Source organism: Streptomyces sp. NPDC026394, assembly GCF_055567735.1.
On the sequence record NZ_JBVHPX010000002.1, the window covers coordinates 450,952 to 507,815 of the forward strand.

46 protein-coding genes, 2 tRNA genes and 1 pseudogene (1 of these 49 running past the window's edge) are annotated in these 56,864 nt (G+C 71.6%); 20 read left to right on the top strand and 29 right to left on the bottom strand.

From position 1 onward, the window contains the following. Positions 1-71: 71 nt before the first annotated feature. The 5 genes from ACZ4QV_RS06180 to ACZ4QV_RS06200 form a co-directional block, all read right to left on the bottom strand. The gene (locus ACZ4QV_RS06180) at positions 72-1,091 is read right to left on the bottom strand and encodes a rod shape-determining protein (RefSeq protein WP_003985182.1); all 1,020 of its coding nucleotides are present in this window, start codon (positions 1,089-1,091) and stop codon (positions 72-74) included. Positions 1,092-1,380: 289 nt separating this feature from the next. Further along, positions 1,381-1,794 (bottom strand): nucleoside-diphosphate kinase, encoded by a 414-nt coding sequence (ndk, locus tag ACZ4QV_RS06185; RefSeq protein WP_031001873.1) that lies wholly within the window; start codon positions 1,792-1,794, stop codon positions 1,381-1,383. Positions 1,795-2,043: 249 nt separating this feature from the next. Further along, positions 2,044-2,403, bottom strand: coding sequence for a DUF4233 domain-containing protein (locus ACZ4QV_RS06190; RefSeq protein ID WP_361144235.1), 360 nt, complete (start codon positions 2,401-2,403; stop codon positions 2,044-2,046). A gap of 2 nt (positions 2,404-2,405) precedes the next feature. After that, positions 2,406-3,944 (bottom strand): bifunctional tetrahydrofolate synthase/dihydrofolate synthase, encoded by a 1,539-nt coding sequence (folC, locus tag ACZ4QV_RS06195; RefSeq protein ID WP_361144238.1) that lies wholly within the window; start codon positions 3,942-3,944, stop codon positions 2,406-2,408. Between the two features lie 112 nt (positions 3,945-4,056). Further along, positions 4,057-5,505 (bottom strand): peptidoglycan D,D-transpeptidase FtsI family protein, encoded by a 1,449-nt coding sequence (locus ACZ4QV_RS06200; RefSeq protein WP_361582384.1) that lies wholly within the window; start codon positions 5,503-5,505, stop codon positions 4,057-4,059. Between the two features lie 344 nt (positions 5,506-5,849). On the opposite strand from ACZ4QV_RS06200, the gene ACZ4QV_RS06205 reads away from it, so the two are divergent. After that, positions 5,850-7,052 carry a hypothetical protein gene (locus ACZ4QV_RS06205; protein ID WP_361145269.1) on the top strand — a complete coding sequence of 401 codons (1,203 nt, stop codon included), beginning with the start codon at positions 5,850-5,852 and terminating at the stop codon, positions 7,050-7,052. Here the strand turns inward: ACZ4QV_RS06205 and ACZ4QV_RS06210 are convergent. After that, a complete protein-coding gene (locus ACZ4QV_RS06210) occupies positions 7,018-9,660 on the bottom strand; it encodes a valine--tRNA ligase (RefSeq protein ID WP_361144244.1) in 2,643 nt (880 codons plus the stop codon). The genes ACZ4QV_RS06205 and ACZ4QV_RS06210 overlap by 35 nt on opposite strands. 159 nt (positions 9,661-9,819) lie before the next feature. On the opposite strand from ACZ4QV_RS06210, the gene ACZ4QV_RS06215 reads away from it, so the two are divergent. After that, positions 9,820-10,746 (top strand): hypothetical protein, encoded by a 927-nt coding sequence (locus ACZ4QV_RS06215; protein ID WP_361582387.1) that lies wholly within the window; start codon positions 9,820-9,822, stop codon positions 10,744-10,746. Between the two features lie 35 nt (positions 10,747-10,781). Then, positions 10,782-11,780: a hypothetical protein gene (locus ACZ4QV_RS06220; RefSeq protein ID WP_361633343.1), complete on the top strand. Its 999-nt coding sequence runs from the start codon at positions 10,782-10,784 to the stop codon at positions 11,778-11,780. 93 nt (positions 11,781-11,873) lie between these two features. Here the strand turns inward: ACZ4QV_RS06220 and clpX are convergent, their stop codons facing one another. From clpX to ACZ4QV_RS06245, 5 genes are all read right to left on the bottom strand, one after another. Further along, entirely contained in the window at positions 11,874-13,163 is a 1,290-nt protein-coding gene (clpX, locus tag ACZ4QV_RS06225) for an ATP-dependent Clp protease ATP-binding subunit ClpX (RefSeq protein ID WP_030020546.1), read from the bottom strand. Positions 13,164-13,326: 163 nt separating this feature from the next. Next, positions 13,327-14,010 carry an ATP-dependent Clp protease proteolytic subunit gene (locus ACZ4QV_RS06230; protein ID WP_361145272.1) on the bottom strand — a complete coding sequence of 228 codons (684 nt, stop codon included), beginning with the start codon at positions 14,008-14,010 and terminating at the stop codon, positions 13,327-13,329. 68 nt (positions 14,011-14,078) lie between these two features. Beyond that, complete coding sequence (locus ACZ4QV_RS06235; protein ID WP_030020548.1) at positions 14,079-14,681, bottom strand: ATP-dependent Clp protease proteolytic subunit; 603 nt, start codon at positions 14,679-14,681, stop codon at positions 14,079-14,081. A gap of 324 nt (positions 14,682-15,005) precedes the next feature. Beyond that, entirely contained in the window at positions 15,006-16,394 is a 1,389-nt protein-coding gene (gene tig, locus ACZ4QV_RS06240) for a trigger factor (protein WP_361582391.1), read from the bottom strand. Positions 16,395-16,712: 318 nt separating this feature from the next. Then, positions 16,713-16,789, bottom strand: a tRNA-Pro gene (locus tag ACZ4QV_RS06245). Positions 16,790-17,004: 215 nt separating this feature from the next. Between ACZ4QV_RS06245 and ACZ4QV_RS06250 the strand changes: the two genes are divergently transcribed. From ACZ4QV_RS06250 to ACZ4QV_RS06260, 3 genes are all read left to right on the top strand, one after another. Continuing rightward, positions 17,005-17,075, top strand: a tRNA-Gly gene (locus ACZ4QV_RS06250). Between the two features lie 69 nt (positions 17,076-17,144). Then, complete coding sequence (locus tag ACZ4QV_RS06255) at positions 17,145-17,333, top strand: hypothetical protein (RefSeq protein ID WP_361144255.1); 189 nt, start codon at positions 17,145-17,147, stop codon at positions 17,331-17,333. Positions 17,334-17,441: 108 nt separating this feature from the next. Beyond that, positions 17,442-17,819: an arsenate reductase family protein gene (locus tag ACZ4QV_RS06260; protein WP_361144258.1), complete on the top strand. Its 378-nt coding sequence runs from the start codon at positions 17,442-17,444 to the stop codon at positions 17,817-17,819. A gap of 46 nt (positions 17,820-17,865) precedes the next feature. Here ACZ4QV_RS06260 and ACZ4QV_RS06265 read toward each other — a convergent pair whose 3' ends face one another. Further along, positions 17,866-18,060, bottom strand: coding sequence for a hypothetical protein (locus tag ACZ4QV_RS06265; RefSeq protein WP_030020551.1), 195 nt, complete (start codon positions 18,058-18,060; stop codon positions 17,866-17,868). Between the two features lie 575 nt (positions 18,061-18,635). On the opposite strand from ACZ4QV_RS06265, the gene ACZ4QV_RS06270 reads away from it, so the two are divergent. After that, positions 18,636-19,835, top strand: a complete 1,200-nt coding sequence (locus ACZ4QV_RS06270; protein WP_361582395.1) for an acyltransferase family protein — start codon at positions 18,636-18,638, stop codon at positions 19,833-19,835. Between the two features lie 28 nt (positions 19,836-19,863). Here the strand turns inward: ACZ4QV_RS06270 and ACZ4QV_RS06275 are convergent, their stop codons facing one another. Then, positions 19,864-20,658, bottom strand: coding sequence for an ABC transporter ATP-binding protein (locus ACZ4QV_RS06275; protein ID WP_361144263.1), 795 nt, complete (start codon positions 20,656-20,658; stop codon positions 19,864-19,866). A gap of 322 nt (positions 20,659-20,980) precedes the next feature. Here ACZ4QV_RS06275 and ACZ4QV_RS06280 point away from each other — a divergent pair, with 322 nt between their 5' ends. Further along, a complete protein-coding gene (locus tag ACZ4QV_RS06280; RefSeq protein WP_361144266.1) occupies positions 20,981-22,180 on the top strand; it encodes a cation:proton antiporter in 1,200 nt (399 codons plus the stop codon). 275 nt (positions 22,181-22,455) lie between these two features. Here the strand turns inward: ACZ4QV_RS06280 and ACZ4QV_RS06285 are convergent, their stop codons facing one another. Together ACZ4QV_RS06285 and ACZ4QV_RS06290 are read right to left on the bottom strand one after the other, a co-directional pair. Further along, positions 22,456-22,680 carry an SRPBCC family protein gene (locus ACZ4QV_RS06285; protein ID WP_361582399.1) on the bottom strand — a complete coding sequence of 75 codons (225 nt, stop codon included), beginning with the start codon at positions 22,678-22,680 and terminating at the stop codon, positions 22,456-22,458. 48 nt (positions 22,681-22,728) lie between these two features. Beyond that, positions 22,729-23,871 (bottom strand): PP2C family protein-serine/threonine phosphatase, encoded by a 1,143-nt coding sequence (locus ACZ4QV_RS06290; protein WP_361144272.1) that lies wholly within the window; start codon positions 23,869-23,871, stop codon positions 22,729-22,731. Between the two features lie 127 nt (positions 23,872-23,998). Here ACZ4QV_RS06290 and ACZ4QV_RS06295 point away from each other — a divergent pair, with 127 nt between their 5' ends. After that, the gene (locus tag ACZ4QV_RS06295) at positions 23,999-25,228 is read left to right on the top strand and encodes a GNAT family N-acetyltransferase (RefSeq protein ID WP_361144275.1); all 1,230 of its coding nucleotides are present in this window, start codon (positions 23,999-24,001) and stop codon (positions 25,226-25,228) included. Positions 25,229-25,633: 405 nt separating this feature from the next. Here ACZ4QV_RS06295 and ACZ4QV_RS06300 read toward each other — a convergent pair whose 3' ends face one another. Together ACZ4QV_RS06300 and ACZ4QV_RS06305 are read right to left on the bottom strand one after the other, a co-directional pair. After that, on the bottom strand, positions 25,634-26,443 hold the full coding sequence (locus ACZ4QV_RS06300; protein WP_361582405.1) for an Fpg/Nei family DNA glycosylase: 810 nt from the start codon (positions 26,441-26,443) through the stop codon (positions 25,634-25,636). An 88-nt stretch (positions 26,444-26,531) separates the two neighbouring features. Next, a complete protein-coding gene (locus ACZ4QV_RS06305; protein ID WP_361582408.1) occupies positions 26,532-27,020 on the bottom strand; it encodes a ribose-5-phosphate isomerase in 489 nt (162 codons plus the stop codon). A gap of 204 nt (positions 27,021-27,224) precedes the next feature. Here ACZ4QV_RS06305 and ACZ4QV_RS06310 point away from each other — a divergent pair, with 204 nt between their 5' ends. Next, positions 27,225-28,727, top strand: a complete 1,503-nt coding sequence (locus ACZ4QV_RS06310) for an amino acid permease (protein WP_361144285.1) — start codon at positions 27,225-27,227, stop codon at positions 28,725-28,727. Here the strand turns inward: ACZ4QV_RS06310 and ACZ4QV_RS06315 are convergent. Both ACZ4QV_RS06315 and ACZ4QV_RS06320 read right to left on the bottom strand, forming a co-directional pair. Then, on the bottom strand, positions 28,688-29,236 hold the full coding sequence (locus ACZ4QV_RS06315) for a hypothetical protein (RefSeq protein WP_467762712.1): 549 nt from the start codon (positions 29,234-29,236) through the stop codon (positions 28,688-28,690). The two genes, ACZ4QV_RS06310 and ACZ4QV_RS06315, sit on opposite strands and share 40 nt — an antisense overlap. A 352-nt stretch (positions 29,237-29,588) precedes the next feature. After that, positions 29,589-30,458: pseudogene (locus ACZ4QV_RS06320) on the bottom strand (serine/threonine-protein kinase); the annotation flags it as partial. Here ACZ4QV_RS06320 and ACZ4QV_RS06325 point away from each other — a divergent pair. After that, positions 30,424-31,173 (top strand): hypothetical protein, encoded by a 750-nt coding sequence (locus ACZ4QV_RS06325; protein WP_361615854.1) that lies wholly within the window; start codon positions 30,424-30,426, stop codon positions 31,171-31,173. The pseudogene ACZ4QV_RS06320 and the gene ACZ4QV_RS06325 overlap by 35 nt on opposite strands. A gap of 159 nt (positions 31,174-31,332) precedes the next feature. Here the strand turns inward: ACZ4QV_RS06325 and ACZ4QV_RS06330 are convergent, their stop codons facing one another. Beyond that, positions 31,333-31,932, bottom strand: coding sequence for a biotin transporter BioY (locus tag ACZ4QV_RS06330; protein WP_361144294.1), 600 nt, complete (start codon positions 31,930-31,932; stop codon positions 31,333-31,335). A 310-nt stretch (positions 31,933-32,242) separates the two neighbouring features. Here ACZ4QV_RS06330 and ACZ4QV_RS06335 point away from each other — a divergent pair, with 310 nt between their 5' ends. The 4 genes from ACZ4QV_RS06335 to ACZ4QV_RS06350 all read left to right on the top strand — a co-directional run bounded on the left by ACZ4QV_RS06335 (position 32,243) and on the right by ACZ4QV_RS06350 (position 36,603). Next, entirely contained in the window at positions 32,243-33,655 is a 1,413-nt protein-coding gene (locus ACZ4QV_RS06335; protein ID WP_361144297.1) for an amino acid permease, read from the top strand. A 255-nt stretch (positions 33,656-33,910) separates the two neighbouring features. Beyond that, a complete protein-coding gene (locus ACZ4QV_RS06340) occupies positions 33,911-35,365 on the top strand; it encodes an amino acid permease (protein ID WP_361144300.1) in 1,455 nt (484 codons plus the stop codon). Between the two features lie 228 nt (positions 35,366-35,593). Continuing rightward, entirely contained in the window at positions 35,594-36,235 is a 642-nt protein-coding gene (locus ACZ4QV_RS06345; protein WP_031001846.1) for a superoxide dismutase, read from the top strand. 149 nt (positions 36,236-36,384) lie between these two features. Then, positions 36,385-36,603 carry a hypothetical protein gene (locus ACZ4QV_RS06350; protein WP_361144303.1) on the top strand — a complete coding sequence of 73 codons (219 nt, stop codon included), beginning with the start codon at positions 36,385-36,387 and terminating at the stop codon, positions 36,601-36,603. 43 nt (positions 36,604-36,646) lie between these two features. Here ACZ4QV_RS06350 and ACZ4QV_RS06355 read toward each other — a convergent pair whose 3' ends face one another. Then, positions 36,647-37,303: a mycothiol-dependent nitroreductase Rv2466c family protein gene (locus ACZ4QV_RS06355; RefSeq protein WP_467762625.1), complete on the bottom strand. Its 657-nt coding sequence runs from the start codon at positions 37,301-37,303 to the stop codon at positions 36,647-36,649. Positions 37,304-37,426: 123 nt separating this feature from the next. Here ACZ4QV_RS06355 and pepN (ACZ4QV_RS06360) point away from each other — a divergent pair, with 123 nt between their 5' ends. Beyond that, positions 37,427-40,009 carry an aminopeptidase N gene (gene pepN / locus ACZ4QV_RS06360; RefSeq protein WP_361582420.1) on the top strand — a complete coding sequence of 861 codons (2,583 nt, stop codon included), beginning with the start codon at positions 37,427-37,429 and terminating at the stop codon, positions 40,007-40,009. Between the two features lie 181 nt (positions 40,010-40,190). Continuing rightward, positions 40,191-41,237 (top strand): hypothetical protein, encoded by a 1,047-nt coding sequence (locus ACZ4QV_RS06365; RefSeq protein WP_361582423.1) that lies wholly within the window; start codon positions 40,191-40,193, stop codon positions 41,235-41,237. A 31-nt stretch (positions 41,238-41,268) separates the two neighbouring features. Here ACZ4QV_RS06365 and ACZ4QV_RS06370 read toward each other — a convergent pair whose 3' ends face one another. Then, complete coding sequence (locus tag ACZ4QV_RS06370) at positions 41,269-43,038, bottom strand: TIGR03767 family metallophosphoesterase (protein ID WP_361582426.1); 1,770 nt, start codon at positions 43,036-43,038, stop codon at positions 41,269-41,271. A 402-nt stretch (positions 43,039-43,440) separates the two neighbouring features. Here ACZ4QV_RS06370 and ACZ4QV_RS06375 point away from each other — a divergent pair, with 402 nt between their 5' ends. Beyond that, positions 43,441-46,776: a S8 family serine peptidase gene (locus ACZ4QV_RS06375; protein ID WP_467762626.1), complete on the top strand. Its 3,336-nt coding sequence runs from the start codon at positions 43,441-43,443 to the stop codon at positions 46,774-46,776. Between the two features lie 83 nt (positions 46,777-46,859). Continuing rightward, positions 46,860-47,891, top strand: coding sequence for an aspartate-semialdehyde dehydrogenase (locus ACZ4QV_RS06380; RefSeq protein WP_361144321.1), 1,032 nt, complete (start codon positions 46,860-46,862; stop codon positions 47,889-47,891). Positions 47,892-47,959: 68 nt separating this feature from the next. Here ACZ4QV_RS06380 and ACZ4QV_RS06385 read toward each other — a convergent pair whose 3' ends face one another. Together ACZ4QV_RS06385 and ACZ4QV_RS06390 are read right to left on the bottom strand one after the other, a co-directional pair. Further along, entirely contained in the window at positions 47,960-48,481 is a 522-nt protein-coding gene (locus tag ACZ4QV_RS06385; protein ID WP_361144324.1) for a DUF1203 domain-containing protein, read from the bottom strand. A 64-nt stretch (positions 48,482-48,545) separates the two neighbouring features. After that, complete coding sequence (locus tag ACZ4QV_RS06390) at positions 48,546-49,136, bottom strand: Uma2 family endonuclease (protein ID WP_361144326.1); 591 nt, start codon at positions 49,134-49,136, stop codon at positions 48,546-48,548. A 136-nt stretch (positions 49,137-49,272) separates the two neighbouring features. Here ACZ4QV_RS06390 and pepN (ACZ4QV_RS06395) point away from each other — a divergent pair, with 136 nt between their 5' ends. Next, positions 49,273-51,849, top strand: coding sequence for an aminopeptidase N (gene pepN, locus ACZ4QV_RS06395; RefSeq protein WP_467762627.1), 2,577 nt, complete (start codon positions 49,273-49,275; stop codon positions 51,847-51,849). A 214-nt stretch (positions 51,850-52,063) separates the two neighbouring features. On the opposite strand, the gene alc is transcribed toward pepN (ACZ4QV_RS06395), so the two are convergent. The 5 genes from alc to ACZ4QV_RS06420 form a co-directional block, all read right to left on the bottom strand. Further along, positions 52,064-53,221: an allantoicase gene (alc, locus tag ACZ4QV_RS06400; protein ID WP_361144331.1), complete on the bottom strand. Its 1,158-nt coding sequence runs from the start codon at positions 53,219-53,221 to the stop codon at positions 52,064-52,066. A gap of 118 nt (positions 53,222-53,339) precedes the next feature. Then, positions 53,340-54,302, bottom strand: a complete 963-nt coding sequence (locus tag ACZ4QV_RS06405) for a LysR family transcriptional regulator (protein WP_361633318.1) — start codon at positions 54,300-54,302, stop codon at positions 53,340-53,342. Between the two features lie 34 nt (positions 54,303-54,336). Continuing rightward, positions 54,337-55,311 (bottom strand): acyl-ACP desaturase, encoded by a 975-nt coding sequence (locus ACZ4QV_RS06410; protein WP_361144337.1) that lies wholly within the window; start codon positions 55,309-55,311, stop codon positions 54,337-54,339. Positions 55,312-55,521: 210 nt separating this feature from the next. Then, entirely contained in the window at positions 55,522-55,764 is a 243-nt protein-coding gene (locus ACZ4QV_RS06415; protein WP_030020579.1) for a hypothetical protein, read from the bottom strand. Between the two features lie 112 nt (positions 55,765-55,876). Beyond that, positions 55,877-56,864: the 3' portion of an alpha-L-fucosidase gene (locus tag ACZ4QV_RS06420; RefSeq protein WP_361582437.1), read on the bottom strand. It continues 743 nt past the right edge of the window; the window shows 988 of its 1,731 coding nt (coding positions 744-1,731); its start codon lies off the right edge, out of view; it ends in the stop codon at positions 55,877-55,879.

Sequence of the window (56,864 nt, forward strand, 5' to 3'; positions counted from 1 at the left end):
GCGTGGTGCTTGTATATCAACGATCCGCCGTACGGACGATCAGCCGCCCGTACGGCGGAATGTCGGATTCCTCAGCGGCGCGGCTGGGAGTCCAGTACCTGCTGGAGGGCCTCGAACTCCTCGACGCACTTGCCGCTGCCGAGCGCGACGGAGTCGAGCGGGTCCTCGGCGATGTGGATCGGCATGCCGGTCTCGCGGCGCAGGCGCTCGTCGAGGCCGCGGAGCAGGGCGCCGCCGCCGGTGAGCACGATGCCGCGGTCCATCACGTCGCCGGACAGCTCCGGCGGGCACTTGTCGAGCGTGGTCTTGACCGCGTCGACGATGGAGTTGACCGGCTCCTCGATCGCCTTGCGGACCTCGGCCGCCGAGATGACGACGGTCTTGGGCAGGCCGGAGACCAGGTCGCGGCCGCGGATCTCGGTGTGCTCGTCCTGTTCCAGGTCGTACGCCGAACCGATGGTGATCTTGATGCTCTCGGCGGTGCGCTCGCCCAGCAGGAGGCTGTACTCCTTCTTGATGTGCTGGATGATCGCGTTGTCCAGCTCGTCGCCGGCCACCCGGATCGACTGGGCCGTGACGATGCCGCCGAGCGAGATCACCGCGACCTCGGTCGTACCGCCGCCGATGTCCACCACCATGTTGCCGGTGGCCTCGTGGACCGGCAGGCCGGAGCCGATCGCGGCGGCCATCGGTTCCTCGATGATGTGCACCTGACGCGCACCGGCCTGGGTGGACGCCTCGATGACCGCGCGGCGCTCGACTCCGGTGATGCCGGAGGGGACACAGACGACGACGCGCGGGCGGGCCAGGTAACGGCGCTTGTGGATCTTGAGGATGAAGTAGCGGAGCATCCGCTCGGTGATCTCGAAGTCGGCGATCACGCCGTCCTTCAGAGGACGCACCGCGACGATGTTGCCGGGGGTGCGGCCGATCATCTTCTTCGCCTCGGCCCCGACGGCCAGGATGCCGCCGGTGTTGGTGTTGATGGCCACGACCGACGGCTCGTTGAGGACGATCCCGCGACCCCTGACGTACACCAGCGTGTTGGCGGTCCCGAGGTCGACAGCCATGTCACGGCCGATGAACGACATGTTGTTCCCCATGAGGATACGTCTGGCCTTCCCAACTGGAGCGAATGCTTACTTGAGGTCGGCAGGTGTGGTGCGCCGGGGCGCGGAAGCTCCATCGTAGTCACGAAGTCCCCACCGCTCGAACGCGGTGCGGGGTTCCTTCGCCATTGTCGGCGGAACACGGACCCGCCCCCTTCAATGGGGACGTCGTGTCGCGCCGAAGCGTTCCCCCGTTCGGAGCGCGGATACCGCGGGGTGACCGACGGACCGCCGGTCACCCCAGGTCACCGGGGGTCGGGGTGACCTGATGTCAGGAACGGCCCGGGAAGAAAATCTTGATTTCACGCTCCGCCGACTCCGGCGAGTCCGAGGCGTGGACGAGGTTCTCCCGGGTGATGGTCCCGAAGTCGCCGCGGATCGAGCCGCCGGGCGCCTTGATCGGGTCGGTCGGCCCGGCCAGCGCCCGTACGCCCTCGATGACCCGCTCGCCCTCGACGACCAGGCTGACCACCGGGCCCGACGACATGAACTGCACCAACGGCTCGTAGAAGTCCCGGCCGACGTGCTCGGCGTAGTGCTGTTCCAGGATCTCGCGGTCCAGGGTGCGCAGCTCCAGCGCGCTGATCGTCCAGCCCGCCTTGCGCTCGATACGGCCGAGAATCTCACCGACCAGGCCGCGGCGGACCGCGTCGGGCTTGAGGAGGACGAGCGTGCGCTGGCTCACGGGAGGGGCTCCTTGGGTGACGTGCGACAGACGGCAGGTGCCCTGAGGCTACATGGGTGACGGCGTTGGGCTGTACGCGGTACCGGGGCCGGGCGGAGGGCCGAACGGGTGATGCGGGCACGGTTTTCGCACGTGTGAGCGATGGGGTCCGGGTGGCGGCCCGGCGGGCCCGGGACCGGTCCGGACCGAATCGGGTCGGGTCGGACCGGGTCGGGTCGGGTCGCACAGGACCGGACCCGGAAGCCGTGGCTACGCCGTGCCCGGCTGCGGCCCCTCCTCCGCCTGGGCCGCCCACCGGGCCTTCGCCTCGTCGATCTTGCGGCCGAAGTGCACCGACGCCCACCACAGCGCGGCGAAGACCGCGCCGAGGAAGAACATCGTGCCCACCACGAAGCCGCTGGCGATCAGGGCCACCTGGAGGGCCCAGCCGAGCTGCACGCCGCCGGGGCGGGTGAGCACGCCGCACAGCAGGACGCACAGCACCATCGCGACGCCGCTGACCGTCCAGACCGTGGCCGTGGAGTGGCCCGAGGTCTGCATCGCGACCAGACCGGCGAACCCGATCACGAAGAACTCGCCGATCAGCGTGCTCGCACACAGCGTGCGCATGGTCAGTTCCTTCCCAGGAGCAGCCGGGCCTCGCCGACCGTGATCACGGAGCCGGTGACCAGCACGCCGGCCCCGGAGTACTCGCCCTCCTCCTCGGCGAGGGTGATCGCCGCCTCCAGCGCGTCGTCGAGCCGCGGCTCGACCTGCACCCGCTCGGAGCCGAAGATCTCCACCGCGACGCCCGCCAGCTCGTCCGCGTCCATGGCGCGGTGGCTGGAGTTACGGGTCACCACGATCTCCGCGAAGATCGGCTCGAAGGCTTCCAGGACGCCGCGTACGTCCTTGCCCTCGCTGGCGCCGAGCACCCCGACGAGTCGGCTGAAACCGAACGCCTCGCTGACCGCCTCGGCCGCGGCCCGCGCGCCCGCCGGGTTGTGCGCCGCGTCCAGGATGACGGTCGGACTCTTGCGCACGACCTCCAGGCGGCCCGGCGAGGCCACCGCGGCGAACGCGGAGCGGATGGTGTCGATGTCCAGGGTGCGGGCGTGCTCGGAGCCGATGCCGAAGAACGCCTCCACGGCGGCGAGCGCCACCGCGGCGTTGTGCGCCTGGTGGGCGCCGTACAGCGGCAGGAAGATGCCCTCGTACTCGCCGCCCAGGCCGCGCAGCGTCAGCAACTGGCCGCCGACCGCCACCTCGCGGCTGAGCACGCCGAACTCCATGCCCTCACGGGCGACGGTGGCGTCCACCTCGACGGCGTGCTTGAGCATCACGGCCGCCGCGTCCACCGGCTGCTGCGCCAGGACGACGGTGGCGTCCTTCTTGATGATCCCGGACTTCTCGCCGGCGATCAGCTCGGGTGTGTCGCCGAGGCGGTCGGTGTGGTCCAGCGAGATGGGCGTGACGACGGCGACGTCACCGTCGATCACGTTGGTCGCGTCCCAGGTGCCGCCCATGCCGACCTCGACGACCGCGACGTCCACCGGGGCGTCCGCGAAGGCCGCGTACGCCATGGCGGTGAGCACCTCGAAGAAGGAGAGGCGGTACTCCTGCTGGCCGTCGACCATCTCGACGTACGGCGCGATGTCGCGGTACGTCTCGATGAAGCGCTCGGCCGGGATCGGGGCGCCGTCCAGGCTGATCCGCTCGGTCACGGACTGCACGTGCGGGCTGGTGTACCGGCCGGTGCGCAGCTCGAAGGCGGACAGCAGGGCCTCGATCATGCGGGCGGTGCTGGTCTTGCCGTTGGTGCCGGTGATGTGGATGGACGGGTAGGCGCGCTGGGGCGAGCCCAGGACGTCCATCAGCGCCTCGATGCGCCGCACCGACGGGTCCAGCTTGGTCTCGCCCCAGCGGCCGGCCAGCTCGGCCTCCACCTCGCGCAGCGCGCGGTCCACCTCGGGGTCCTCGGGACGGGCGGGGACCCCGTCCCCCTGGGGCGGGCCGGCCTGTGCGCGCAGGGTACGGCTGCCGGCCTCGATCACCGCGAGGTCGGGGTCCCTGGTGGTCTCGGCCTCCACCATCTCCTCGAAGGGGTCGGCCTGGCCGTCCGGGCCGGGGATCGGGTCGGGGTCGTCGTTTCGGGGGCGCTCGTCGCTCACGGCTCCAGTCTACGAGCCACCACCGACACCGGTGGGTGGCGGCCTGCGGCCGGGGCGGGACGGCCCGCGACTCCGGCCGCGACGGGACGCCCGCCCCCGGCAGGCCCCGGCACTACGACAGCGCCGCCTTCATCATCGCCTTGGCCACCGGGCCCGCCAGGCCACCGCCCGAGATCTCGCTGCGGGCCGCGTCGCTGTCCTCGACCATGACGGCGACGGCCACCTGGTGGCCCTTGCCGTCCTTGGCGTAGGAGACGAACCAGGCGTACGGGGTGCCCTCGTTGTCCACGCCGTGCTGGGCGGTGCCGGTCTTGCCGCCGACCGTCAGGCCGTCGATCTTGGCCTTGGAGCCGGTGCCCTCGTTCACGACGGTCTCCATGGACGACTGGAGCTGCTCGGCGGTGCGCTGCGAGATCGCCTTGCCGTACTTCTCCGGCTCGTACTGCTGGAGCGTGTTGCCGCCGCTGTCGGTGAGCTTGTCGACCATCTGCGGTGTCTGGAGGTCGCCGCCGTTGGCGATGGCCGCGGAGACCATGGCCATCTGGAGCGGCGTCGCGGTGTCGTCGAACTGGCCGATGCCGGACAGCGCGGTCTGCGCCTTGTCCATGCCCTGCGGGTACAGGCTCTTGCCGGCCCGTACCGGGGTGTCCAGCTTGCCGTTGTTGAAGCCGAACTTCTCGGCCTGCGCGCGGACCTTGTCCTGGCCCAGGTCGGCGGCCATCTTCGCGAAGACGGTGTTGCAGGAGTACTGGAGCGCAGTGCGGATGGTCGCGTTCTTGCAGGGCGCCGACGCGCTCTCGTTCTTCAGCGTGGTGCGGGTGCCGGGGAGGACGTACGGGTCGGGGCTGTCGGTGGCCTCGTCCACGGAGGAGTACAGGCCGTTCTCCAGCGCGGCCGCCGCGACGACGAGCTTGAAGGTGGAGCCGGGCGGCAGCGGCTGCCGCAGCGCACGGTTGATCTCGGGGTGCTTCTTGTCCGCCGACAGGTCCTTCCACGCCTGCTGGTCGCCGCTGCCGGAGCCGGCGAACTTGCCGGGGTCGTACGAGGGCGTGCTGACCATCCCGAGGACCTTGCCGGTGGCCGGGTCCAGGGCGACCGCGGCCCCGGTCTTGTTCCCGAGCGCCTCGTAACCGGCCTTCTGCACCTTGGAGTCGATGGTGGTGGCGACATCCCCGCCCTTGGGCCGCTGGCGGGTCAGCGCGTCGCCCGGGTTCTGCAGGCGGCTGTCGGAGCCGTCGAGGAGGTCGCCGTACAGGCTCTCCAGTTGGTTGCTGCCGAAGATCTGCGAGGTGAAGCCGGTGACGGGGGCGTAGAGCGGGCCGTTCTTGTACGTCCGCTTGTTCCTGAGGGTGCCGTCGGTGGCGGTGGAGCCGGTCACCGGCTGCCCGTCCACGAGGATGTTGCCCAGCGGATTCGCGTACTTGGCTATGGAAACGCGTGGATTGTGCGGATCGTCCGTGAACGTGGACGCCTTGGCCCCCTGCAGCCAGGTGACCCACGCCAGGAGCGCGAGGATCAGCAGGACGCAGAAGACCGAGACGCGGCGCAGGGGTTTGTTCATGGGTGGCGCGGCTCCTCGTCGCTGGACGGTGGTGCGGCCGACTACGTACGCCGTACGTTTCGCCGGAAAGTCCCGTTTGCGGGCCCCATGGTCCCCCGTCTCGATGAGAGGCCGATGAGAACGCGGCGGCCGGTGCCCCACCGTGACGCACGCCTCCGATCCCCGCCCCCGGGCAACGCACCACCCCCTGCCCGCATCTTCCCCGGCGGGCTCTGTGAGCCTTGACCGACACGGAGATCCGGCGAAGACCGGAAGAGAACGGGCCCCGAGGGGCGGCGGACGTACGGCCGCCGGGAGAAAACAGGAGCTGAAAAAGCGTGCGCGTGCCGGCAATCAGTCAGCGGATGCACTTGGTGCTGCTCACCGCGTGGACCGTGCTGTGGTTCGTCGTGGTCGAGCCGAACGGGGGGTTCTCCTGGCACTACCTGCGCACCGGCGGCGAGCTGATCTACCAGGGCTCGTCCGGCGACGGCACCGGCGGCCTCAACCTCTACGCCCACCACCCCGAACTCCAGATGGGCCCGGTCAGCTTCCTGATCGCCGGTCTGTTCAACCCGTTCCCCGAGCACACCGGACAGTTCCTGGCCGCGGCCCTGATGTCGCTGCTCGGCCTGGTGATCGTGGTGCTGGCCGGCCGCAGCGCCGCCTGGCACTTCCTGGGCACCGGCACCAACCACCAGCGGCTGCGGCAGCGCGTCCTGATAGCCGGCCTGGCGTTCATCCCCATGTGGATCGAGGTCTCGGTCCGCTTCGGGCACCTGGACGACGTGCTCGCGCTGTTCTTCACCGCGCTGGCCGTACGGTCGGTGACCCGCGGCAACGCCGCGCTGACCGGCGTCTTCCTGGCCCTCGCGATGGACTCCAAACCGACGGCGCTGGCCTTCGTCCCGCTGCTGCTCGCGCTCCCGAAGGAGAAGTGGCTGCGCGCGGGGCTGTGGATGGCGGGCCTGGTCGCGGTGGCCTGGCTGCCGTTCTTCATCGGTGACATGAACTCGTTCTCGGCGGCCGAGTTCGCCATCCCCAACCACCCGGCGTCCGCACTGCGCTGGCTGGGCGTGGCCGACCCGGAGACGCCCGGCTGGGACCGGCCCGCGCAGTTCGCGCTGGGCCTGCTGCTGGGCTGTCTGGCGGTGTGGCGGGGGCGCTGGGCCGCCGTCGTCCTGCTGGGCGCCAACGCCCGTATCGTCCTGGACCCCAGCGTCTACACGTACTACACCGCGTCCGTACTGCTCGGCACGCTGCTGTGGGACGTCATCGGGCAGCGCCGGCTGGTGCCCTGGTGGAGCTGGCTGGCCCTGCTGATCCTGTACGGCAGCGTCTTCGTGGTGCCCGACGACTCGGCGCGCGGCCTGATCCGCCTGGCGTTCGTGGCCGTGTCGACGGCGTACGTCCTGCTGTGGCCGGTACGGGAACGCGGCGACCGGCGCGGCTCGGGACGGCGCAGGCCCCCCGCCCGTACGGACGAGGGGCCTGCGGAGCCGTACGCGCCGGGAGTCGTCCCGGCGCCGGGCGCTACGCCTTGGGCAGGGCCGCCAGCTGCGCGCTGATGCGCACGATGTCGGCCTCGGCCGTCTCCAGCCGCGTACGGATCTTGGCGACGACGTGTTCCGGGGCCTTGCCCAGGAACGCCTCGTTGCCCAGCTTCCCGTTGGCCTGGGCCTTCTCCTTCTCGGCCGCGGCGAGGTCCTTCGACAGCCGCTTGCGCTCGGCCTCCACGTCGATGGCGCCCGACAGGTCCAGCGCGACGGTGGCGCCCGCGACCGGCAGGGACGCGGTGGCGGTGAAGTCCTCGCCCGCGGGCTGGAGGCGCAGCAGCGAGCGCATCGCGGCCTCGTGCGCGGCGAGCTGCGTACCGGCCAGGTCCAGCCGGGCCGGCACCTTCTGGCCGGGCTGGAGCCCCTGGTCGGACCGGAAGCGGCGGACCTCGGTGACGACCTGCTGGACGGTCTCGATCTCCCGCTCGGCGGCCGCGTCACGGAAGCCGCTGTCGGCCGGCCACTCGGCGATCACCAGGGACTCACGGCCGGTCAGCGTCGTCCAGAGGCTCTCCGTGACGAACGGCACGATCGGGTGCAGCAGCCGCAGCGTGACGTCCAGGACCTCGCCGAGGACGCGGCGCGAGGCGTCGGCGGCCGGGCCGCCCGCCATGAACGTGGTCTTGGACAGCTCGACGTACCAGTCGAAGACCTCGTCCCACGCGAAGTGGAAGAGGGTGTCCGACAGCTTGGCGAACTGGTAGTCGTCGTAGTACGCGTCCACCTCGGCGACGACCGTGTTGAGCCGGGAGAGGATCCACCGGTCGGTCGCCGAAAGCTGCTCGGCCGGGGGCAGCTCGCCCTCGACCGTCGCGCCGTTCATCAGCGCGAAGCGGGTGGCGTTCCAGATCTTGTTGGCGAAGTTGCGGGAGCCCTGCACCCAGTCCTCGCCGATCGGCACGTCCGTGCCGGGGTTGGCGCCACGGGCCAGGGTGAAGCGGACGGCGTCCGAGCCGTACTTGTCCATCCAGTCCAGCGGGTTGACCGCGTTGCCGAAGGACTTCGACATCTTCTTGCCGCGCTCGTCACGGACCATGCCGTGCAGGGCGATGGTCTTGAACGGCGGGGTGCCGTCCATCGCGTACAGGCCGAACATCATCATCCGGGCGACCCAGAAGAAGAGGATGTCGTAGCCGGTGACCAGGACCGAGTTCGGGTAGAACTTCTCGACGCTCGGGGTCTTCTCCGGCCAGCCGAGCGTGGAGAACGGCCACAGACCGGACGAGAACCAGGTGTCCAGGACGTCCGTGTCCTGCGTCCAGCCCTCGCCCGTCGGCGCCTCGTCGTCCGGTCCGACGCAGACGACCTCGCCGTTCGGGCCGTACCAGACCGGGATGCGGTGGCCCCACCACAGCTGACGCGAGATGCACCAGTCGTGGAGGTTGTCGACCCAGCCGAAGTAGCGGGACTCCATCTCCTTGGGGTGGATGTCCACCTTGCCGTCGCGGACCGCGTCACCGGCGGCCTGCGCCAGCGGGCCGACCTTGACCCACCACTGCATGGACAGCCGCGGCTCGATGGTCGTCTTGCAGCGCGAGCAGTGGCCGACCGAGTGGGTGTACGGGCGCTTCTCGGCCACGATGCGGCCCTCGGCGCGCAGCGCGGCGACGATCGCGGAGCGGGCCTCGAAGCGGTCCAGGCCCTCGAAGGGGCCGTGCGCGGTGATCACACCGCGCTCGTCCAGCACCGCGAGGTTGGGCAGGTCGTGCCGGCGGCCGATCTCGAAGTCGTTCGGGTCGTGGGCCGGGGTGACCTTGACCGCGCCGGTGCCGAACTCCGGGTCGACGTGCTCGTCGGCGACGACCGGGATACGGCGGCCGGTCAGCGGCAGTTCGATCTCCGTGCCGACCAGGTGACGGTAGCGCTCGTCGTCGGGGTGGACCGCGACGGCGGTGTCGCCGAGCATCGTCTCGGCGCGGGTGGTGGCGACGACGATGGAGGCGTCGCCCTCCCCGTAGCGGATCGAGACGAGTTCGCCCTCGTCGTCCTGGTACTCCACCTCGATGTCCGAGATGGCCGTCAGACAGCGCGGGCACCAGTTGATGATGCGCTCGGCGCGGTAGATCAGCTCGTCGTCGTAGAGCCGCTTGAAGATCGTCTGGACGGCCTTGGACAGGCCCTCGTCCATCGTGAAGCGCTCACGCGACCACGCGACGCCGTCACCCAGGCGCTTCATCTGCCCGGAGATCTGCCCGCCGGACTCGCCCTTCCAGCGCCACACCCGCTCGACGAACGCCTCCCGGCCCAGGTCGTGACGGGAAACGCCCTCCTTGGCCAGCTCGCGCTCGACGACGTTCTGGGTGGCGATGCCGGCGTGGTCCATGCCGGGCTGCCACAGCGTCTCGTAACCCTGCATCCGCTTACGGCGGGTGAGGGCGTCGATCAGGGTGTGCTCGAAGGCGTGCCCGAGGTGCAGGCTGCCCGTGACGTTCGGCGGGGGGATGACGATCGTGTACGGCGGCTTCTCGCTCTTCTCGTCCGCCTCGAAGTACCCCCGCTCCACCCAGCGCTCGTACAGCGGCCCCTCTACCTCGGCCGGCGCGTACTGGGTCGGCAGTTCAGTGGGGCTGCTGTTCGTCGGCCCGCCGTCTCGGGGGCTCTGCTGAGTGTTCTCGGTCACGACGCTCAGTGTACGGGCGCGGATGTCGCAGTCTCGAATCGGTTTGGCCCCTGGCGCACCGGCTGACAGTGGCGTCGTACAGGATGTTGGCGACGCACAGACATCAACTGTGACGGGCGTCATCGGACGCCGTCAGTCGCCACGAGGGGAACCCGCTCCATGAGCTTCAACCAGCCGCCTCCCGGCCCGTACGGCCAGCCGCCGCAGCAGCCGGGACCGTACGGTCAGCCCGCGCCGCAGCCGGTCGGGCAGCCTCAGTACGGCTACCCCCAGCAGGGCGGCCAGGTCCCCCCGCAGCAGCCCTACGGCTACCCGCAACAGGCTCCCCAGCCCGGCTACCCGCAGCAGCCCCAGGCGCCCTACGGCCAGCCGCCGCAGCCCGCCCCGTACGGCCGGCAGCCCGGGGGCTACGGCCAGCAGCCGCAGAACGGCGGCAAGGGCAAGGGGATGAAGATCACCCTCGGCATCGTCGCGGCGGCGGCCGTGGCGGGCATCGGCGTGGGCGCCTACTACGCGTTCGGTCCCGGCGGGGACGTGAAGCCCTACACGATCTCCATGCCGGACAACCTGCTCGGTACGTACAAGAAGGCGGCGGGCAAGGCCGGGACGAAGGACGAGTCCAACGACGCGGAGACCAAGGCCCTCGGCATCACCGAGGGCACCAGCGTCCAGGGCAGCTACGCGAACGACAAGGGGCAGCCGCTGCTCGTCACCGGTGTCTACGGCAAGGTCGCCGACCCCAAGAGCACGGTGAACAAGATGGTCGCCCAGATCGAGAAGAAGTCGGAGCGGACGGACACCCAGGGCGCGAAGCTGGAGACCGTCACGCCGGTGACGGAGTTCTCGCCCGACGGCTTCGACGGCTCGGTCATGAAGTGCAAGGCCGTCAAGGGCACCGCGTCGAGGGCCGGCCTCACCGCCACGTCCACGGTGACGTGGTGCATCTGGGGCGACTCCAGCGCGGTGGGCATCGTCATGAACAACGGGGTGGAGACGCCCACCAAGTCCACCGGCGCCGCCTTCTCGGCCGAGCGGTTCTCCGAGAAGACCCGCGAGATCCGCGACGCGGTGCGCCACGAGAAGTGACGGCCGCGGCCGTACCGTCAGGGGGAGGACACGTCATGAGCTTCGACCAGCCGCCGCCAGGGCCTTACGGGAGCAGCGGGCAGCCGCCCCAGGGGCCGTATGGCGACAGCGGGCAGCAGCAGCCGCAGGGCGGGGGCTTCGGGGCGCCTCAGGGGCCGCCGCAAGGATCACCTCAGGGGCCGCCTCAGGGGCCGCCGCCCGGCCCGTACGGGTACGGTGCGCCCCAGCAGCCGCAAGCCCCGCAGCAACCGATGCAGCAGCCGGTGCAGCCGCCCCCGCAGTTCCCGCAGTACCCGCCGCCGGGCCCGCCCGGTCCGCCCGGCCCGTCCGGTGGCGGGAGCACCGGCAAGATCATCGCGGGGGTGGCCGCCGGTGTCGTGCTCGTCGGCGCCATCATCAGCGGGGCCGTGATGCTCGTCTCGGGTGACGGTGGCGACGGCCCCCCGCGGGCCCGTGGCGGCGCGTCCGCCCCTCCGGAGGCCGGTTCCGACGCCTCCGGCTCGTCCGAGGAGAAGCCGTCCGCCGAGGACGACGGGCGGCGGATGCGGCTGACGACTCCCAGGACGGTCGACGAAGGCGCGTACACGCTGGAGAAGGACAAGGCGGCGCTGGAGCGCGACGGCCACAAGCTGGGTTCGCCGCCGCCGGGCATCACGCAGGAGATCGCCCGCTACCGGGGCACCCGCGGCAGCCGGCCGACCGGCCTGATGATCTCCGGCGGCTACGGCACCATCGACGACCCGGAGAGCGTGGTGGACAACATGTTCCGCGGCGTGGCCACCGGGGGCACCACGGTCGTGCGGCAGCGCGAGACGTTCCGGCCCGGCGGGGCGGACGGCACCGTCAAGATCGACTGCGAGGTCGTACGGAACCCGGCGTTCGGTTACGCGCCGGTCTGCGGCTGGGCCGACGGCTCGACCGCCGCCGTGCTGCTCTACCTGAACGGCGAGCTGCGCTCCTCCTCGGACGTCGACCTGTCGCAGTACGCGGACACCACCGCCGTGGTGCGTGGCGAGACCCGTACCCCGCAGTAGCCAGGACGCCGGGCCGCCGCCACGCGAAAGGGCCGCCCGGCGACCGGTGTCGCGGGGCGGCCCTCGCCGTCCGTGCGGGGGGAACGGACGGCGCTACGCGCTCTTCTCGTGGTGCTCGCCCGACTCGCCGCCGCGGTTGCGCGGTACCAGGGTCGGGTTCACGTTGGAGTGCACGACCTCTTCGGTGATCACGACGCGGGCCACGTCCTTGCGGGACGGGACCTCGTACATCACCGACTGGAGGACCTCTTCCATGATGGCGCGCAGGCCGCGCGCGCCGGTGCCGCGCAGGATCGCCTGGTCGGCGATGGCCTCCAGTGCCGGGCGGTCGAAGTCCAGCTCCACGCCGTCCAGTTCGAACAGGCGCTGGTACTGCTTGACGAGCGCGTTGCGCGGCTCCAGGAGGATCTGGAGGAGCGCCTCGCGGTCCAGGTTGTGCACCGAGGTCAGCACGGGCAGCCGGCCGATGAACTCCGGGATCATCCCGAACTTCACCAGGTCCTCCGGCATGACGTCCTGGAGCTGGTCCTTGGACTCGATCTCGCGCTTGGAGCGGATGTTGGCGCCGAAGCCGATGCCCTTGGCACCGGACCGGGCCTCGATGATCTTCTCCAGGCCCGCGAACGCGCCACCCACGATGAACAGCACGTTCGTCGTGTCGATCTGGATGAACTCCTGGTGCGGGTGCTTGCGCCCGCCCTGCGGCGGCACCGAGGCGGTGGTGCCCTCCAGGATCTTCAGCAGGGCCTGCTGGACGCCCTCGCCGGAGACGTCACGGGTGATCGACGGGTTTTCGCTCTTGCGGGCGACCTTGTCGATCTCGTCGATGTAGATGATCCCGGTCTCGGCCTTCTTGATGTCGAAGTCCGCGGCCTGGATCAGCTTGAGGAGGATGTTCTCCACGTCCTCGCCGACATAGCCGGCCTCCGTCAGCGCCGTCGCGTCGGCGAAGGCGAACGGGACGTTGAGCATCCGGGCGAGCGTCTGCGCGAGCAGCGTCTTGCCGGAGCCGGTGGGGCCGAGCAGCAGGATGTTGGACTTGCCGAGTTCGATGCCGTCGTCGCCGCCGCGCGCGCCACCGTTCTCACCCGCCTGGACCCGCTTGTAGTGGTTGTAGACGGCGACCGAGAGCGCCTTCTTGGCGGGCTCCTGGCCTACGACGTAGCTCTCCAGGAACTCGTAGATCTCCCGGGGCTTGGGCAGTTCCTCCCAGCGGACCTCGGAGGTCTCGGCGAGCTCCTCCTCGATGATCTCGTTGCAGAGGTCGATGCACTCGTCGCAGATGTACACACCAGGCCCCGCGATGAGCTTCTTCACCTGCTTCTGACTCTTCCCGCAGAACGAGCACTTGAGCAGGTCGCCGCCGTCACCGATGCGTGCCACGAGGTGCTTCCCCTTCGCCTGGGATCCGCATTGCTCCGCGGACCCGGGTGCTTGCCTATCGACGGTACCTTGCCGGGCCCCCCGTACGGGCCCCCCTTGGACCGACTCGGTCAACCCGGTCCAAGGGGGCGTAGTGTCCGGCTCACTTCTGGACGGTACGCGATCAGACCGAGGCGGCCGTCTTGCGGGTCGAGACGATCTGGTCGACCAGACCGTACGCCAGGGACTCCTCGGCGGTCAGGATCTTGTCGCGCTCGATGTCGTCGCGGATCTTCTCGATCGGCGTGGTGGAGTGCTTGGCCAGCATGTCCTCCAACTGCGTACGCATCCGGAGGATCTCGTTGGCGGCGATCTCCAGGTCGGACACCTGGCCGCGGCCGGTCTCGCTGTACGGCTGGTGGATCAGCACACGGGCGTTGGGCAGCGCCATCCGCTTGCCGGGGGTGCCGGCGGCGAGCAGCACGGCCGCGGCGGAGGCCGCCTGGCCCATGCAGACCGTCTGCACGTCGGGCTTGACGAACTGCATCGTGTCGTAGATCGCGGTCAGCGCCGTGAAGGAACCGCCGGGCGAGTTGATGTAGATCGAGATGTCCCGGTCCGGGTCCATCGACTCCAGGCACAGCAGCTGCGCCATGACGTCGTTGGCCGACGCGTCGTCGATCTGCACGCCGAGGAAGATCACGCGCTCCTCGAAGAGCTTCGCGTACGGGTCGTACTCGCGCACGCCCTGCGAGGTGCGCTCGACGAAGCGCGGGACGATGTAGCGGGACTCGGCGGGCAGACCCTGGAACTCTGCCTGCGGGGCGTCGTGGCGCTCGTAGAGGCTACGGCCGGAGAAGTTGTTCATCTGGAGGTTCACCGTCCTGGTGGCGGTCAAAAGGGCTGGAGTCGGCTGCGTGGCGAGTCGTCCGGGGCTCAGGCCCCGGTGCCGCCCCCGCCCGGAACGCCCGCCGCGGTGGTCATGACGTCGTCGATGAGGCCGTACTCCTTGGCCTCCTGCGGGTCGAACCAGCGGTCGCGGTCGGAGTCGCGGGTGATCTGCTCGACGGTCTGGCCCGTGTGCTGGGCGGTGAGCTCCGCCATGCGCTTCTTGGTGTGCAGCAGCCGCTCGGCGTGGATCTTGATGTCCGACGCGGAGCCCGCCAGGCCCGCGGAGGGCTGGTGGATGAGGATCTCGGCGTTGGGCAGCGCGAAGCGCTTGCCCGGGGTGCCGGCGCTCAGCAGGAACTGGCCCATCGAGGCGGCGAGGCCCATGGCGATGGTGACCACGTCGTTCTTGATGTACTGCATGGTGTCGTAGATCGCCATGCCGGCCGAGATCGAGCCGCCCGGGCTGTTGATGTAAAGGAAGATGTCCTTGTCCGGGTCAGCGGCGAGGAGCAGCAGCTGCGCGGTGATCTTGTTGGCGATGTCGTCGTCGACCGGCTGGCCGAGGAAGATGATCCGCTCGCCGAGCAGCCGGTTGTAGACCTGGTCGCCGAGGCCACCGAAGGTCGGCTCAGCGGCGGCGGAAGGCATCGGGATCGTCACGTGTCCACCTGCTCGTTGTCGGACGGCCCAGGGCCGTCTCAGCGTCGTCTTCTGGGGCGCGGGGAGGGCGCGGCGTGCTCCGCCGGCGCCGGTTCGGCTGGTCCCCTGCCCTCGTATCTACGGACCCTAACGCGCTGGTCGGCGGGCGCCATCCCGCATTGTCAACTGTTCGCTGTGAGCGCAGGCTCACCGGCGTGCACGGGCCCCGACGACGTACGGGCCCGAACACGCGGGCGTGGCGTGTTCGGGCCCGTACGTCTACTGGCGCTGCGGGGCGGCCGGGGCCGTCCCTGCCACCGGGGTGGCCGGGGCTCAGCCCTCGGTCTTCTCGGTCTTCTCGGCGTCGGTGCCCTCGGCCTCGGAGGCCTCGACGGTCTCGGCCGTCTCGTCCTCGTCGTCCAGGTCCACGACCTCGCCGTTGGTGTCCTTGACCGTGGCGGCCTCGACGACGACCGCGAGGGCCTTGCCGCGGGCGACCTCACCGACGAGCATCGGCACCTGGCCGCCCTCGACGACGGCCTGGGCGAACTGGTCGGGGGACATGCCGGAGGACTGCGCGCGGCGCATGAGGTGCTCGGTGAGCTCCTCCTGGCTGACGTTCAGCTTCTCCTTGTTGACCAGCTCGTCCAGGATGAACTGGGTCTTGATGCCCTTCTCGGCCTGCTCCTTGGTCTCGGCGTCGAACTCTTCCTCGGTCTTGCCCTGGATCTCCAGGTACTTCGCGAGGTCGAGACCCATCTGGCCGAGCTGGTGGTTGACCAGGTTGTGCTTGCGGGTCTCGATCTCGTCCGCGAGCAGCTTCTCCGGCATCGGGACCTCGACCAGCTTCAGCAGCTCGTCGAGGACCTTCTCCTGGGCCTGGGTGGCCTGGTCGTACTTCTTCATCTGGGCGAGGCGCTTGGCGCTGTCGGCGCGCAGCTCCTCCAGCGTGTCGAACTCGCTCGCGAGCTGCGCGAAGTCGTCGTCCAGCGCGGGCAGCTCACGGGCGGCCACGGCGGTGACGTCGACCTTGACCTCGGCCTCCTTGCCGGCGGCGGAGCCGCCCTTCAGCTCGGAGGTGAAGGTGCCGGACTCGCCGGCCTTCAGGCCCTTGACGGCGTCGTCGATGCCGTCCAGCAGCTCGCCGGAGCCGATGGTGTAGCTGACGCCCTGGGCGACGCCGTCCTCCAGCACCTCGCCGTCGACCTTGGCCTCCAGGTCGACGGTGAGCACGTCGCCGTCCTCGGCGGCGCGCTCGACCGGGGTGGTCGAGGCGAAGCGGTCGCGGAGCTGCTCGACCGACTTGTCGATGTCCTCGTCCGACACCTCGACGGCGTCGACCTCGACCTCGATGCCGGAGTAGTCCGGGATCTCCAGGGCCGGGCGGATGTCGACCTCGGCGGTGAAGGTCAGCAGCTCGCCGTCCTTCAGCTCGGTGATGTCGACCTCGGGCTGCCCGAGGACGTTGAGCTCACCCTCGTTGACCGCCTCGGTGTAGAACTTCGGGAGCGCGTCGTTGACGGCTTCCTCAAGCACGGCGCCGCGACCGAACCGCTGGTCGATGACTCGGGCCGGGATCTTGCCCTGGCGGAAGCCCTTCACCGTGACCTGCTGGTTGATCTTCTTGTACGCCGCGTCGAGGCTGGGCTTGAGCTCCTCGAAGGGCACCTCGACAGTGAGCCGAACCCGAGTCGGGTTCAGGGTCTCCACGGCGCTCTTCACGGTTCGGTCTCCTTGGGGCTGACTTCTGGGGTTCTGCTTGAGATCTGCCGGCGCCTGGAGCCCAGGCGCCCTGCGGACCGCGCCCGGGAGAAAGACACACGGGCACGCAGCTTGCATAGTAACCGCAAGCGGGTTGGCACCCGCAATGTGATCTTGACGGGCGCCTTACGGGCCCGTCCGGACGGACCGGCCCGGGCCGCGGAGCCGGGGCCCTGCCGGCGGCGGGCGCGCCGCGCCCGGAGCGCCGGACGCCGGGCCGGAGACCGGGCCGGGACGTCGTACGGCCGAACGCCGGACGGCTGAACATGAAGAACCTGCTGGTCGGGGTGGCCGGATTCGAACCGACGACCTTCCGCTCCCAAAGCGGACGCGCTACCAAGCTGCGCCACACCCCGTCGGTGCGACACGTAGGGTACATGGCTGTGGACGGCACGGCTGCCGGATATCCACGGGCACGGGCCGCGCACCAGGGGGCGCACGGTGCACCGGCGGGGGCGCACGGGGCCGCGGACGGCCGCCGCCACCGGCGGGAACGGGGCGGAGTGTGCGGTGGGCCCGGGTGACCCGCTACGATGCACTGCGTGCCGCGGTCACCCGACCGGCGGCGCATGCGGGCGTAGCTCAATGGTAGAGCCCCAGTCTTCCAAACTGGCTACGCGGGTTCGATTCCCGTCGCCCGCTCGGTGTGGTTCAGGGCCAGGTCCGAGGTCTTCCCGGGCTTGGCCCTGAGTGTTTTCCGGGACGGGGGCCATGGCCAGGAGGCGGTACGTCGCCCGAGGCGTGCCCGGCGGCTACCGGATCCGGGACAATCGGGGACGGCGCTGGTGGGGCGACCTCTACGAGCTGTGCCCCGACGAGCTGGTCGAAGAGCTGAACGGCGGAGCCGACCCCGCGAAGCTCACGGCGCTGATGAAGCGGTACCGGGCTCTGAAGCGGTAGCCCCGGCCGCCGCGGAAGTCCGGCCGTCATCGCCGCCCGGCTGTCGTTTCTTGTCGCCTCCCGACCAGGTCCGGCCCGCGTCCCCAGGGCGCTCACTAAGGTGTCGACATGGAGATCTGGCTCAATCCCGCGTGTTCCAAGTGCCGTTCCGCCGTCCAACTGCTGGACGAGGAGGGGGCGGACTACACCGTACGCAGGTATCTCGAACAGCCCCCGACCGCCGTGGAGTTGCGGGAGGTGCTGGACCGGCTGGGGCTGGAGCCGTGGGACATCACCCGCACGCAGGAGGCCGAGGCGGCGGAACTGGGCATCGGCGGCTGGGAGCGTACGGACGCCACGCGGGAACGGTGGATCGCGGCGCTGGCCGAGCGGCCACGGCTGATCCAGCGGCCGATCATCACGGCGGACGACGGCACGGCGCTGGTCGGGCGCAGCGAGGAGGCCGTGCGGGAGGCGGTCGCGCGGAGCGGACGCGACGACCGCTGATCGTCCCGGCCGGGCCCGTGCACGGCGGGTGCGGGCCCGTGGCGCGCTAGAAGCTGATGTTGTTGATCGTCTCGGCCACCGAGTTCAGGAACCGGTTGATGGACGGCGCGATGCCGGTGGAGGCGAGGAAGAAGCCGAAGAGGATGGCCACCAGCGCCGGTCCCGCCTTGAGCGACTTGCCGCGTATCAACACGATCATGATGATGCCCAACAACAGCACGACGGACAGCGAAAGAGCCACAACTGATCACACCCTCGGTCGGAACGCCTGGCCGGCCCCGGAAGCATGCAGCCGCGCACACCCCCGCTCGGCACCATCGTGCCACCAAGTCACTGCCCAGTGGAGGCGGGTGGCGAATCATCGGCCAAGGCTTTGCCTGCGAACCGGACGGCCGCCCCGCCGGGCACGGGCGGACACCGGTCCGGGGCCCGGGAATTGACGCCCCGGCACCCTTTCGGCCGGGCGGCCGGAACCGTGCGCAGCGCCTGGCCGGATGACGCCGCACGGACCGGACCCTTTTTGTGCGCACGTGAATTCCTGAGGCGGGTGCGCGGCCGGCGGACGGCTGCCGCACCGACATACCGGCAGCGAAGCGGACATCGCCCCCGGGTCCACGTCGGGGCATATGCCCTCGGATAAGCGGATGACGCACCCCCGGACCGGATATTCACCGGCCCACCGGAAAATGCACGAAAGGGCGCCTGCAATACCCGGAGTCCGCCACCCGAAAGGGAATTCCCGCCGCGCCGCGCCGGTATTGCACATTCGACGGAGAAGGTTTTACGCATTTCCCGGCCGCCACTAGGGTGCGTCAGATGTCTCCCGCTGCGCCGACCCCACGACGTGTGCTGCCCCCGGCCGCCGGGCCCCCTGGCCGGGACGCGGCGGCCCCCGCCCCGGACGCCCCGGGCGGAGGGCCACGGGCCGCCGGGCAGGCGGTGACGGAGACCGCGCGGGACGCTGCCGGGGCGGCTCGGGACGCCGCCGGGAGCGGCCGGAGCGCCTTCTTCGACAATGCGAAATATCTGGCGATCGTGCTGGTCGCGATGGGGCATTCCTGGGAGCCGCTGACCGGCGGGAGCCGCACGGCCGGGGCGCTCTACATGACGGTGTACGCCTTCCACATGCCGGCGTTCATCATCATCTCCGGCTATTTCTCCCGCGGTTTCGATCTGCGCCCGGACCGGTTGCGACGCCTGATCACCGGTGTCGTGGTGCCGTATGTCGTCTTCGAGACCGCCTACACGCTCTTCGCGCGCTGGGTGAACGACGACCCGGACCTGCCGGTCAGCCTCCTGGACCCCTGGTATCTGACCTGGTTCCTGGCCGCGCTGTTCGTGTGGCGGCTCACCACTCCCCTGTGGCGGATCGTCCGTCGGCCGGTCCCCCTGGCCCTGACCGTGGCGGTACTGGCGTCCGTGTCCCCGGAGGTCGGTGACGACCTCGACATGCAACGGCTGCTCCAGTTCCTGCCGTTCTTCGTCCTGGGGCTGAACCTGCGGCCCGAGCACTTCGCGCTGGTACGGCGGCGGGCGGCGCGGATCGTGGCGGTGCCGGTCTTCGCGGCCGCCCTGGCGCTGGCCTACTGGGCGGTTCCGCGGATGACCTCGGCGTGGTTCTACCACCGGGAGAGCGCGCAGGAGTTGGGGGCGCCCTGGTGGGCGGGGGCGGTGATGACGCTCGCGATGTTCGGCTGCTCGCTGGTCCTGACCGGCTGCTTCCTCGCGTGGGTGCCGGCCCGCCGTACGTGGTTCACGGTGCTGGGCGCCGGAACCCTGTACGGCTACCTGCTGCACGGCTTCCTGACCAAGGGTGCCCGCTCCCGCGGCTGGTTCGACGATGCCGCGTGGCTGCACTCGCCGCTCGGTGAGGTCGCGGTGAGCCTGACGGCGGCAGCCGCGGTGACGGCGCTGTGCACGCCACCGGTCCGCAGGGCCCTGCGCTGCGTGGTGGAGCCCAGAATGGCGTGGGCGTTCCGGAAGGAGCCGGTCCCCGGGACTGGAGGAGCGGGCTGACGGACACCGGCACGCCCGCCCGGCCCGCTCAGGCCGCGGCCGTCCGGCGCGGGTGGCCGGCCAGGGCCGCCGTCCGGGCGGCGACCCGCTCGGGCGTGGGGCGCTCCAGGCTGTCGGCGAGCGTGCCGTCGGCGAGGAAGAGGACCCGGTCGGCCCAGGAGGCCGCCACCGGATCGCGGGTGACCATGACGACCGTGGTGCCGAGCCCGTCGGCCGCGTGCCGCAGCAGGCCGAGGACCCCGGCGGCGGTTCCGGTGTCGAGCGCGCCCGTCGGCTCGTCGGCGAAGACCACGTCCGGCCCGGTGACCAGGGCGCGGGCGACGGCGACGCGCTGCTGCTGGCCGCCGGAGAGCCGGCCGGGGCGCCGTCCCGCGTGCGCGCCGAGGCCGGCACGGGCGAGCGCCTCGGCGGTGCGCCGCCGGTCGGCGCACCGGCCGGCGAGCCGCATCGGCAGGGCGACGTTCTGCTCGACGGTCAGCGACGGCAGCAGGTTGAACGCCTGGAAGACGAAGCCGAGGCGCTCGCGGCGCAGTGCGGTGAGCCGGTCCGCCCGCAGCCGGGTGAGGTCCGTACCGCCGACGCGGACCGTGCCGCCGGTCGGCCGGTCCAGGCCCGCCGCGCACCGGAGGAAGGTGGACTTCCCGGAGCCGGAGGGTCCCGTCACGGCGGTGAAGCTGCCGTGCGGCAGGACGAGGTCGATGCCGCGCAGGGCGTGTACGGCGCCGGCTCCGCCTCCGTACTGCCGCCGGACGCCGCGCAGCTCCACGGCACAGGCGCCGCGCTCCTGCCGCCGCCCGCCCCGGCCTTCGTCACGCTGATCCATCACGCCACCCCTCGTCTCGTACGTCCGGTCGCTCTGTGACCGTACGGAGCGGGGGTGAACCTGGACCATGGCGGCTGCCGGTGGCTTCCGGGTGGGGAAACCCCCAGGCAGGGCTCTCGTCGGGAGGCCCGGGAAGGTCCCGGAGGCGGGTCGGTGAAGGAGCGGGCAGGAGCGGGTGAGGCATGTGGTGCGCACAGGGGTGCCGGACCCGAAAAGTCGTTTGGTAAACTAACCATTGACGCTTTCTTGACTCCCCCTTGACCGAACATCGTCCGGCCGAACCTCTGGAGGAGCCATCGGACACGCAGAAACCCTCCTCGCGATGGGCGGGGCCTTCCTGGCCGCAGCCGTCCTCGCCCGCCTGGGCAGCCGCATCGGGCTCCCCACGATCCCCCTGTTCATCCTGGCCGGGATACTGCTCGGCCCGCACACCCCCGGTATCGCCCTGGTCGACGACCCGCACGAGCTGGAGATGCTCTCCCTGCTGGGTCTGGTGCTGCTGCTCTTCTACCTCGGCCTCGAATTCCACCTGGACGATCTCAAGGAGGGCGGCCGGAAGATGGCCGTCGCCGGAGCCGCCTATCTGGCGCTGAACGTCGGCGCCGGCCTGGTCTTCGGCTTCCTGGTCGGCTGGGGCACCTCCGAGGCACTGGTCCTGGCCGGGGTGCTCGGCATCTCCTCGTCGGCGATCGTCACCAAGGTCCTCATGGACACCGGCCGGCTCGGCAATCCCGAGACCAAGCCGATCCTCGGCATCATCGTGGTCGAGGACGTCTTCCTCGCGCTCTACCTGGCCGCGCTCCAGCCGGTGATCTCCGGCGCCGACTCGATGACCGCGGCGGCCCTCGACGCGGGCAAGGCGTTCGGCTTCCTGCTGCTGCTCGCGGTGGTCGCCCGCTGGGGCACGTCGGTGATCGGCAAACTGATCGCCACCAAGGACAACGAGCTGCTGGTCATCTCCTTCCTGGGCGCCGCCGTCTTCGTGGCGGGCGTCTCGGAGTGGTTCGGCGTCGCGGACGCGATCGGCGCGTTCATGGTCGGTCTGATGCTCGGCAGCACCGGTTCCGGCAAAAAGATCATGGAGCTGGTGCACCCGCTGCGGGACGCCTTCGGCGCGATCTTCTTCTTCGCGTTCGGGCTCTCCATCGACCCCGGCGACCTGCCGTCGGTGGTGTGGCCGGTACTGATCGCGGTGGCGCTGACCCTGCTGATGAACGTGCTCGCGGGGCTGGTCGCCGCCCGGATCTACGGCTTCGGGCCGCGCCCGGCCGCCAACATCGCCACCGCGCTGCTCGCCCGCGGCGAGTTCGCGCTGATCCTGGCGACGATGGCGGCGGGCGCCGGGCTGGACGAGCGGCTGGCGCCGTTCATCGCCGGGTACGTACTGATCCTGGCCGTCCTGGGACCGCTGGCGGCCGGCCGGTCGGCCTGGCTGGCGCGGGTCCTGCCGGGCGGCGGCAACCCTGACCCGGACGCGCCGGCGGGCGGCGGGCGGCCCGAGCCCGCGGCCGCCGGCAGGTAGCACGGCCGTACGGCTCACCTCCGCCGGGCGGGTCCGGCGGGCACGGCATCGCCCGGGGCTCGCGCGGCAGCGGGCGCCCGGCCTCCGAGAGCGTCTTGGGGTTGGCCGGCACCGCGTACCGGCCCTGGGCCGCCGCGTCCCGCTCGGCCTCGCCGGCCAGTCCCCCGTGCGTCAGGGTCAGCCGGACGACCTCCCCGTACGGCTCGATGCCGAACGTCACCGTGGAGACGCCGGGGCCGGTCCGGGCCGCCCCGCCCCGGGCTCCGCCCACGTGGTCACCGGCCGCGTGGGCGGACTGCTCTCCACCACCGCCCCTCGACGTCGGCGATGCGCGAACCGTCGGTGCGCCGGTGCTCCCGGCGCGAACCCGGCTGACAGTCGAAGACATTGCGGTGCCCCCAGTGGGCGGCGGTCAGCCCGGGATCGGTGAGGGCGTGCCGGACCTTCTCCGGCACGCCCTCGACGTACGTGACATAACCGAAGGGGAAGGTGCCTGCCATGCGTCCTCCGCGGGTGGTCCGGGCCGGTCGGGCCGCCCACCGTACGGTTCAGTCGCGGCAGATCAGCAGCAGCGCGCGGTCGTCGTTGACATCCTTGGCCACGGCTTCGATCAGATGCCAGGCGGCACCGACGAAGCCGCCGGCCACATAGCGGTCGGCCTCGCCGGTCAGCCGGTCGATGCCCTCCGCGATGTCCCGGTCGGCGGCCTCCACCAGGCCGTCCGTGAAGAGCATCAGCACGTCGCCGGGGCGCAGCGTCCCTTTGACCGGGTCGAACTGCGCCCCGTCGTACACCCCGAGCAGCGGCCCCTCCGCCGCTTTCTCCTCCCAGCGTCCGGTGCCCGCGCTGAGCTGGAGGGCGGGCAGGTGCCCGGCGGACAGCAACTCGTAGTCGCCGGACTCCAGGTCCAGCACGAGGTGGATGGAGGTGGCGAAGCCCTCGTCCCAGTCCTGGCGCAGCAGGTAGCCGTTGGCGGCGGGCAGGAAGCCGTGCGGCGGCAGCGAGCCGAGCAGGCCGCCGAAGGCGCCGGACAGCAGCAGCGCGCGGGAGGCCGCGTCCATGCCCTTGCCGGACACGTCGGTCAGCACGACTTCGAGGATGTTGCCCCCGTGCGTACGGGAGGCCACCACGAAGTCGCCGGAGAAGGACTGCCCGCCGGCCGGGCGCAGCGCCATCTCGCGGTGCCAGCCGGCCGGCAGTTTCGGCAGCTTGCTCTGGACGCGGATACGTTCACGCAGGTCGAAGAGCATGGTGCCGCCGCGCCGCCACGGCACGCCGACCCGGCTGCGGAACTGCGCGACCATCAGTCCGGACAGGCCGACCGCCGCGACCACCAGGACCGTGCCCGGGGTGATCCGGTCGCGGCCCTGGTCGTACGGGCCGAGCAGCGACGCCTCGACGATCAGGGCGGCGGCGGAGGTGCCGTACAGGGCGAGCAGGTTGGCCGGGCGGAGCAGCAGCCCGCCGGCGAGCACCGGCAGTACCAGCGCGGTGGGCGCGATCCAGTCGGGGCGCCAGATGGTGCCGCAGGCGATGGCGGGAATGGCGATCAGGAGGGCGACCAGGGCGATCCAGTCGGAGCCGTCGCCGCGGAAGTAGTCGACCCCGGCCTTGCGCACGCTGATGCGGGCCCGGTGCACCGCCTTGCGCCACCGGGCCGTCGGGGACTCCGCTCCCGTGCTGCTCGCCATTGTTCTGGGACCTTATCCACCCGTTCGGCGGCGCGTCGATTCACGGCACGCCGCCTGGCGCAATCACCGGGAAACGGCGTTCGAAAAACGGTCGCGCGGGCGGAAGACGTGCTGCTACCCATGGCCTATGACGACCGAGTTACGGCAGCTGCGTCCGGACGACTGGGCCGACTGGTACGGGAAGCTGGAGCGGGCGTTCGGCGGCACCCCCGAGGCGCCCGAGGAGCGCGCCCTGTGGCGGCGGCTCGGCGAGCCGGAGCGCTGCCTGGACCTGCGGGACGACGGCGAGACCGTCGGCACGGCGGGCGCGTACTCGTTCCGGCTGACGGTGCCCGGCGGCGCCGTGCTGCCGGTGGCCGGGGTCACGCTGGTCAGCGTGCAGCCCACGCACCGGCGGCGCGGCCTCCTGCGCACGATGATGCGCCGGCAGCTCGCGGACTTCCGGGACCGGCGCGAGGCGCTGGCCGTGCTGACCGCCTCCGAGCCGGCGATCTACGGGCGCTTCGGGTACGGCGCGGCGTCCGAGGCGGTGAGCATGACGCTCGACACGCTGCGCCAGTCGGTCCGTGTGCCGGACGGCGCCGACGACGTACGGCTGCGGCTGGTCGACCCGGAGGACGGGCTGGCGGACTGCGAGAAGGTGTACGAACAACTGGTCACCGGCCGGCCCGGGATGCTCGCCCGGCAGCCCCACTGGGAGCGGCTGCCGCTGCTCGACCCGGAGGCCGACCGGGACGGGGCCGGGCCGCTGCTGTGCGTGCTGGCCGAGGTGGCCGGCGAGGTGCGCGGGTACGCGCGCTACGCGGTCAAGGCGGGCTGGGACGGGGGCGGGCCCGACGGAACGGTGGTCCTGCGGGACGTCGAGGCGCTGGACCCGGTGGTCTACGCGGCGCTGTGGCGCTACCTGTTCGGCATCGACCTGACGTCACGGCTGACGGTGCGCAACCGCCCGGCCGACGATCCGCTGCTGCACCTCGTGGACGACATGCGGCGCTGCCGGATCGGGGTGCGCGAGTCGCTGTTCGTACGGCTGGTGGAGGCCGGCGAGGCGCTCGCGGCGCGGACGTACGCGGCGCCGCTGGACGTGGTCCTGGACGTGGCGGACCCGTTCTGCCCCTGGAACGAGGGCCGGTGGCGGCTCTCCGGCGACGAGAAGGGCGCCTCCTGCGAGCGGACCACCGACCCGGCCGACCTGACGCTGTCCGTACGGGAGCTGGGGGCCGCCTACCTGGGCGGGTTCACGCTGGAGGCGCTGGCCGGGGCGGGGCGGGTGCGCGAGCTGCGCCCGGGTGCCCTGCGGGAGGCGTCGATGGCGTTCGGCGCGTACCGCAAGCCGTGGCTGCCGCACGGGTTCTGAGGGCCGGTGTCCGCCCCCTGCCCGGCGCTGGTCCCGGGCCCGGCGGCCGTCCGGGGCGGGCCGCTGACCCGCCCCTCACCTGCGTGTCCATCGTTTCGGTGGGAACGGCACCGGCACACCCCACGAACGGCTCATCCGGCGACTGACCGGGTGGGACGCCGACGAACGCCCGGCTGACGTCACCGAGCTCAGCCGGGAAGAGATCCTGCGCGTCCGTGACCTCTTCGACCGCCGCCTGCCCCGGCGGGGACGGACGAGTGGCTTGCCTGCGCGGCCTACGAAGGGACCCATGACCTGCGACCCCACGTGCCGGCCGCCGTCCCCCCGGCTGAAGTTCGAGCCGTGGCTGGACTCCTTCGTCGACGGGACTGTCCTTTCGCGCCAGGCGGCCCGAGGACTCGGGGTTCACTTCGGCTGGCAGCCGGGGCACCAGAAGAGATTGCGGTTGGCCAGGGCCGCGGTGCGGATCTCGGAGCGGCAGATGTGGCACTCCTGGCGGGCCCGGCGGTAGACGTAGACCTCACCGCCGTGGTCGTCGACGCGCGGCGGGCGACCCATGGCCTCGGGGAGGTGTTCGGCGCGTACCGTGTCGATGCGGTTGTGCCGGACGCCTTCGCGCATGAGGGCGACCAGGTCCGCCCAGACGGCGTCCCATTCGGACCGGAGAAGATCGCGGCCGGCACGGTACGGGTCGATGCCGTGCCGGAAGAGGACCTCGGCGCGGTAGACGTTGCCGACGCCCGCGATCACCTTCTGGTCCATCAGCAGCGCCGCGACCGACGTACGGCTGCGGGAGATCCGCGCCCAGGCGCGCTCGCCGTCGTCCTCGGGACGCAGCGGGTCGGGGCCGAGCCGGTCGTGTATCGCCTGCTTCTCGGCGTCGGTGAGCAGCGCGCAGGCGGTGGGCCCGCGCAGGTCCGCGTAGGCGGTGTCGTTGGCCAGCCGCAGCCGTACGGTGTCGGTGGGCGGCGGCGCCGGGGCGTCGCCGAAGGCCAGCTTGCCGAAGAGGCCGAGGTGGATGTGGACCCATCCGGCGGGCCCGAAGCCGAGGAAGAGGTGCTTGCCGTGCGCCTCGGCAGTGGTCATGACCTGGCCGTCGATCAGCGCCGCGCTGTCGGAGAACTTGCCCTGGGGGCTGCTCGCCCGGACCGGCGCGCCCTTGAAGAGCGCACGGTGGTCCAGCGCGAGGCGGTGGATCGTGTGCCCCTCGGGCATGGGTCGACGCCTCCTCGGCGGAGTGGGGACGGGGGCCGTGCGGCGGCCGCCCGCGCCGTCGGCGGCGCGGGCGGGACGGCGGGTGGGCTCAGTCCTGCTGCGGGTGGTGTGCCGGGATCTCCGGCAGCTCGCCGGTGGTCTCGTAGCGGGAGAGCATCTCGATGCGGCGGGTGTGCCGCTCCTCGCCCGAGTACGGCGTGGCCAGGAACGCCGCGACGAAGCTGGTCGCCTCGTCCCGGGTGTGCATCCGGCCGCCGACCGAGATCACGTTGGCGTTGTTGTGCTCACGCCCGAGCTTCGCGGTCTCCTCGCTCCAGGCCAGCACCGCCCGTACGCCCTTGACCTTGTTGGCGGCGATCTGCTCGCCGTTGCCGGAGCCGCCGATGACGACGCCCAGGCTCTCCGGGTCGGCCGCGGTCCGCTCGGCGGCGCGCAGGCAGAACGGCGGATAGTCGTCCACGGCGTCGTAGATGTGCGGGCCGCAGTCGACGGGCTCGTGGCCGTGGGCCTTGAGCCACTCGACGAGGTGGTTCTTCAGTTCGAAACCGGCATGGTCGGAGCCGAGATACACGCGCATGTGCCGAGTGTTGCACGGACGTGTCGTCCGCCGGGCCCGGGGTAGGCGTCGCCGGTCCCCCCGGCCGCCATACGTGCGATGTACACGCGGTGACGTGCGGAAATGAGATCCACGCAACGATCCGGATGCAGATCTTCCAAAACGACCGTTAACGCGGTTCTAATGCGGGGACTCGACACCGAGAACCACAGAAGGACGGTGCACATGGGCGCGCATCCGCCGACCATGAACGCGGGCGAGGCGGCCGGCGGCCCCGGCTCCCCCGACGGAGGCCGGTCACCCGCCGGGCTCCAGGCAGGTCTCAAGAACCGCCATCTGTCGATGATCGCCATCGGCGGCGTGATCGGCGCGGGCCTGTTCGTGGGCTCCGGCGCCGGCATCGCGGCGGCCGGCCCCGGCATTCTGATCTCGTACGCGCTGACCGGCCTGCTGGTCGTCCTGGTGATGCGGATGCTGGGCGAGATGGCCGCCGCCTCCCCCACCTCCGGCTCGTTCTCCGCCTACGCGGACCGGGCGCTGGGCCGCTGGGCGGGCTTCACCATCGGCTGGCTGTACTGGTTCTTCTGGTCGGTCGTGCTGGCCGTCGAGGCGACCGCCGCCGCCTCGATCCTCACCGGCTGGGTCCCCGCCGTCCCGCAGTGGGCGTGGGCGCTGCTGGTGATGATCGTGCTGACCGGCACCAACCTGATCTCCGTCGGCTCGTTCGGCGAGTTCGAGTTCTGGTTCGCCGGCATCAAGGTCGTGGCGATCGTGGTGTTCATCGTGGTCGGCGCGCTGGCGATCTTCGGGCTGCCGCCCGGCGACCACGCGGTGGGCCTGTCGAACCTGACCGGCCACGGCGGGTTCCTGCCGAACGGGCCCGGCGCGATCCTCTCCGGCATGCTGCTGGTGGTCTTCTCCTTCATGGGCAGCGAGATCGTCACCCTGGCGGCCAGCGAGTCGCCGAACCCGGTGCAGGCCGTCCGCAAGGCCGTCAACAGCGTCATCTGGCGGATCGCGCTCTTCTACCTCGGCTCGATCGCGGTGATCGTGACACTGCTGCCGTGGGACGACCCGGCGCTCGACAAGAGCCCGTACGTGGCCGTGCTGAGGTCGCTGGACATCCCGGCGGCCGGCACCGTGATGGACGTCGTGGTGCTCACCGCCGTGCTGTCCTGCCTGAACTCCGGCCTGTACACCGCCTCCCGGATGGCCTTCTCGCTCGGCGAGCGCGGCGACGCGCCGAAGTCCTTCGCCCGGGTGAACAAGGGCGGCGTCCCGGCGACCGCCATCTGGGCGTCGGTGGCCTTCGGCTTCGTCGCGACGATCTTCAGCTACACCTCCAAGGACACCGTCTTCGAGTTCCTGCTGAACTCCTCCGGCGCGGTGGCGCTCTTCGTCTGGCTGGTCATCTGCTTCTCGCAGCTACGGATGCGCAAGGTCATCGTGCGGGACATGCCGGAGCGGCTGACGGTACGGATGTGGCTGTACCCGTACCTGACGTACGCGACGATCGCGCTGATCCTCTTCGTCGTCGGCTACATGTTCTACAACCCCGACGGACGCAAGCAGATGGTGCTCTCGGTGGTCGCGGCCGTGGTCGTGCTGATCGTCGGCCTGGTGCTGGACCGCAGGCGGCGCGCCAAGGACGGCGCCGGTGCGGCGGCGGACGGCGGCGGCCCGGAAGGTCAGGGGGACGTCCGGAAGGACTCCTTGACCCGGTCGTAGGCGCGCAGGGCGGCGGCCTCCGCGGAATCCAGGTACCAGAGGCTGAGCTGAAAGGTCCGGTTCCCGGCCCGGAAGCCGAGCTGCCGCCCGTGCGCCGGTTTCCCGTCCCGGGTGTAGGCGAACTCCCACTCGACGGCGGGGTACCCCTGGAACGTGGTGCGCTCCAGCCGGACCCTGCGATAGCCCGGCACGTCGTGCTGCTGCGCCTCGTACTGCTGCCAGACCGCCAGCAGGTCGCCGCCGGAGGACGGGTCCTGCCGCGCCGAGACGAGCGTGGAGCCGTCCTTCGTGCTGTACGTGATGTCGCTGGCGGACTCCTCGGTGCGGTTCCAGCCGGCCGGCGGCACCCAGCTGAAGCCGTCCTCGGTACGGCGGGCACCGGACGTGGCCGCCGGATCGCCGCTCCCGGTGCCCGTACCGGCGCTGAGGCCGGCGGCGGAAGGGCGGCCGGCTCCGGCGCCGGCCGTACCGCCGGGGTCCGCGCCCTGCGTCGCGACGAGGATCACCACGACCGCGGCGGCGGACGCGAGGACGCCGGTGGCGGCGAGCAGGGCCTGCCGCTTGCGGCGGGGGTGCGCCGGTGGAGCCGAGGGGGCGGGTGGGACTGCGGGGGCGGATGCCGCGGGGGGTGGCGGGAGCCGTCGCGGGCCGAGAGCCGCTGTCCGTGCGGGGAGCGGCGGACGCCGCCTCGACGCGGTCCCGTGCCGGGTCGGCCACCGTGGGCGTACGGACGTCCACGACTTCCGCCGCGTTCAACGGCTTTGTCGGGTTCGCCGCCGCGGCCCGGCGTACCAGCGGGCCGAGCCGTGTCTCGACCTCGTCGAGGGTGGGGCGCGCCTCGGGTGCCTTGTTCAGCAGGGCGGTCAGCAGCTCGCGCAGCGGGCCCGCCGCGGGCGGGATGGCGGGCTCCTCGTGCAGCACCGCGTGCAGCGTGGCAAGGGTCGTGGCGCGGGCGAACGGTGACTGCCCCGCGACAGCGGCGCACAGCGTGGCGCCCAGGGACCACAGGTCGGAGGGCGGCCCCTGCTCCTGTCCCGCCACCCGTTCGGGCGCCATGTAGTCCGGCGAGCCGATGAGCATCCCGGCCATGGTCAGCGCGGTGGCGTCCTGTATGGCGGCGATGCCGAAGTCGGTCAGTACGACGGTGCCGCGGTCGTCGATCAGGACGTTGCCGGGCTTGATGTCCCGGTGGAGTACGCCCACCGCGTGCACCTCGCGCAGGGCACGGGCCAGTCCGGCGCCGACCCGGGCCGCCGCGTCCGGGGCCAGCGGGCCGTCCTGGGCGAGAACCTGTTCCAGGGAGCGGGCCTGGACGAGCTGCATGACGATCCACAGCCGGTCGCCCTCCTCGGCCACGTCGTGGACGCGCACCACATTCGGATGGTCGATACGGGCGGTGGCGCGGGCCTCGCGCAGACTGCGTTCGCGCTGCACCACGCTTTCCTCGCCGGCGTGTTCGTCGATACGTATTTCCTTGACCGCGACGCACCGGTCGAGAATTTCGTCCTGGGCGCGCCACACCCGCCCCATTCCGCCGCGTCCGATCAATTCCAGCAGCCGGTAACGGCCGGCTGCCAGTCGCCCGGGCCCCACCTCGCTCGCATTCCCCACCATGCCCAGCCCCCACAGCACCCGCGGAATCTTGTGGTACCCATCAAATACCTCGGTAGAGGACGGGGAAAAGGGGGGTTCAAGAATGTACACAACCCGACAGGGGAAACGGGCGTTCATGGTGGCCGCGACGGCGGCCGTACTGGCACTGCCGGCCGGTTCCGCGGCCCTGGCGGCCGAACCCGTACCGGGCAGCAGCGCGGGCGGGAAGGCCGGTCCGAGCGCGCCGGCGGGCTATCGGATCACCACGGAACTGCCGGAGCGGATTTCCGTCGACAACCGCACCGGAAAGACCGAACTGACCGCCAAGGTCACCAACAAGGGCGCCGCCAGGACCGGTGCCGTACGGCTGACGGTCGCCGGTTTCCAGGGGCTGACGGTCGACAACGTGGCCGGGTGCACGAAGGTGCCCGAGGCGCGGCTGCCGAAGGGCTCGAACAGCGCGTACTCGTGTGCCATCGGCTCGTTGGCGAGCGGAAAGAGCCGTACGTTCGAGGTCACCGCGCATTTCGATCTGAACCGGCAGGGGCAGATCTGTCTGCCGGTGACCTCGGGAAACACCGAGACCTTGCTGTGGCAGCAGGGCCCGGTCCATTTCGGCACCCGGAATCCGGTGTCCGACGCGCCGGACACCCCGCTGATGCTCAACACCGTCAACGTGCCGGCCGGTTCGTCGACCGCCACGCCGGGCCCGTCGGAGTCGGCGGCTCCCGGGGAGCGGCTGCCCGAGACCGGTGCGCCGTCGGTCCTGCCGCTGGCGGGCACCGCCGCGGGCCTGCTGCTCCTCGGCGGTGCCGGAGTGTGGATCACCACCCGCAGGTCGTCCCACCGGTGACCAGGATGCGTACGGGCAAGGGCCGGACGGGCTCAGGACGGGCGGGGCGCACGCGGACGGTCCGTACGCGTGCGGAAAGCCGACGGGCCCCGTACCGCCACGCGAAGTGGTGGTACGGGGCCCGGTCCGGTCCCGTACGGAGGGACGGCGCGCGCGGGGTCAGCCGCGGCGGCCGAGCAGCTTCCACGCGGTGGGCAGCGCACCCATCGCCAGCGCGGCCTTGAGGGCGTCGCCGATCAGGAAGGGGACGAGACCGGTCGCGGCCGCCTGGCCGAACGACATGCCGGTGCTCAGCGCGAGGAAGGGCACGCCGACCGCGTAGATCAGGGCCGTGCCGACCGCCATGGTGCCGACCGTGCGCAGCGGGCCGCGGTCGCCGCCGCGGCGGGCCAGCGCGCCCACCGCGGTGGCGGCGAGGAGCATGCCGAGGACGTAGCCGAAGGTCGCGCCGCCCGCGCCGGCCGCGCCGCCCGCGAACCAGGGCAGGCCCGCCATGCCGAGCAGCGCGTACAGCGCGAGGGAGGCGAAGCCGCGGCCCGCGCCGAGCGAGGCACCGACGAGCAGGGCGGCGAAGGTCTGGCCGGTGACGGGGACCGGGGAGCCGGGGACCGGGAGGGCGATCTGCGCGGCGATGCCGGTGAGCGCGGCGCCGCCGACGACCAGTACGGCGTCGCGGACGCGGGCGCGGGTGGCGCCCGCTGCGGGCAGCAGATCGGCGAGGACCGCACCGGGCCTGGTGGTTGCGTCGGCAGTGCTCATCGGAACTCCGCGGGGTGTGAGGTGGAGCGGGGACAGGGTGGGACGCGATGACGTTAGTCCAGCGCCCCGGAGCCGATCATCGTGTGGCGGCGACAAAGGCGCAATGGTGTCCTTGGAGACTTCCGTACAACGCCACGGCCCGTGGGCCGAACCGCCTCGTCAACGGTCTTCGCAGGTCACGTGATGCTCGTCACGGCCGTCGCCCCGGACGGGTGCGCATTTTGTGGTAGCGCGCGGCGGGCGGGGAAACTGGGGGACAACGTGGAGCCCTGTGGGGTTCCCCCAAAACCCTTTGTGAGAGTACGAGCCCATGCACGACGCACCCACCGCCACCGGAACGCCACCGCCGGGCGATGGCGCCGGCGGGCGAGAGCCGCTGTCCGCCGGGCTCAAGCAGCGCCATCTGACCATGCTCGGACTGGGCGGGGTGATCGGCGCGGGCCTGTTCGTGGGCTCCGGCGCGGGCATCGCGGTGGCCGGCCCCGGCATCGTCCTCTCCTACCTGATCGCGGGCGCGCTGGCCATGCTGATCATGCGGATGCTGGGCGAGATGTCCTCGGCGATGCCCGCGTCCGGCGCCTTCTCGGTGCACGCGGAGCGCGCGCTGGGCCGCTGGGCGGGCTTCAGCGTGGGCTGGCTGTACTGGTTCCTGCTGGTGGTGGTGCTGGCGGTGGAGGCCACCGGCGCGGCGCAGATCGCCAACGGGTGGGTGCCCGCGGTCCCGCAGTGGGGCTGGGTGCTGATCTTCATGCTGGTGTTCACGGCCGCCAACCTCACCGCGGTCAAGAGCTTCGGCGAGTTCGAGTTCTGGTTCGCGACGCTGAAGGTCGCCGCGATCGTGCTGTTCCTGGTGCTCAGCCTGCTCGCGATCTTCGGGGTGCTGCCGGACACCGAGGCGGTCGGGCTGGCCAACCTCACCGGGCAGGGCGGGTTCCTGCCCAACGGCTGGCAGGGCGTGGTCTCCGGTGTCCTCGCCGTCGCGTTCGCCTTCGGCGGTCTGGAGGTCGTGACCATCGCCGCGGCCGAGTCCGACGACCCGGCGCGCAACGTGGCGCGCGCGGTGCGCAGCGCGGTGTGGCGCATCCTCTTCTTCTACGTGGGCTCGATGCTGGTCGTCGTGACGCTGTTGCCCTGGTCGTCGATGCAGCCGGGCAAGAGCCCGTACGTCGCGGTGCTGGACAGCATCGGTGTGCCGGGCGCGGGCCAGATCATGAACGTGGTGGTCTTCGTGGCGCTGCTGTCGGCGCTCAACGCCAACCTCTACGGGTCCTCGCGGATGGTCTTCTCGCTGGCCGGGCGGGGCGAGGCACCGCGCTCGCTGCTGAAGGTGACGGCGGGCGGGGTGCCGCGCCGGGCGGTGCTGTCCTCGGTGGCGTTCGGCTTCGTCTCGGTGCTGCTCAATCTGCTGTGGCCGGACACGGTCTTCCTCTACATGCTGAACGCGGTCGGCGCGGTGCTGCTGTTCGTCTGGGCGCTGATCGCGCTGTCGCAGCTACGGCTGCGGCGGCAGATCGAGCGGACGGCGCCGGAGAAGCTGACCCTGCGCATGTGGGCGTTCCCGTATCTGACCTGGACGGCGCTGGCGGCCATGCTGGCGGTGCTGGTGCTGATGCTCACCGACGACGGGGCCCGGCCGCAGTTGCTGTGGTCGGCCGCGGCGACCGGTGCGGTGCTGGCGGTCGCGGGGCTGCGGGAGCTGCGGATGCGGCGGTCCGGCCGCTGACGGGCGGCCGCGCGGAGGGCGGGTGACGGGCCTCGCGGGAGCCGGGCGACCGGCCGGAATCGGCCGCCCCACTTCCGCTCCGCGAACACCCGGGGTCACGTCTCACAACGGTGTGAATACGACCGGTCACGATCACGTCTGAATACCGAACAACTGCTGCACGACTGTTGCCCTCAGCGGACACAGACACTCAAACTGAGCGCGTTTTCCCGTCGATCGTCTCGCTCGCTCTCACTACATGGGACAGGTACGACCATGAATCGGACACCTTCGTCCACCACGCCCGAGCGCGAGCGGACCGGCCAGGTCCCGGGCGCGGACGGCACCGGCAGCGCGGCGGACCCGGGCACCGGCGCCCCGCTGTCCAACGGACTCAAGCAGCGCCATCTGTCGATGATCGCTCTCGGCGGTGTGATCGGCGCCGGGCTGTTCGTCGGCTCCAAGGAGGGCATCGCGGCGGCCGGCCCGTCGATCGTGCTCGCCTACGCCGTCTCCGGCTGCCTGGTCATGCTGGTGATGCGGATGCTCGGCGAGATGGCGGCGGCCAGTCCCGCCTCCGGATCGTTCTCCGTGCACGCCGGGCGCTCGATCGGCCCGTGGGCGGGCCTGACCACCGGCTGGATGTTCACCGCGCAGTTGTGTGTGGCGGTGGCCGTCGAGGCGATCGGCGCCGCCGGGATCATGACCGGCTGGTTCCCCGGCACGCAGCCCTGGATGTGGGTGCTGCTGTTCATGGTGGTCTTCTGCGGCGCCAACCTCGCGGCGGTCAGCAACTTCGGTGAGTTCGAGTTCTGGTTCGCGGCCCTGAAGATCACCGCGATCGGCATCTTCCTCGTCCTGGGCGTGCTCGCCGTCCTCGGTGTGCTGCCCGGCACCTCCGCCCCCGGTGCCAGCCACCTGACCGGCGACGGCGGCTTCCTGCCCAACGGGTCGGACGGCCTGGTCATCGGCCTGCTGGCGTCCGTCTTCGCCTACGGCGGCCTGGAGACGGTGACGATCGCCGCCGCCGAGTCCAAGGACCCGGTGCGCGGTGTGGCCCGCGCCGTGCGCACCGCGATGTGGCGGATCGCCCTGTTCTACGTCGGCTCGATGGCGGTCATCGTCACCGTCATCCCCTGGAACAACGCGGACATCGCCAAGAGCGGCCCGTACGTCGCCGTCCTGGACTACCTGGACATCCCGGCGGCCGGGCAGATCATGAACGTCGTCATCCTGATCGCGCTGCTGTCCGCGATGAACGCGAACATCTACGGCTCCTCCCGGATGGCGCACTCCCTCTCCGCCCGTGGCCAGGGCCCGCGCTTCCTGCGCACCGTCAGCGGCGGCGTGCCGCGCCGCGCGGTGATCCTCTGCTCCGCCTTCGGGTTCCTCGCGGTGCTGTTCAGCTACTGGTGGCCGGAGACCGTCTTCCAGTGGCTGCTCAACATGGTGGGTGCGGCCATCCTGGTCGTGTGGGGCTTCATCGCCGTCGCGCAGCTACGGATGCGCCGGCGGCTGGAGCGCGAGGAGCCCGGGAAGCTGGTCGTGCGGATGTGGCTCTTCCCGGTGCTGACGTGGGTCGCGCTGGCCGGTGTGGTGGCGGTGCTGCTGCTGATGCTGCGGGACGAGAACCAGCGGGTGCAGCTCTACTTCACCGGCGGGTTCGCGGTGGTGCTCGTCGCCGTCGGTCTCGCCAAGCAGCGAATGGCGCGTCAAAAGGACGCCGGGTAAGCGCAAGTAAGGCTTACCTCACCAAAAGCAGAAGTGCGGTAAGGCTTACCTCACCAGAATGCGCCGTGCTTTTCCGGAGGCGGTGCCGGACCTCGGACCGAGGTCGGGCACCGCCTCCTTCTTTTGGCCCAGACTCCGCCCCTCGGCGGGTCGGTGATCACTCATGCTGGTAGCGTGCAGTTGCAAGTCGATTGCAATTAAAGGTCGTAAGCAGCTGGAGGGCTCGGCATGGCCACCTACAATCTTCCGGAACTTCCGTACGACTACGCGGCGCTCGAACCCGTCATCAGCCCTGAGATCATCGAGCTGCACCACGACAAGCACCACGCCGCGTACGTCAAGGGCGCCAACGACACCCTGGAGCAGCTCGCCGAGGCGCGCGACAAGGACCAGTGGGGCTCCATCAACGGCCTGGAGAAGAACCTCGCGTTCCACCTCTCCGGCCACATCCTGCACAGCATCTACTGGCACAACATGACCGGTGACGGCGGCGGCGAGCCGCTGGACAAGGACGGCGTGGGCGAGCTGGCGGACGCCATCGCGGAGAACTTCGGCTCGTTCGCCAAGTTCAAGGCCCAGCTGACCAAGGCCGCGGCCACCACCCAGGGCTCCGGCTGGGGCGTCCTGGCCTACGAGCCGATCACCGGCCGCCTGATCGTCGAGCAGATCTACGACCACCAGGGCAACGTCGGCCAGGGCTCGGTGCCGATCCTGGTCTTCGACGCCTGGGAGCACGCCTTCTACCTGCAGTACAAGAACCAGAAGGTGGACTTCATCGAGGCGATGTGGCGCGTCGTCAACTGGCAGGACGTCGCCAAGCGCTACGCGGCCGCCAAGGAGCGCTCCAACGTTCTGCTGATCGCTCCCTGATCCCGGCGCCCCGCGGCGCACCGGTGAGCGTCCTGCCTCGTGATCGTCTTCTCAACCTTCACCCGGCAGGCGGAGTAAGGAAGGACCCCCGTGAGGACATGACTCACGGGGGTCTTTCTGTACGCCGCGGCGCGGAGCATGGTGGCACCATGCCGGACCAACCGATGCTCTACTGCTCCACATGTGACGAGGACGAGCCGCACCGGTCACCCGAGGGCGAGCGGGAGCGGCAGTGGCTCCGCGAGCTCACCGGCAAGGACTACGTCGAGGACTACTGGATCTGCGCACGCGCCGGGTGCCGGAACATCCGCTACCGGTGGACGGGCACGACCTTCGACCCGCCCCAGCGGATGCCCGTCTTCGACTGACGGCGCCGGGGCCGGCCCGGCGGCGAGCGCCCGCCCCGGCCGCTCAGTCGAAGACCGGCCCCCGCGTCCGCGTCCGCTTGATCTCGTAGAAGCCCGGGATGGACGCGACCATCAGCGTGCCGTCCCAGAGCTGCGCGGCCTGCTCGCCCTTGGGGGCCGGGATGACGACCGGGCCGAAGAAGGCGATCCGCTCGCCGTCGGCGCCGGGGACGGCGATGACCGGGGTGCCGACCTCCTGGCCCACCAGGTCGATGCCCTCCTTGTGCGAGGCGCGCAGTTCCTTGTCGTACGCGTCGGTGTCCGCCGCGTCGGCCAGCCCGGCAGGCAGCCCGGCCTCCTCCAGCGCGGCCACGATCGTCTCCCGCGTACGCGGCAGGCCCTGGTGGTGGAAGCGGGTCCCGAGCGCTGTGTAGAGGCGGGCCAGTGCCTCCTGGCCGTGCTCCCGCTCGGCGGCGACGCACACCCGCACCGGTGCCCACACCGCGCCGCCGGGACGGTTCTTCTCCCGGTACTCCTCCGGCAGCTCGTCGAGTTTGTCCTCGTTCAGCACGCCGAGGCTCATCACGTGCCAGCGCACGTCCACCGGGCGCACCTGCTCCACCTCCAGCATCCAGCGGGAGGTCAGCCAGGCCCACGGGCAGGACGGGTCGAACCAGAAATCGGCCGTGGTCCGGTCGGTTGCGGCAGCGGTCTGGGACACGATTGCTCCTCGAACGTTCGGGTCGGCGGCCGGACGGCGGACCGGCCACCGGCTTCAACCGGGGCGCGGCGTGCCATGATTCCCAGTGTTCGATATACGAGACGAGGACGAGGGAGTCGCGTCGTGCCCGGTGAGAATCTGACCCGAGACGAGGCCCGGGAGCGGGCCGCACTGCTGAGCGTCGACGGGTACGACGTGGCGCTGGACCTGCGGTCGGCGGTCCAGGAGGGCGAGGCCGCGCGCACCTTCCGCTCACGCACCACCGTCCGCTTCCGGTGCGCCGAGCCCGGCGCCGCCACCTTCGCGGACCTGGTGGCGCCGTCCGTCACCGCCGTCACCCTCAACGGGCGGGAGCTGGACCCGGCGGAGGTCTTCGACGGCACCCGGGTCGCCCTGGCCGGCCTGGCCGCGGAGAACACCCTGGTGGTCGACGCGCAGTGCGCGTACAGCCGGACCGGCGAGGGCCTGCACCGCTTCGTCGACCCGGAGGACGGCGAGGTCTACCTCTACACGCAGTACGAGCCGGCCGACGCCCGCCGGGTTTTCGCGAACTTCGAACAGCCCGACCTGAAGGCCCCGTTCCGCTTCGAGGTGACCGCGCCCGACGGCTGGGTGGTGCTCAGCAACGGCGCCCAGGAGGGCGAGCCCGAGGGGGGCACGTACCGGTTCGCCGAGACGCAGCCGATCTCGACGTACATCACCGCCGTCGTCGCCGGCCCGTACCACTACGTCTCCGACACCTACCGGCGCACCCTCGCCGACGGCACGGAGCTGGAGATCCCGCTCGGCGCGCTGTGCCGCAAGGGGCTGTCCCGGCACTTCGACCCCGCGGACATCTTCACCGTCACCAAGCAGGGCCTGGACTTCTTCCACGAGCACTTCGACTACCCGTACCCCTTCGGGAAGTACGACCAGGCGTTCGTGCCCGAGTACAACATCGGCGCGATGGAGAACCCGGGCTGTGTGACCTTCCGCGAGGAGTTCGTCTTCCGCGGCAAGGTGACCGAGGCGTCCTACGAGCGCCGCGCCAACGTCATCCTGCACGAGATGGCGCACATGTGGTTCGGCGACCTGGTCACCATGCAGTGGTGGGACGACCTGTGGCTCAAGGAGTCGTTCGCCGACTTCATGGGCGCGCTGTCCCTGGTGGAGGCGACCCGCTTCACCAACGGCTGGATCACCTTCGCCAACGGCCGCAAGGCGTGGGCGTACCGCGCCGACCAACTGCCCTCCACCCACCCGGTCACGGCCGACATCCGTGACCTGGAGGACGCCAAGCTCAACTTCGACGGCATCACGTACGCCAAGGGCGCGGCCGTCCTCAAGCAGCTCGTGGCGTACGTGGGACGGGACGCGTTCCTGGAGGGCGCGCGGCGTTACTTCAAGCGCCACGCGTACGGCAACACCCGCCTGACCGACCTGCTGTCCGTCCTGGAGGAGACCTCGGGACGCGACCTGGCCACCTGGTCGCGCGCCTGGCTGGAGACGGCGGGCGTCAACGCGCTCACGCCGCAGGCCACGTACGACGCCGAAGGCCGCGTCACCGAGCTGAGCATTCTCCAGGAGGCCGCCCCCGAGCGTCCCGAACTGCGGCCGCACCGCGTCGCCGTGGGCCTGTACCGACGGGAGAACGCGGACGGCGCCCTGGTCCGCTACGCCCGCGCCGAGCTGGACGTCTCCGGCCCGCGCACGGTCGTCACCGAACTGACCGGCGCCGACCGCCCGGAGCTGATCCTGGTCAACGACGACGACCTGACGTACTGCAAGGTCCGTTTCGACGAGCGGTCGCTGGAGACGCTGCGCGGCCACCTCGGCGAGATCACCGAACCGCTGTCGCGCGCGCTGTGCTGGTCCGCGGTGTGGGGCCTGACCCGCGACGGGCTGATGCCCGCCCGCGACTACCTCGACCTGGTACTGCGCTTCGCGGGCCGCGAGTCGGACATCGGCGTGCTCCAGTCGCTGCACTCCCAGGCCGGCTACGCGCTCACCCACTACACGGCGCCCGAACACCGCGACCTGGCCGCGCAGGAGCTGGCCCAGGGCGCGTTGCACGAACTGCGGCTGGCCGAACCGGGCAGCGGACACCAACTGTCCTGGGCCCGGTTCTTCGCCTCGGTGGCCACCACGGCCGCCGACCTCCAGCTCCTCCAGGGCCTGCTGGACGGCACCGCGAAGATCGACGGCCTGGACGTCGACCAGGAGCTGCGCTGGACGTTCCTGGAACCGCTGGCCGCGCACGGCGCCGCCGACCAGGCCGCCGTCGACACCGAACTGCGGCGCGACGACACCGCCTCGGGCCGCCGCCACCACGTACGGTGCCTGGCCGCCCGGCCCTCGGCCGAGGTCAAGGCGCGGGCCTGGGCGGACGTGGTGGAGTCCGACGAACTGTCCAACGCGCTGGTCGAGGCGACGATCTCCGGCTTCGTGCAGGCGTCGCAGCGGGAGCTCACCGCCCCGTACGCGCCGAAGTACTTCGACGCCGTCGAGCGGCTGTGGCGGGAGCGGTCGATCGAGATCGGCATGGCCGTGGTCCGGGGGCTCTTCCCCGCTCACCAGGACCGCCAGGAGACGCTGGACGCGGCGGACGCGTGGCTGTCCGGGCACGCGGACGCGCCGCCCGCGCTGCGGCGCCTGGTGTCGGAGGCGCGCGACGACCTGGCGCGGGCCCTGCGGGCGCAGTCCTGCGACGCGCAGGCCGCACGGTAGCCGTTGGCGCCCGGGTGCGGGCCCCGGCCGTCCGGCCGGGCCCGCGCACCGGCGTCAACTCCGCCCGGACCGACCATTTTCGGCGCTCGAACGTCCGTACTTTAGGACGGCGTTGTCCTGGTTTGTCGACGGGCGTGTAACAGGCGTTAGGAGACGGGGCGGCGGCGGGAATGGCCGGGACATGAACCACACTTCCCCAACCTCCGGCGGGGAGTCCCCCACCCCGCTCTCCCCCCGCCCGCTGCACGACCGCCCCGGCCGCGGTCCCCGCGTACTGACCGGCCGCCAACTGCGCGAACACGGCATCGGCGCGGCGGAGACCGCCGAGCGGTGCCGCCCCGGCGGCCCCTGGCAGCAGGTGCTGCCGGGCGTGCACCTGCTCCACCCCGGCCCGCCCACCAGCGAGGAGCGCCTGCACGCGGTGCTGCTGTACGCGGCGAGCCGGCCGTCCGCCGTCCCCGCGCAGGCCGGCCCGGCGCCCGCCCAGGAACCGATGATCACCGGGCTTGCGGCGCTGGCCCTGCACCGCTTCTCCTCCGCTCCCCCGCTGCTCTCCCTGGACCGCATCGAGGTGCTGGTGCCGCGCACCCGGCGGCTGCGCTCCACCGGCTTCGCGCAGGTCGTCCGGGCGCAGGTGATGCCGCAGCCGCAGCAGGTCACCGGGGTGCCGGTGGCCCCCGTGCCGCGGGCCCTGGCGGACGCCGTCAGCGGACTCTCGGACGCCTGCACGGTCCGCCGGCTGCTGACCGAGGCCGTCCGGGCAGGCCACTGCGAAGCGACGGCGGTGGTACGGGAGTTCAACCAGGCGCGGCTGCTGAGCCTGCCGCACGTGGTGGACGCCGTACACGCCCTGCTGGCCGAGGGCCGCGCCCTGGCCGAGGGCCGGCTCTACGACCTGGTGCGGCAGTACGGCCTCCCGGACCCGCTGTGGAACGTGGACCTGCGGCTGCCCGGCGGCCCGCACCTGGGCGGCGTGGACGCGTACTGGCCGGAGCAGGCCGTGGCCGTGGAGATCGACGCGCGGGTGCCGCGCCAGGAGGACGAGGCGCTCCAGGCGCAGTACGCCCACCAGCGCGAGCACCTGGAACGGCTGGGCATCACGGTCGTCCGCCTCAGCCCGCGCAAGCTGCGCGACGCTCCGGAGCAGCAGGCGGCGGTGGTCCGTACGGCCCTGATGGCGGCGGACGACCACGAGCCGGGGGCGTACGTGGTGGTGCTGCCGCGCTGAGGTCCGCCGCAACGGTGTACGGGGCCGTCGCTCAGCGCCGTCTCAGCAGCAGCTCGGTGTTGCGGTCGCCCGGGTCACCGGCGAGATCGCCGCGGGCTCCGGGGGCGTTGCAGGACAGTTCGCGGTAGAGCGCCGCCAGTCCCCGCTGCGACAGGTCGCCGAAGTCCGTGCGGTGCGGCGCGTGCGACTCGACCAGAGTGGTGAACAGGGACAGCGTGCCGTCCCGGTTGTCCGTCACCTCCACGACCCGCGCGAGCTGCGGGAAGTCGATGTGCGAGGCGGTGGTGACCTCCCAGAAGGTGCCGTGCGGGGTGATGAGGTTGCGGTGACTGTGCCCGTTGATCCAGGCCAGCACGTTGCGGTGCCGGGAGAGCAGGGCGACCAGTTCGGGTCCGCCGTGCCGCCGCTCGGCGGGGCGGGACGGGTCGGGCAGGGTGTTGTCCATGGATGTGCTGGTGTGGTGGCTGAAGACGAGGACGTGTTCGTGCGCGTGCGCCCGCAGCGTGCGGTCGAGCCAGCGCAGTTGCCCCGAGCCGACGGAACCGGTGTGGTGGCCGCCGGGGTCGGTGGTGTCGAGGCTGATGCCCACCACGTCCTCGGCGATCCGGAACGTGTAGTGGAGCCGGTCCGCGTCGAGGTCGTCCGCCGTGTAGCCGTGCCCGTGCGGCCCCGGCCCGGTGTACCGGCGATCCAGGTGCGCGCGCAGGTAGGCGGGGCGGGTGAAGGGGACACGGCGCTCGTCCGGTGTCACGGAACGCGCCCGCTTCCCGTGCGCTCTCAGCAGGTCGGCGAACTCCCGTCTGCCGGGGCCCGGTCCGTGACGTACCGCCAGGTAGGCGCGGATGGCCTGGTCGGCCGGCAGCAGTTCCAGCTTGCGTCCGCCGGTCGCGACCTCCGCCAGGAACGGGTCGTCGGGGGCGCAGCAGCCCGCGGGCAGCGAGTCGTGGTTGCCGACCGTCGAGTACCAGGGCAGGTGCAGGCCGGGGCTGGTGACCGTACGGGTCGCCGCTTCCAGGAAGCCGGGTATGCCGGGGAAGCCGCGCAGCTTGTCGGCGTCGCGCAGGGCGCTGTCCGGCTGCCAGTACAGCGGGTGGCCGCTGTTCTGCACGCCTTCGTAGTGCCGCGGGTCGCCCGAGTTGGGGGTGATCCGGCCGCCGCTCAGCGCGGTCAGGAACCAGTCGAGTTCGATGCTGGAGTTGTTGTCCGTGTTGTCGCCCGTGGTCATCGCGAAGGACAGCGGCGCCCCGGTGGCGGGCCCGCCGGGCAGGCTGTTGACCCGCTCGACGAGGGAGACCGCGCCCGCGACGGACAGTGCCTCCTGGGGGCGCCAGGCGCCCGCGGACCGCACCCGCAGGTACTCGTGGCGCAGCGGGTGCTGCACATCGACCACGTGCAGGTCGGTGATCTGCACGAAGGCGGCCAGTACGGTGCGCCGGTCGTCCCGGCCGGGGCGCGCGGCGGCGAGGTCACGCCGTACGACGCGGTCCCAGCCGGGGCCTTCGGCGAGCCTGCGGTACCCCGCCGCTGCGCCGCCCGGGGTGGCGACCGAGGCGAGGGTGGTGCCTTCGGTGTAGGGGACGCGGGGAACGGGCGGCGCGGCGACCGGTTCCGGTGCGACGAGGGGGGCGGCGAAAGCGGCTGCCGCCGCGTCAGGACCGGCGGCGGGCCGTGGACCGCCGGCTCCGTACGCCAGCGCGAACGCGGTCGTGGCGCCGACGGCGCCGGTGGCGGCGAGGAAGGCACGGCGGTCGACGGCGGGGGCGGCGGGGCCGGTCGGGGCGGCGGACCGTGTACGGGACATGCACGAGCTCCCTGGTACGGACGGGACGGCGGCGAGGGCGGCGCGGAGCGCCCGTAACTGCCCTCTCACCAGGAGGCATTGGCAGCGGGTATGGCCCACGGGTGAACCGCGCCGCAACGCCGGCCGCCGATCGCCGGACAGGGATCACGGCGGACGCCGATGGTCACCGGGCCCTCGGACCGGGTGCGGCCGGCGGCCACCGGAGGTTCATCTCACGGGGTAGGCGGGCGGCGGCCCGGACCGGCCGGAGGCCGGGGACGGCACCGGCCTCACGCCCCGCACATGCCACCCGAATGTTCACAAACTTGTGATCACGCACCTCCCCAAACCCCACCCCCTTACGTCATATTGAGCGGTTATACGGGTTCGATTTCCGGACCCTCCACCCCGAAGAGGTGTGCCATGACCCCCGACACAGGACGCCCGCCCGCGGGCCGGGCAAGACGCACGGCCCGGATCGCGGCCGTCGCGGCGATCGCCGTCGCCACCGCGGCCGGGCCCGCGCTCACCGCGGCCGGCGCCGCCTTCGCGGCAGGCACCGACGCGGACCCCCGAATATCCGCCGGCACCACGCCCGCGCCGAAGTCCCCGCACGACAAGCTCGGTTCGCAGGACGCCGAACTGCTCGCCCGCGCCAAGTCCGGCGGCGCCCGGTTCGTCTCGATGATGCTGGCCACCGCGCCGGGCTCCACCGAGCAGGCGACCGCGGGGCTGGACTCCCTGAAGGGCGCCTCCGTCGGGCGTACGGACGACAAGCTCGGTTACGTCCGGGCCACCGTGCCCACCGCGCAGGCCGACGCGGCCATCGCGAAGATGCAGAAGCTCTCCTCCGTGCACGCCATCGACCTCCGGCAGGAGATCAAGCTGCCGGACCCGCGGCCCGGCGCGGACCGCGGGCACAAGGGGAAGCCGCAGGCCGGCAGTTACCCGGCGCCCGGCAAGGGCACCCCGGCGAAGAACCCGTACCAGCCGTCCTTCGAGACCGGCGCGGTGGACTTCGTCCGGGACCACCCGAAGGCCGACGGCCGCGGCGTGACCATCGGCATCCTCGACTCCGGTGTGGACCTGGCACACCCCGCGCTCCAGAAGACCACCACCGGCGAGCGCAAGATCGTCGACTGGGTGACGGCCACCGACCCGGTCAGCGACGGCGACCAGACCTGGCGCCCGATGACCACTGCCGTCTCCGGCCCGTCCTTCAGCTACGGCGGCCGGACCTGGAAGGCCCCCGCGGGCCCGTACCGGATCAGCACCTTCGCCGAGGCCGCCACCACCGGCGGCGACATGAAGGGCGACCTGAACCGCGACGGGGACACCACCGACCGCTGGGGCGTGCTGTACGACCCGGCCGCCGGGACCGTGCGCGTGGACCTGAACGACAACGGCGACTTCACCGACGACCAGCCCATGAAGCCGTACAAGGACGGCTTCGGCATCGGCTACTTCGGCAAGGACGACCCGAGCACCCCGATCGCCGAGCGCATCCCCTTCACGGTGGAGATCCGCAAGGACGTCCCGATGGACCCGTTCGGCGGGGACTGGGCGGGCAAGAAGGCCGACTTCGTCAACATCGGCGTCGTCGAGTCGGAGCACGGCACGCACGTCGCGGGCATCACCGCGGCGAACGGCCTGTTCGGCGGGAAGATGAACGGCGCCGCCCCCGGCGCCAAGCTGGTCTCCTCGCGCGCCTGCACCTGGAGCGGCGGCTGCACCAACATCGCCCTCACCGAGGGCATGATCGACCTCGTCACCCAGCGGGGCGTCGACATCGTCAACATGTCGATCGGCGGCCTGCCGGCGCTCAACGACGGCAACAACGCCCGCGCCGAGCTGTACACCCGGCTCATCGACACCTACGGCGTGCAGCTGATCATCTCGGCGGGCAACAGCGGCCCCGGCGCCAACACCATCGGCGACCCCGGCCTGGCCGACAAGGTCGTCAGCGTCGGCGCGTCCATCTCCAAGGAGACCTGGGCGGCCAACTACGGCTCGGCGGTGACACGGAAGTACGCCATGCTCCCGTTCTCCTCCCGCGGCCCGCGCGAGGACGGCGGCTTCACCCCGGTCATCACCGCGCCCGGCGCCTCCATCAACACCATCCCCACCTGGGAGCCCGGCGGCCCCACCGCCGAAGCGGGCTACGAGCTGCCGCCCGGCTACGCCATGCTCCAGGGCACCTCGATGGCCGCACCGCAGGCCACCGGCGCCTCGGCGCTGCTGCTGTCCGCCGCGAAGCAGCAGCGCGTCGCACTGCCCCCGGCGAAGCTGCGCACCGCGCTGACCTCGACCGCCAAGCAGATCAAGGGCTTCCAGTCGTACGAGCAGGGCTCCGGCCTGATGGACATCCGGGCCGCCTGGTCCGCGATCCGGCACGGCGCCGCCGCCCATGAGTACACCGTCCGCGCCCCCGTGAAGACGGCCCTGTCCGACGTCCTGAAGACGCCCGGCTACGGCACCGGCCTGTACGACCGCGAGGGCGGCCTGAAGGTCCGGCAGTCCCGGACGTACGAGGTGACCATCACCCGTACCACCGGCCCCGACCGCCCCGTCCGGCACGAGCTGGACCTGATCAACAACGACGGCACCTTCGACCTGCCGGACGAGGACGGCGCGGTCTGGCTGCCGCTGAACCGGCCGGTCACGTTCGAGATCACCGCCAGGCCGCGGACCGCCGGCATCCACAGCGTCACCGTGGACCTGGACGACCCGCGCACCGAGGGCGTCGACCGCAAGATCCTCGCCACCGTCGTGGCCGCCGAGCCGCTGGCCGCGCCCCGCCACGCGGTCGTCAAGACCGGCACCGTCCAGCGCAACGCCACCACCTCGCACTTCATCACCGTGCCGAAGGGCGCCAAGGCCCTCCAGGTCTCGATGAGCGGCCTCGCGGCCGGCAGCCAGACGCGCTGGATCGCCCTCAGCCCGCAGGGCGTCCCGGTCGACCCGACCGGCACCCCGAACTGCTACCCGAACTACCCCAACCCCGCCAACACCTGCGACCCGACGCGGCGCACCTACAAGAACCCGGCGCCCGGCGTCTGGGAGATCGAGGTCGAGTCGCGGCGCACCTCGCCGCTGCTGGACAACCCGTACACGGTCACCGCGGCCGCGCTCGGCACCACCTTCGACCCGGCCGTCCGCGTCCTGCCCGAGGCCAAGGTCGGCAGCCCGGCCCCGGTGGCCTGGAAGGTCACCAACGCCTTCGCCGCCGTCGAGGGCACCCTCAAGGGCGGCGAGCTGGGCTCGTCCCGCACCGAACGCCCGACGATCAAGGAAGGCGCGTCGCAGCGGTACGAGATCGTCGTGGGCAGCGGGGTGTCCCGGCTGGACGCCGCGATCGGCGCGCCCGCCGACGCCAAGGCCGACCTGGACCTGAGCGTCCTGCTCGGCGGCAAGGTCGTCGCCTCGTCGGCGACCGGCACCTCGGACGAGGCGGTCAGCATCGCCAAGCCCGCGCCGGGCACCTACACCGTCGTCGTGGACGGCTACGCGATCCCCGCCGGCAGCACCGCCTACGACTACCGTGATGTGTATTACTCCGCCGGACTCGGTTCGCTCAAGACGGACGAGTCGAAACCGGTGAAGCTGGGTAGCGGAGCATCGACGCAGGTCACGGCCGAGGTCGCGGTCGCGGGCCCGGCTCCCGCGGGACGCGAGTTCTTCGGCGAGGTCCAGCTGCTGAACGCGTCCGGAACGGTCACGGGCAGCGGCGGCGTGCGCATCGAAAAGGTCGTGCCGTAGCGGCCTGAGATAGTGGACAGTAACGGGGCGGGTGCCCTCGACGGCGCCCGTTCCGCTGCTGTACGTACCGAACAAGGAGTGCCATGAGGATCGGAATCGTCGGAGCCACCGGTCAGGTCGGCGGCGTGATGCGGGGCATCCTCGCCGAGCGGAACTTCCCGGTGGAGCAGCTGCGACTGTTCGCCTCGGCCCGCTCCGCCGGGCGTACGCTCCCGTGGCAGGACACCGAGATCACGATCGAGGACGCGGCCACCGCGGACTACTCCGGCCTGGACATCGTGCTCTTCTCGGCCGGCGGCTCGACCTCCAAGGCACTGGCCCCCAAGGTCGCCGACGCGGGCCCGGTCGTGATCGACAACTCCTCCGCCTGGCGCATGGACCCCGACGTCCCGCTGATCGTCTCCGAGGTCAACCCGCAGGCGATCTCCGAGCGCCGCAAGGGCATCATCGCCAACCCGAACTGCACGACCATGGCCGCCATGCCGGTGCTGCGCCCGCTGCACGCCGAGGCCGGGCTGGCCGCGCTGGTCGTCGCCACCTACCAGGCGGTGTCCGGCAGCGGTCTGGCCGGCGTGGCCGAACTGGACGAGCAGGTACGCAAGGCCGTCGAGCAGGACGCCACCAAGCTCACCCACGACGGCGCCGCCATCGACTTCCCCGAGCCGGACAAGTACGTCCGCCCGATCGCCTTCAACGTGCTGCCGATGGCCGGCTCGATCGTCGACGACGGCCTGAACGAGACCGACGAGGAGCAGAAGCTCCGCAACGAGAGCCGCAAGATCCTGGAGATCCCCGGCCTGAAGGTCTCCGGCACCTGCGTCCGCGTCCCGGTCTTCAGCGGCCACTCACTCCAGGTCAACGCCCGCTTCGAGCGCGAGATCACCCCGGAGCGCGCCACCGAGCTGCTGGCCGGCGCCCCCGGCGTCGCCCTCTCGCACGTCCCCACCCCGCTCCAGGCCGCCGGCCAGGACGCCTCGTACGTGGGCCGCATCCGCAAGGACGAGACGGTCGACCACGGCCTGTCGCTGTTCCTCTCCAACGACAACCTGCGCAAGGGCGCCGCCCTGAACGCGGTCCAGATCGCGGAGCTGGTCGCGGCGGAGCTGCGCGGCTGAGCCGTCTCCGCCTGTGCCGAGGGCCCGTACGGATCTTCCGTACGGGCCCTCGGCGTCGCCGTGCCGGGCTACGGCCGCCGCACCTCGAAGTGGAAGCACCCGTACTCCAGCGCGCGGACGTGCACCAGCGCCACGTCCGGCTGCGCGAACGCCTCCGCGAGCGCCGCGTCGAACCCGGCATCCGCGTCCTCGGGGATCTCGAAGAGCCGCCCGCCGACGATGTGCCCGTTCGCGTCGTAGCGCCGCAGCGTCCGCAGGGCGCCCGGCCGCGTGAACGGGTACCCGGTTCGCTCGGCCTCCGGCCCGCCGCACTCCCCCGCGTGGACGAACACCGGCCCGCACTCGTCGTACGCCCCGGGCCGGGCCCGCCGCTCCTCGGCCCACCGCCGCAGCGGCGCGTACGAGACGAGCGCGACCCGCTCACCTTCTTCGATCGGCCGCAGGCAGCAGCGCAGCGGACTGCCCACGCTGCCGATGCGGTCACTCGCGGACCCGGCGGCGTAGGGCTCCATGGCCCGGCCGGAGTCGTCCGCGACGCGCAGTTCCTGGAGGGCGGTTTCGGGGATGGGGAGGGGTGTGTACGTCGTCATACGTACAGGGTGGGCGGGCGTTCGGCCCGTTTCCGGCGGGAATCGGACGTGGAGGTCGGCGGGCCTACGGCAGCTTGGGCGGATACGGCTTGAACCGCGTGGTGTCGACCGCGAACGAGAACGGCTCGGGCAGCGGCACCGGGTCGCCGAACCGGTACGGGTCCACCCGGCGGTAGGTCAGGTGATCGGGCTGGGAGTACAGCTCGATCATGCACTCGTTGGGGTCCACGAGGAGGTAGAGGGGGATGCGGCTCATCGCATACCACATGCGCTTCTTGATGTAGTCGCTGTCCCGGTCGGAGGAGACGACTTCCACGACGAGGTCGACGCGGTCGGCAGGGAGCGGGTTCGGGTTGGCCCGGACCGCTTCCTCGGTGGTGATCGCGAGATCGGCCTTGGGCTCGAAACTGGAGATTTCGGAGATGAGCGCCTGCTCGGGCAGCACCATTGTCCCCTCGCTGATCATCTGCGCGGTGAGCAGAGCAACGATGTAGTTGTGGAACGGTGCTGCCGACGCCTGCACAACGATCTTTCCGTCGATGAGCTCGATCTTGAGCTGGTCCAGCTCGGGGACCTTCTCCAGAAAGCGCAGCAGCTCGTGGCCCTTCTCGCCCCGCATGATGTCCTCAACAGTGTCGTGATGCATCAGGGTCATCGCGGCGCCTCCTTTCAGCCGGAGCGTACGGTCGGCGGCCGCTCTGGAGCGCACGATATCCGTCGTTGCCCTCTATCGGGTGATCCCGCGCCGCGTGGAAGGATGGCCCAAAGTCCGATGCGAAGGAGATGAACGGGTGCCTGGCACGAATCTGACCCGCGACGAGGCGCAGCAGCGGGCGCGGCTGCTGAGTGTGGACGCGTACGAGATCGATCTGGACCTCTCCGGTGCGCAGGAGGCGGGTGAGGGCGGTACGTTCCGCTCGGTGACCGTGGTGCGTTTCGACGCCGCCGAGGCGGGTGCGGAATCGTTCATCGACCTGGTCGCGCCGACCGTGCACGAGGTCGTGCTCAACGGTGAGAGCCTGGACCCCGGCACGGTCTTCGCGGACTCCCGGATCGCGCTCGCGGGGCTGCGGGAGGGCCGCAACGAGCTGCGGGTCGTCGCGGACTGCGCGTACACCAACACCGGTGAGGGCCTGCACCGCTTCGTCGACCCGGTCGACCAGCAGGCCTACCTCTACACGCAGTTCGAGGTGCCGGACGCCCGCCGGGTGTTCGCCAGTTTCGAGCAGCCGGACCTGAAGGCGACGTTCACCTTCACCGTCACGGCCCCCGAGGGCTGGACGGTGATCTCCAACTCGCCGGCGCCCGAGCCGCAGGACAACGTGTGGCGCTTCGCGCCGACGCAGCGGATCTCCACCTACATCACCGCGCTGATCGCCGGTCCGTACCACAGCGTGCACAGCTCCTGGGAGGGCGACGGACGCTCGGTGCCGCTGGGCATCTACTGCCGGCCGTCGCTGGCCGAGCACCTGGACGCGGACGCGATCTTCGAGGTCACCCGGCAGGGCTTCGACTGGTTCGAGGAGAAGTTCGACTTCGCGTACCCGTTCGCCAAGTACGACCAGCTCTTCGTGCCGGAGTTCAACGCGGGCGCGATGGAGAACGCGGGCGCGGTGACCATCCGCGACCAGTACGTCTTCCGCTCGAAGGTGACGGACGCCGCGTACGAGGGGCGTGCCGAGACCATTCTGCACGAGCTGGCGCACATGTGGTTCGGCGACCTGGTCACCATGGAGTGGTGGAACGACCTGTGGCTGAACGAGTCGTTCGCCACCTACACCTCCATCGCCTGCCAGGCGCACGCCCCGGGCAGCCGCTGGCCGCACGCCTGGACCACCTTCGCGAACTCGATGAAGACCTGGGCGTACCGGCAGGACCAGCTTCCCTCCACGCACCCGATCATGGCCGAGATCTGTGACCTGGACGACGTGCTCGTCAACTTCGACGGCATCACGTACGCCAAGGGCGCTTCCGTCCTCAAGCAGCTCGTCGCCTACGTCGGCATGGACGAGTTCTTCCAGGGCGTGCAGGCGTACTTCAAGGCGCACGCCTTCGGCAACACCCGCCTGTCCGACCTGCTCGGCGCGCTGGAGGAGACCAGCGGCCGGGACCTGAAGACCTGGTCGAAGGCGTGGCTGGAGACGGCCGGCATCAACGTGCTGCGCCCGGAGCTGACGGTCGCCGAGGACGGTACGGTCACCTCCTTCGCCGTGCGCCAGGAGGCCCCGGCGCTGCCGGCCGGCGCCAAGGGCGAGCCGGTGCTGCGCCCGCACCGCATCGCGATCGGCTGCTACGACCTCAAGGACGGCAAGCTCGTCCGTACCGACCGGATCGAGCTGGACGTGGACGGCGAGCGCACCGAGGTGCCCTTCCCCGCCGGCACGCCCCGCCCGGCCGTCATTCTCCTCAACGACGACGACCTGTCGTACGCCAAGGTCCGCCTGGACGAGGACTCGCTGCGCGTCGTCACCGAGCACCTGGGCGACTTCACCGAGTCGCTGCCGCGCGCGCTGTGCTGGGCGTCGGCGTGGGACATGACGCGGGACGGCGAGCTGCCCACCCGCGAGTACCTGGAGCTGGTGCTGTCGGGCATCACCAAGGAATCCGACATCGGCGTCGTGCAGTCGCTGCACCGCCAGGTGAAGCTGGCGCTGGAGCTGTACGCGGCCCCGGCCTGGCGGGAGACCGGTCTCGCGAAGTGGACCGAGGCGGCGCTGGAGCAACTGCGGGCCGCGGCCCCCGGCAGCGACCACCAACTGGCGTGGGCGCGCGCGTTCGTCGCCACGGCCCGTACCGACGCGCAGCTCGACCTGGTCCAGGGCCTGCTGGACGGTACGCAGGAGCTCCCCGGCCTGGCCGTGGACACCGAGCTGCGCTGGGCGCTCGTCCAGCGGCTCGCCACGACCGGCCGCGCCGACGAGAAGGTCATCGAGGCGGAGCTGGAGCGCGACCGGACCTCGGCGGGCGAGCGGCACGCCGCGGCCGCGCGGGCGTCCCGGCCGACCGCCGAGGCGAAGGCGGAGGCCTGGGCCTCGGTCGTGGAGAGCGACAAGCTGCCCAACGCGGTGCAGGAGGCCGTGATCGGCGGCTTCGTCCAGACCGACCAGCGGGAACTGCTGGCACCGTACGCGGAGAAGTACTTCGCCGTGGTCAAGGACGTCTGGGACAGCCGCAGCCACGAGATGGCCCAGCAGATCGCGGTCGGCCTGTACCCGTCCCTCCAGGTCTCCCAGGAGACCCTGGACGCGACCGACGCCTGGCTCGCCTCGGCCGAGCCGGGCGCGGGCCTGCGCCGCCTGGTGACGGAGTCCCGCTCCGGCATCGAGCGCGCGCTGAAGGCGCAGCGGGCGGACGAGGCGGCCGCGTAACGGCGCGCCGGACACGCTGGAAGCGCCCCGGACCGGGTGGTCCGGGGCGCTTCGCCGTCCGTACCGGACGCCGGTGCGCACGCGGGCATGGTGCCGCCCGGCAGGCGGCGCGTCGGGCGCTGCCGTCTGCCGGGCGAGCCGGTCGCCGCCGGGGCCCGCCCCCCTCCGGCGGGGCCCGGTGCGGAGCCCGGTGCGGGCCCGGTGGGGCGTCGGGTCAGCCGTTCAGTTCGTCGAAGCGGCGGACGAGGGCGGCGCGGCCGGTGTCGGTGAGGTCGCCGTGCAGGCGCATCCGGGCGAGGCCGCCGTCGGGGAAGACGTCCAGCCGTACGTGGGTCGCGGTCACCGGGCGCGGGAGCGCGAAGCGGTGCGGGGTGTCGGGCTGGAGCCTGGTCCGCGGCAGGATCTCGAACCAGGACGCGTCGTCCGCCGGGTCGGCGGTCTCCGCGTCGCAGCCGTGGAGCGCCGCCCAGCCCGCCGCGTTGCCCTTCAGGTACGCGGTGTCGATCTCGACGGCGCGTATCTCGCCCTGTGCGGCGAGGCGGAACCGTACCCAGTCGTTGGTGTCGCGCACGCGGCGGCGGCGGTTCTCCCAGCCGTCGTCCATCTTGCGGGACAGGTCGGGCTGGATGAGCTGCGCGGGCGAGGAGTAGAAGCGGTCGGAGGCGTCCTCGACGACGCCGCCGTGCATGACGGACGCCAGGTCGACGGTGCCGAGCACGTCCAGCCACGCCGGGTCGGGCACGACCTCCCCGTACACCCGCAGCCGGGCGACGCCGCCGTCCGGGTGCTGCCTGAGCCGCAGGTGGGTGAAGCGGCGCTCCAGGGTCACCTCGAAGCCGTTGGCGGCGTGGCCGCGCACCGGCGTACGGGGGACGATCTCCTCCCACTTCACGGCGTCGGCGAGCAGGTCGGCGGGGCCCGGGCTGCCGGGGAGCGCGGTGGCCTCGACGGTGATCTGCTGCGGGTAGTTGCCGCGGAAGTGGGCGGTGTCGACGACGACGCCCCGGACGACGCCGGGGGCGGCCAGGCGGATCAGCGCCCAGTCGTGCTCGTCGTCGGTGGGGAAGGGGTGCGCGCCGTCGGCTCCGCGCCGCCGCCGGGTCTCCCAGCCGTCCATGATCTTGCCCTTGTGGCCGAAACGCTCCGGGTCGAAGACCGCGGGGCCGGGCTTCAGCAGGTTCTCGCGCTCGGCGAAGAACTCGTCGTTCGCGGCGATGACGCCGGCGCCGAAGCGGCGGTCGGCGAGGTCGACGAGCGAGGTGAAGGGGAAGTCCCCGCCGCGGTAGTCCGCGTACGGGTCGCCGCCGCCGTAGGGGGCGGCGTCGTTGGCGTGCGGGTCGGTGGCGGAGGCGGCGGCCGGAGTGCTGGTCATCTCTGCCCTTCGGTGAGGGGGTGATGTGACGCGGACTCCCTGACGATGGCAGGAACGTTTGTTCCAGGTCTATCGAAAGTTTCTGGAGGTTATGTTCAGGCAGGCTGAATGGTGGGGGTCAGTGAGCCGCTTCGCCGGGCGGTACGGCCGCCCTCTCGGCGGCCCGCCGGAGCGCGGCCAGCACCCGCGCCAACCCCGGCGCCCCCTCCGCCCCGCGCCGTACCGCCGCCACGACATGCCGCCGCGGCTGGTCGGCACGGAGCACCCGCACCGTCACCGCGGCGCCGCCCCCGTCCTGTACGGGCTCGGACCGGCCCCGCGCCCCCGACATCGCCATCCTGGGCACCAGCGCCACCCCCATGCCCGCGCCGACCATGGCCAAAATCGCGTCCCAGTCGGCCGCGGCGTGCGCCCGTTCCGGGACGAAACCGGCGTGCTCGCACGCGGTCGTCGTGATCTGCGACCAGGGGCCGCTGCTCCCGAAGATCCACTGCTCGCCCGCCAGATCGGCCAGCCGCAGCCCCGGCTCGTCCGCCAGCGGATGGCCCGCGGGCAGCGCCACGTCCAGCGGGTCGGCGAGCAGCGCGAGCCGGGTGAACTTCGGGTCGCGCGGCGTCGGCGCGTGCGCGGCCAGCGACAGCGCGAGGTCGACGCTGCCCTCCGCCAGCAGCTCGTACGCCTCCGCCGCCTCCGCCTCCCGTACGGACACCGCGAGGCCGGGGTGCGAGCCGCGCAGTTCCCGTACGGCGGGGACCACCAGCGCGGGGATCGAGGTGGAGAACGCGCCGACCCGCACCTCCCCCGCCTCGCCCTGGAGGTAGCCGAGCAACTCGGCGTCCGCGCGCTCCAGTTGCGCGAAGACGGCTTCGGCGTGCCGCAGGACGAGGTGCGCGGCGTCCGTCAGGCGTACGCGTCGGCCGTGGGCCTCCAGGAGCGTCACCCCGAGCTGCCTGGCCAGCCCGGTCAACTGCTGCGACACCGCGGACGGCGTCAGATGCAGCGCCTCGGCGGCCGCCGTGACCGTGCCCAGCTCGTGCAGGGTCCGCAGGATGCGCAGCTTCTTGATGTCCCAGTCGGCCATGCGGGCAGCGTACGCAGACGGAAGGGCGGTCCCCCTACCCCCGTGCCGCCCGGCGGGCATCCCGGGCCGCCAGCCGCTCGTCGAACTTGCGCGCCTGGTCGTCCAGCCCGCCCATGAACATCCCCAGCTCCTCCTGGGCCCGCAGCCCGGCCGGGCCGAGGCCGCCGATCTCCAGGACCTTCAGGTAGCGCAGCACCGGCTGGAGCACGTCGTCGTGGTGGATGCGCAGGTTGTAGATGCCTCCGATCGCCATCCGGGCCGCGGCGCGTTCGAAGCCGGGCATGCCGTGTCCCGGCATGCGGAAGCCGGTGACCACGTCCCGTACGGAGCACATGGTCTGGTCGGGCGCGAGCTCGAAGGCGGCGGCGAGCAGGTTCCGGTAGAAGACCATGTGCAGGTTCTCGTCGGTGGCGATGCGGGACAGCATCCGGTCGCAGACCGGGTCGCCGGAGTGGTGGCCGGTGTTGCGGTGCGAGATGCGGGTCGCCAGTTCCTGGAAGGCGACGTACGCGATCGAGTGCAGCATGCTGTGCGCGTTGTCCGACTCGAAACCGGCCGACATGTGCGCCATGCGGAAGTTCTCCAGCTCCACCGGGTCCACGGCCCGGCTGGTGAGCAGGTAGTCCCGCATGACGATGCCGTGCCGGCCCTCCTCCGCCGTCCAGCGGTGCACCCAGGTCCCCCAGGCGCCGTCCCGCCCGAAGAGGGTGGCGATCTCGTGGTGGTAGCTGGGCAGGTTGTCCTCGGTGAGCAGATTGACCACCAGGGCGATCCGCCCTATGTCGGTGACCTTGGACTGCTCGGGGGCCCACGGTTCGCCGCCCATGACGCCGTCGAAGTTCCGGCCGTCGCTCCAGGGCACGTACTCGTGCGGCATCCAGTCCTTGGCGGCCTTCAGGTGCCGGTTGAGCTCCTTCTCGACGACCTCTTCGAGGGCGTACAGCAACCGGGCGTCGCTCCATGCGGCCTGGCCGCGCTCATCTGTGTGGCGGTCGGGGGCAATGGTCACGGATACTCCTGGGGACGGGGCTACCTACGGGTCCGTAGGTTACGCCATCGTAGGTTAGGTCCGCGTCAAAACAAGCCCTCGCCGGAATCTCGCCCTCCGCGGCAGGGGAGCGGCGGCCGGTGCGGTATACGCGGGCACGAAAAAGAGGGCGCCCGCCGGTTCTCACGAACCTGCGGGCGCCCTCGAAGAGGCGTGGGGAGGAGTCCTGGATCAGGCCTTGGACTGCTTGCGGGACTTGTCGCCGGCCATGACCAGGCCGGCGATGACCAGGAAGAGGACGATGGGAGCGGCGACATAGAGGCCGAGCGTCTGGACGACACTCAGGCCCGGACCCGGGTCGTCACCATCGTCGCGGGTGAGCGCGAACGCGGGGGACGACATCAGCAGCATCAGCGCGGTGCCGGCCGTGATGGTTCCGGCGCGCAGGGCGTTCTTCTTGACCAGATTGCTCACGAGGTCAACGTATCGGACGCCGTTCACCCTCGCGCGCCCGGGGTGGCCTAACGGTTGACCCGGCGCGTCGAGGGCCGCTCCGCGACCGCCCGAGGGGGCGCGCCCGGCCGGTTCACGGCCGGGACAGATGGGCCGTCACCGGCGTCAGGTGCGGGGCGGCGCGGGCCGCGAGGACCCGTACGCGTACGGCGTCGGCGGTCACCGGCGCGGGCAGCGCCAGGACGCGCCGGTGGCCGACGGTCGTCCCGCCGGCGATCCGCCGCCAGGTCCCGCCGGTCCGCGCCTCGACGGCGAACCGTTCCACCCGCTGCCCGTACCGCACCTCCTCCCCGAGCCCGACCCGGTCGAACGTGACGCCGCCGGGGCGTGTGGGCACGGGCCGGCCGCCCGCCGCCCGGCCGCCGGCCAGGAGATCCGTCCCGTACGTCGCCCGTACGGCCCGCCCGAAGCCGGCGAGGGCGGCGGCATCCGCCGCGCCGATCCGCCCGTCGCGGCCCGGCGGCACGTTGAGCAGCAACGACGCGTTGCGGCCCACGCTCTTCTCGTACAGGCCCAGCAGTTGGGCGGGCGTCTTGGGCCGCTCCCAGGGGTGGTGGAACCAGCCGGGCCGGATCGAGACGTCCGCCTCCGCCGGATACCACTGGAGGTACTTGGTGGTGGGTGCGAGCACCTTGGCGCGGGAGCCGATGTCGGCGTCGGTGGAGTCGTTGGGCAGGCCGCCGGAGAGCACCGACCAGGGGTCGACGGCGGACGGGGTGACGCTCCACTCCGTCTCGCGCGCCACACCCCGTTCATTGCCGACCCAGCGCACGCCCTGCGGCCCCTGGAAGACGACGGTGCGCGGCGAGAGGCGGCGGATCGTCTCGAACCACTGGCGCACGTCGTACTTCTGCGTGATCCCGGCGTCCGCCCACGGGTTCGCGCCGTCCAGCCACAGCTCCTCGACCGGACCGTACTGGGTGAGCAGTTCGTAGACCTGGTTGAGGTAGTACGCGTCGTAGTCGTCGGCACGGACGGTGAAGGAGGGCAGCCGGCCGTCGCGTACGGCGTCGGCGCGGTCGTCACCGGGGACGAGGGTGGGGAGGGTGCGCTCGGTGACG

What these genes read in the sequence shown, in the direction of transcription:
- ACZ4QV_RS06200 (WP_361582384.1), bottom strand. Translation starts at nt 5,505, where the DNA reads ATGAACAAACCCCTGCGCCGCGTCTCGGTCTTCTGCGTCCTGCTGATC.
- ACZ4QV_RS06220 (WP_361633343.1), top strand. Translation starts at nt 10,782, where the DNA reads ATGAGCTTCGACCAGCCGCCGCCAGGGCCTTACGGGAGCAGCGGGCAG.
- ACZ4QV_RS06330 (WP_361144294.1), bottom strand. Translation starts at nt 31,932, where the DNA reads ATGAGCACTGCCGACGCAACCACCAGGCCCGGTGCGGTCCTCGCCGAT.
- ACZ4QV_RS06290 (WP_361144272.1), bottom strand. Translation starts at nt 23,871, where the DNA reads ATGGCGAGCAGCACGGGAGCGGAGTCCCCGACGGCCCGGTGGCGCAAG.
- ACZ4QV_RS06235 (WP_030020548.1), bottom strand. Translation starts at nt 14,681, where the DNA reads ATGCCTTCCGCCGCCGCTGAGCCGACCTTCGGTGGCCTCGGCGACCAG.
- ACZ4QV_RS06340 (WP_361144300.1), top strand. Translation starts at nt 33,911, where the DNA reads ATGAATCGGACACCTTCGTCCACCACGCCCGAGCGCGAGCGGACCGGC.
- ACZ4QV_RS06350 (WP_361144303.1), top strand. Translation starts at nt 36,385, where the DNA reads ATGCCGGACCAACCGATGCTCTACTGCTCCACATGTGACGAGGACGAG.
- ACZ4QV_RS06190 (WP_361144235.1), bottom strand. Translation starts at nt 2,403, where the DNA reads ATGCGCACGCTGTGTGCGAGCACGCTGATCGGCGAGTTCTTCGTGATC.
- ACZ4QV_RS06345 (WP_031001846.1), top strand. Translation starts at nt 35,594, where the DNA reads ATGGCCACCTACAATCTTCCGGAACTTCCGTACGACTACGCGGCGCTC.
- ACZ4QV_RS06285 (WP_361582399.1), bottom strand. Translation starts at nt 22,680, where the DNA reads ATGGCAGGCACCTTCCCCTTCGGTTATGTCACGTACGTCGAGGGCGTG.
- ACZ4QV_RS06260 (WP_361144258.1), top strand. Translation starts at nt 17,442, where the DNA reads ATGGAGATCTGGCTCAATCCCGCGTGTTCCAAGTGCCGTTCCGCCGTC.
- ACZ4QV_RS06325 (WP_361615854.1), top strand. Translation starts at nt 30,424, where the DNA reads ATGTACACAACCCGACAGGGGAAACGGGCGTTCATGGTGGCCGCGACG.
- ACZ4QV_RS06380 (WP_361144321.1), top strand. Translation starts at nt 46,860, where the DNA reads ATGAGGATCGGAATCGTCGGAGCCACCGGTCAGGTCGGCGGCGTGATG.
- ACZ4QV_RS06230 (WP_361145272.1), bottom strand. Translation starts at nt 14,010, where the DNA reads ATGAACAACTTCTCCGGCCGTAGCCTCTACGAGCGCCACGACGCCCCG.
- ACZ4QV_RS06375 (WP_467762626.1), top strand. Translation starts at nt 43,441, where the DNA reads ATGACCCCCGACACAGGACGCCCGCCCGCGGGCCGGGCAAGACGCACG.
- ACZ4QV_RS06180 (WP_003985182.1), bottom strand. Translation starts at nt 1,091, where the DNA reads ATGTCGTTCATCGGCCGTGACATGGCTGTCGACCTCGGGACCGCCAAC.
- ACZ4QV_RS06385 (WP_361144324.1), bottom strand. Translation starts at nt 48,481, where the DNA reads ATGACGACGTACACACCCCTCCCCATCCCCGAAACCGCCCTCCAGGAA.
- ACZ4QV_RS06205 (WP_361145269.1), top strand. Translation starts at nt 5,850, where the DNA reads ATGCACTTGGTGCTGCTCACCGCGTGGACCGTGCTGTGGTTCGTCGTG.
- ACZ4QV_RS06335 (WP_361144297.1), top strand. Translation starts at nt 32,243, where the DNA reads ATGCACGACGCACCCACCGCCACCGGAACGCCACCGCCGGGCGATGGC.
- ACZ4QV_RS06370 (WP_361582426.1), bottom strand. Translation starts at nt 43,038, where the DNA reads ATGTCCCGTACACGGTCCGCCGCCCCGACCGGCCCCGCCGCCCCCGCC.
- ACZ4QV_RS06295 (WP_361144275.1), top strand. Translation starts at nt 23,999, where the DNA reads ATGACGACCGAGTTACGGCAGCTGCGTCCGGACGACTGGGCCGACTGG.
- alc (WP_361144331.1), bottom strand. Translation starts at nt 53,221, where the DNA reads ATGACCAGCACTCCGGCCGCCGCCTCCGCCACCGACCCGCACGCCAAC.
- ACZ4QV_RS06405 (WP_361633318.1), bottom strand. Translation starts at nt 54,302, where the DNA reads ATGGCCGACTGGGACATCAAGAAGCTGCGCATCCTGCGGACCCTGCAC.
- ACZ4QV_RS06390 (WP_361144326.1), bottom strand. Translation starts at nt 49,136, where the DNA reads ATGACCCTGATGCATCACGACACTGTTGAGGACATCATGCGGGGCGAG.
- ACZ4QV_RS06270 (WP_361582395.1), top strand. Translation starts at nt 18,636, where the DNA reads ATGTCTCCCGCTGCGCCGACCCCACGACGTGTGCTGCCCCCGGCCGCC.
- ACZ4QV_RS06280 (WP_361144266.1), top strand. Translation starts at nt 20,981, where the DNA reads ATGGGCGGGGCCTTCCTGGCCGCAGCCGTCCTCGCCCGCCTGGGCAGC.
- ACZ4QV_RS06305 (WP_361582408.1), bottom strand. Translation starts at nt 27,020, where the DNA reads ATGCGCGTGTATCTCGGCTCCGACCATGCCGGTTTCGAACTGAAGAAC.
- ACZ4QV_RS06310 (WP_361144285.1), top strand. Translation starts at nt 27,225, where the DNA reads ATGGGCGCGCATCCGCCGACCATGAACGCGGGCGAGGCGGCCGGCGGC.
- ACZ4QV_RS06300 (WP_361582405.1), bottom strand. Translation starts at nt 26,443, where the DNA reads ATGCCCGAGGGGCACACGATCCACCGCCTCGCGCTGGACCACCGTGCG.
- ACZ4QV_RS06255 (WP_361144255.1), top strand. Translation starts at nt 17,145, where the DNA reads ATGGCCAGGAGGCGGTACGTCGCCCGAGGCGTGCCCGGCGGCTACCGG.
- ACZ4QV_RS06365 (WP_361582423.1), top strand. Translation starts at nt 40,191, where the DNA reads ATGAACCACACTTCCCCAACCTCCGGCGGGGAGTCCCCCACCCCGCTC.
- ACZ4QV_RS06275 (WP_361144263.1), bottom strand. Translation starts at nt 20,658, where the DNA reads ATGGATCAGCGTGACGAAGGCCGGGGCGGGCGGCGGCAGGAGCGCGGC.
- ACZ4QV_RS06215 (WP_361582387.1), top strand. Translation starts at nt 9,820, where the DNA reads ATGAGCTTCAACCAGCCGCCTCCCGGCCCGTACGGCCAGCCGCCGCAG.